Source organism: Clavibacter sp., from assembly GCF_014802555.1.
GTDB classification, from domain to species: Bacteria; Actinomycetota; Actinomycetes; order Actinomycetales; family Microbacteriaceae; genus Clavibacter; species Clavibacter sepedonicus.
The window spans coordinates 1-44,938 of record NZ_JAAVCB010000117.1 but is presented as its reverse complement, the minus strand read 5'-3'; the positions used below and the strand labels follow the sequence as shown (position 1 = coordinate 44,938).

The window sequence follows — 44,938 nt, the reverse complement described above, 5'->3', positions numbered from 1 at the left end:
ACCGGGCCGACGCGCTTGACCCCTTCATCGAGCACTACAACACTGAACGAATCCACTCAAGCCACGGGCTCACGCCCGCGGCCCGAGTGTCACCAACGTCATGACCCAGTACAGCTAGATCCGATCCGGTGTCAGCCCGAGCGGCGCGAGGGCGTCCCGCTTCGCGGTGGCGTCCTGCGCGTCGGTCGAGACGCGGGCGTACCCGATGAGCTGTCCTGCCATGCATGCAGCGTCTGAGGTAGCCCCCCCGTCCCCGGATCCACCGCCTGACCAGTCAGATGAGACGCGCGATTCCGCGGTCGAGCACGACGTCGTGAGGTGGTCCGGGGAGGGATCCTTTTCCGGACTACAGGTGCAACAGTCAGTTGCACCATGGGTGCGATTGAGCAGCACGTCCGTGAGAGCGTTGCTGCATGCCCTCACCGCGCCGCAGGCTCAACTTCAAGCTCACACGCTTTGCCGTGTTCGGACTCCTCGCCAGCACCCTGGGCATCGTTTGCATGGTCCGGTTCCTGACATCAGAGAACAAGACGTTCCTGGCCGCCGATTTGGTGTTAGTCGTGTCGGGGCAAATCGGCTTATGGGTGCAAAATCTCAAGCGGATGCGTCAGGAAGACGCGAAGTGGTCGAAGCGCGAGTGAGGGCCGAGTCCGGTAGCCAACAGCTCCCGGTAGACCTACTCGACTAGCGAGGACCTGATTAGGCGCATGGCGAGTCGTCGACAGCGGCAGGCCCGAACTCGTCCCCGAACCGCTTCCACCCCTCGCCAGGCTGCTCGCCCGGCGGAACGACCGGCGGCAGCTCGCCAAGTGGCACCGGTGCAGGCCGAAACGGCCCGTGAGGACGCTCCGCACCGATAGATATACCGCGAAAAACGTGGCGGCCTCTACCCGCACCAATCGTTCCAGTAGTCCGGAATAGGAATAAAAATACCTTTTTGGCCGCATTTGGACGACGCGATGAGTGCGAAAACCGCGCCCAGGAGGCCCCCGACCACGGTGCACACTACCGGGGTCAAGTACAGCTGCGAGCAGGTCACTGTGCCCACCACGCCTAAGGCGCTTCCAACGATCGCTCTTACGGTCATCCCGCCCAAGTGGATGACTGGATGGAATTTGCGGTTTAGCCACCTTTTGAATGACTTCCAGCTCTTGTCATCTCGGAGATGTTGGCCGGGGTTCGGTGTAGTTGAAGGGGGCGGCACGGGCACGAAGGTCACTTGTGCTGATCCTGTTGCGGGGTCGCTTTCTGCGTTCGCGGTCATGGGACCAATTGATTGCCCGCTATGAGACGGGTGGGTAAACGTGGTTGAGTCGGATCTCGCTTCCGCACGGGCGCTGCTTGGTGCGTCGATCACGAGAATGGCCGACACGAAAACGAGAAATACCACGGCGAAGGCCATCGGGTGGCTAATGATGCGGAATCGGGTCGGTGTGGATTGAGAAATGATTGTGATCATGGAGGGCCTCACTGTTCAGCGAAAAACCTAGGAATAGCTCCCCAACTTGTGCGGAGCAAGTGCCGGGTGAGTTGCAACCCGGAGAAGGCGTTGGTACGAGAGGTAGGCGATTCTAGGAAGAGGTCGACGATCGCGAGTAAACGATCCACAGGGGGCATCGCTGCCGCCGCCTCATGAACCCGGGGCACAGAGTGGTGGTGCTGTACGTCCTGCGTGCGAGTCAGCAGGTCTGTACGGGTCACGCGCACAGTCGGATGCGCTGCTGTGTCGTTCTGGGCGGCGTAGCCGGCGCTTGGGTGAATCCGCACAATCTACGGCGCGGTTCGCAGACCGCCGACTACCGAGAGAAGGGGCGTGTCTGATCCTAGGAGCTACTGTCGCCGCGGGTGCGGGCAGCAGACCCAAAGTCGTCGTGCCACTTGTCGAAGGTATCCCCCAAGGCACTCCCTCTACTTTGCGATGCCTGCGTCCTCGTCATCACGACCTGAGCTCGGCTCGCTTCGTGAGACGGAGGCTTGCTCGCTTTGGGGATCGGGGGGGCTGCGCCCCTACGGGTGCTTGATTTTGACTACTGGTGTCGAACTCCCAATAGCGATGGGATCGGTACTACTACGCGCGTCTTCATGAATGGTCTCGTGATGGGACCAGGGTTCCCTCGTTCGCGCGTCCGATGAAACGCCTCGTCATGCAGCGCGTTGGGGGTTTGCCATGTCTCGTGCGTTTGTCATCATCGTCGTTCGGAAGCGGGCACTGTGCGACAGCCGAAGTTGCGTCTTAGCGGTGGAACGAATCGACTAGACGGAACACAAGCAGTTCTACATCCCCGAAGGGGGTGAAGGCGGTGGCTGGTCCGTTCACCGTTTCCAGGGCTCGGCTGATGACTCCCACTTGCGTGCCCTTCGGAGCGGTCGAGGACACGTGATAGACGGCGCCGCCGGACATGCCGGGGCTCGCGATGCACCCGACCATCGCCAGGGAACGTTCGGCCCTCATGCTGTAAGCCGGGCCGACGCATGTCGCTAGGGGTCGAGGAGAGTACCCACTTGCGATATTGGCGTAGGCGAGGCTGAAGTAGTGCAGGCTGGACTTCGCCAGGGTGAAGTCTGCACGCGGGGCGTTGGTCACGGCTTCCAGTGATCGTCCTGCGTGCCGGATGACCTTCACGAACCCGACGTCGTGAGAGTCATCTTCGCGGACCGACCACTCGGGCGGAACCTGGTACGTGTCAGCACGGCCTGCCTTTTCCATCCCATCCTGGGGTGAACGCGACAGATGTTGCAAATTTGCCGTCGGAGACCAGACAGTGGCCTGCGGTAGCGACCATGAGACCGGAATCGGATTGTACGGCGGCTGCAGAGCATTTTTTGTCTCGCCCATCTCGGATGAACGCCAGCGTGCCTACCCACGGTACGCTGGCGATGCTCCCCGATACCGCGTGCACAATGGCGCTGTCGGCGGTAGCGGTATTGAGGCTCGATGGAATGTCGTCGTCCGGTTCAGCAGCTCTCAATCTATCGTCACTCCAGTAGGTCTCCGTAGCAGAGGCCTCGTCGTCCGAGGGCGCGCGAACCTGGTCCGCGGTCACCGCGGCCGTGCGGGAAGGGCCCGTATTCATCGGAAGGGACGCCGCGTGCGCAGCGACCGAGCAGAGAGGCCCCCCGATCACACCGGACGCAAAGATGCACACCGCAGTAGTCACTGCAGCTACCGCCCGGAATCCTCGGCGGCGCCACAGCGCAATGTCGAGAAAACGGGCGCGATCGTCGTTTAGCGCAATTCGCGGCTTGGGGGACATATGACCTCATGTGAGTAGGCGGGAGCGACGTCCTCTGTGGCGGCAGACGCCGGCGGGTGGTGCAACCGATCTTGGCCACGCTGTGCCGGGGCCGCGTGCACTGTCCACAGGCCAGTGATACGTCCGGGCACGTGATTGACGCAGGTGGCCATACCGTCGACTTCTATGTCTTCTACGGCACACCCACCACAGGCGCCGACCCGAACGCGATGAAGATCCTCTGCGCCCTCGCACCGGTCATGCCCAATAGATACGGCGTGGGCCAGCTCCGATGGACTTGGCCAGCGCATCCCCTCGTCCAGGCCGGAGCCGCGCGACGCCGGACTCGGGCTCAAAGCTCCTCGGGAACATCGTACTGGGCACGCGTGCCGATTCTCACGTCCGGTGAGGGATTGCGTCCCGGAATGAGCTAGCGGCCATTGGGTAACTTGATAGGTCGGAGACTCCAATCGGGGGAGTCCCGCTGTCGTTGCCGTTCGGTCTCGAGGTCGGCGACACCCGACTCGTGCAGCGCGATGGCCTTCGTGGCATACGTCGCGGCGTGGGGGGAGTAGTCGAACTTATGGGCGACCGAGGCCTCCTGCCGGCCGCTCGAACAGCGGCGGTTGCCGCGTCGGCGCCGACCTGAGCCACGCGCGGCCGCATGCGCCGCGGAGCGGCATTCCGTCATGAAGGAGCTCGCCTCGTTCCCAATACTAACGGTAGGAAGAACTTCGAACGTGGCCGTCACGGAGCGGGTGTGCTGCCCGCCCGCAACGGCTCAGTGTGCTACGCGACCTCAGCGGGAGTCGGTCGAGTGTCAGCTATATCCTGCTTGACGGCGCCCCTCAGGTGCTTAGTGCACGTGCGATCACCATGAGCTGTAACAACAGGCGATCGATGCTTCGGGGGAGCGCTTGAGTTAGTTGCCGCAGTGGCTGTTTCCGAGATCGGGGAACTTGATGTACAGGAACTTCAGGTGACGGGGCTCGCAGCTTAATGCGACCGCCCCGAGGGCGATGAACGCGGCGGCACCAATGGATGTGAAGATCGCGGAGGCGATGAATCCGAATGCGCCAGCGACAAGGGCCGCAATGCCTGCCGCCGTGCCGCCTCCGAGGAGGGCATCTCCTACAGGGGCGGTGATCCTCACGGTTCCCCAATGATGGAAGAAGTGCTTGAACTTGCGCCAGAACGATAGCTGTGTGCCGACCTCCGGGTCGGGTGCGGGGGTGGCTGCCGACTGCAGGATCTCGGGTTGACCTTGGTCTGTGTCGCTACCCAGCTGTCCCCAGGCGGGAGTACTGCCGGTACTCCGGAGCTGCTCGACTTCGGCCGTCATCCCTTGAGTCAAGGTGCCGCGGTCAAGAGCGGGGCTTCCCTGCGCGCGTCCGGCGATGCTCGCGTCGACGAGCTGGTCAACGGTGATACGCCCGTCAACGACGTCCTGCAAAAATGAGCCGTCCTGCACAGATACGGCGATCGACTTCTCGGCGGCGTTCGCTGCCGGGGTAGCCGTCGTGAGCGACCCGACGATACTGAGCGTCGCGACCGTTGCGACTACGGCCCAACCGCGACGGCGGTCGTCACGGGAGGTCAGGGTCAAGTGCGATGCGATAGAGGGCTGCATGGCGCGTGTCACGTCCAATCGGATGGCTGAGCCCACAAGATACGGGGCGACCTCGAACCCATGGCAGGTTTCACACAGGCCGGTTGCCCGCTCATACTCGAAGGTGCCGGCGTAGAGGTCGCCGGCCGCGTGGATGTCCGCCGTCCGTGCGGTTGTGCTCTCGACCGAGGGCCACGCCGCCCGCGCAGGCTGACTGACGTTGTCGTCCGCGACTATATGACTGTGGTTGTCGTGAAGCGCAGGGCGGTGGACTTCAGGGCCGCCCGAATCGTGACCACCAGTATCCCGTCCGTCGCTCGGCACGCTACCCGGTTCATTCGCGAGCAGGTGGCACAGCGCGTTGCAGAACGTGCTTCATCGCAGCTCATCGCGCCGGCGTTTCCCGGGACAATTGTCGCGGGTCGTGAACTGACGGTCGAGCAGACGCGGGCGACGTTCTTCGGGCACGGCGGGTCGGGTGCCGCACGGCCGCGTAGCGGACGGCCTTGCACCATGGCTGGACATAGAGCAAAGTATTGGTGCCCGATGCAGATTCAGCGATTACGCGAACTGGTCGCGCACTGGTAATACGAAACGCGACGCCCAGCGACCATGCCAGCTGACACTGCAAGGGCTACGGGCCCGGACTATTCGGCGAGGGAGCAGGCGCAAATCGGAGACGGTGGCATCCTCCCCGCTAGCGGCTCCCGACGCTATCGATCAGTTGTCACCCATTTGTACCTTAACTCGTGCGTGAGCTCGAGTCGCACCTGTGGAGAGCGCGCCTACCTATCCATTCTCTTGAACTAGTGTCGGATTCTGTGAGAATCCCTAGTAAGAGCATATTAACCCTCGTCCTCGCGTTTGCCACGATTCTGGGGTGTTGCTCCATCGCCGCGCCCGCCCGCGCGCCCGCCCGCCCGCCCGCCCGCCCGGGCGGTCGATCGCCTCGCCCGTAACTCGTTACCTGTGGTAGCCGGTACCCACCTCATCTTCAGCGAGAGCCATGGTTCTACTTACACCAGGGACTATGACTGCACTGCTGGAGCCGTGCTGACAGGAACTGGCATCCTGTCGCGGATCACGCCTTATCAGCGTGCCGTCCGCTACGTGGCGACCACGAAGCACTGCGGTGGTCGGGGCGCCCACGTCCGCGTCTACGACGTTGAGGTCGGGACAGTCATCTGGGAATCGCCAGACACCGACCTCTCGATTATCCGGATCGAACCCTTGCAGACGACGAGGAGAAGCTGCTATCCGACGTCGGCGGGTATCCGCTGCACGCTCACTAGTGACTACGAGCCTCGGGCGCGGAGTGAGGTGCTCGCCGTGAGGAATCGCTCCGGGCAGGAGTCATCCGTGCCGGTAGCCGGAACCAAAGTCCCGGATGCTCGGGAGATCTTTTGCACCAGCGGGTACATAACTGGGATTATGTGCAACTATGTATCTGTCGCCTCGCCGCCCGGGCTGGAGGTGGAGAATCAGGAAGTTGTTGCGGAGACTTTTTCAACAGCAACACGGACAGGCGACTCCGGGGGGCCTGTACTCGGCAGGGACATGAAGCTCATTGGCATCATCGGTGCCGCTGGCTTGCCAGGTTCAGGGCGCGAGACCTATATGAGTTACGTACCCATGGCTGTGCTCTTCCGAGAGCAACCGTATTACGCCCTGGCGATGTAGCTGAGCGCTTCATCGAGGCCTGCATGTGAGCTTGCCATTTCAGTGAGGAAACAGAGGCTCTTGGCGGATGGCATGGTCATGTCCGACGAGCTACTGGGTGCGTATTTCACTGCCCGCCACCAACCGGAGGCGACTCTTCAGCACGCCCTGAGCGCGGCATCGCTGTGACAGGAGCGCAGGAAAGCGAGACACTGGCGCCGCACATGACATAAGATACATTATCGGCTTAAGGCTTCGGTGCCGAAGTGGCCAGATCCGCGGCCCAGACGAGCGGGACCAGGCCGGTGAGCGAGATGCCAAGGACGCGAGATTCCTGAGTCACCGGGTAGAACGTGAGGCCGATGCGAGGACGAGCGTCGCGCCCAGAAAGATCAGGACCAGCACGGTTCATCCTCCGTCGTGCTCGTAAGTGGCCGTGGAGTGGTCATGGCTTGGTTCCTTCTCGGGTGGTCTTGGCGCTTACGATGCGCGGATGTAGGCGGCGGTGGCTTCGCGGATGATCCGGGACTTGTTGTTGTGCCCCTGGCGCTTGGCGAGCGCTTCTACCTGCGCGTCGAGGGCCTTCGTGGCGCGCACCTTCCACATGGGTCCGGTGGGCTCCTCGGCGTCGAGTCGTGGGCGGCCGAGGGCAACGGTCATCGCGTCCTCGAGGGTGTCGGTGCCGGTGGCGTCCATGAGCATGGCGCGGCCGGCGTCTGCGGCGGCGGAGCCGTGCAGGTCCGTGCCGGGGATGGGCGCGAACTCGCCGCGCTCGGCGCGAGCGGCGAGATCGTTGTAGTCGGTCATGTCAGTTCCCTTCGTTGAGCAGGTGCCGGTACAGATCGCTGAGCGGCATGACGTGGAAGATCGTGACCGTCCTCGGCGGCCGCATGGCGGCGATCACTTCGATGTAGCGATCGGTCTGCCCGTGCGGGTGTCCGACGTAGACGGTGGTGACCTCGCCGGGGCGTCCGTCTATCTGCTTCGCACCCTCCGCGTGACCGATCGCGTACAGCGCATCATCGCGCGGGATCCCGTGCTTGCCTGCGTTGCTCGTCCACTCAACTCCCACGCATAAAGAGTACCACAAAAGTAGGGCCACACAGAATGTCGAGTTGTTCTCATCGGGGCTGAGCTGATGGTCGAGGTTGCCGCGGCTTCGTTCCGCTGCGCTCCACGAACCCGCGCCATCGTCCATGTCTTCCGCGGCCGCCGTCGGTGTTGTCCGAGATGCGCGCGGAGGTAGTGTGCTCTCTTCGGGCAATGCCGGGAGTCTGGTGAGGGAGAGCGATGTCGCTCCTGCTGCACGTGTACGTCTACCGCGAAGGGTCCTACTGGATCGTCGCCATTCCCGCTATGGGTGCTGTCACCCAGGCGCGGTCGACCTCGGAGATCCGTCTGATGGCGCGAGAGTGCACGGCGCTTCTACTCGACGTCCCTCTCGCGCGGGTCCGGATCGGCGCGGTGCGCCGCCGTTCCCAGTCGCAGGTGGAGGATCATCCGCCGCAGGTACCCCTGTCACAGGTCGGTGCTGGAATCAGGTGAGGATGGGGCAAGAGGTGGTGATCGGTCGTGGTGTTCAACGGTGAGGTCGTGTCGGTGACGGAGATGATCCGACTCGCCGAGGAGGCGCCTGATGCGCCGGTGAGCTCGGCGGGTGTCCTGCACACGGCCGCAGGTAACGCCCTGGACGCGGCCGAGCTCGTCGCCGATGGCCAGCCGCCGACGGCCGGATGGCGGTTCGGTGTTCTGCAGACCCTCGATGACTACACGTCGACGTGCCGTCGCGGCGGTATCGCGCTCGGCGCCAGCGTCTTCACGGATCCGCCGGCGTCGACGGGATCCGTCGAGCTCGACGCCGCGTTCGCTGCGCTGGCCGAGTACCTCGCCGAGCGGGACGGTTGGGCTCCCCCGGCCTGGACCTTCGACGCGTGGCGCTCTGTCGTGCCAGCGGAGTGGTGGGCGTCGACGCCGAGCATCTACCGCGACCTCGCCCTCGAGGAGAGCCCGCGGCCGTTCCGTGACCGTGGCATATGGATCACGCTCAGCGGCCTCGCGCGGGCGTGAGCTGCCTCCAACAACGCCCCTTGTCGGGCTCCTCGGTTACGATTTCGAGATGGTCCTAAATAGGCGTGAGGGTTCCGACTCCCGGTGCTGTCAGCCGAGCCCTGCTGGGTACGTTTGGCGCGACTACCGCGACAACGCGCATGCGTCCGTGGCGGAGCTCGAGGCCTGGCTCGGTACGCTCGCTCCCTTCGCCCGAGCGCACGAAGAGGGCGTGCTGGATGACCTCATGGAAGCGGCGGCGCGGGGCGAATTGGAGGACTCAGGAGACGAGAAGACTCCAATCAAGCCCGTTGTCCTCGATCCGGAGATTTTCGAGCTCCGGCACACTGCTCTGTCCAAGGCGCTGAGATTCTACCACGGGGAGCCTGCGAGCTTGAGCACGATCCTGGTTCGCCTGCACGAGCACATCAAGACCACCACTGAGGCGCAGCAGACCGAGATTGAGTTCGCCGCGGATCGCTTCGATGCCGGGCGCCCCTCGTCTTGGGTGTAACCCGATTACACTGCTTGCAGGTTGTGGTCGTAGGCTCCATCTCATGTCCCTGCTCCAGACGATGACGTCGCCTCTCGCTCTCCAGAGGGCGAAGGCTCGTGCCAAGCGTGCTCGCACGTGAAGACCGTCTCCTCAAGGCTGACCTCGTGCGCATGCGCCAGGAGGCCGGCCTCACGCAAGCGATGGTCGGCGAGCTGATGGGAACGAGCCAGCAGGCGGTCAACAAGATCGAACGCTACGACTCCGACCCCAAGCTCTCGACCCTCCGCCGCTACGCCAACGCGGTCGGTGTGCTGGTCGAACACCGAGCCACCAAGGATGTGGGGCAGTCCATCAACGCTGCATCTGCCACGCGTTGGGGGTCCCCTTCTCGAGTCACTTCAAAGACCTTCGTCACGGAGCTGGTGGTTCGGTCGATGACGACGGCGGGCTGGACGGGCTCAAAGTCTGCTGACCTTCCCGTCCCGGCACGGGCAGCCTGACACCGCCGTGGTCGATCTGTCGCAGCAGGAGGTTGAGCTTGTCATGGCCCTCCGTGCAAGCTCCAAGCTGGAATCGGTCGAGTGCCACGAGATGTCAGCGAAGAGGAACGATCATCCCCCGGAGCCAGATGCTCCCGAGGAAGGCAACGTCAACATCGCTGCCCAGTACAGGCACGACGACGGCAGCTTCGGGGTTCGCCTCATCGCCCATGTGACCATCCCAATCGGTGAGGTGACGGTCAGCATCGCCGGCGAGTACTCGCTCAACGAGGAGTGCGCCCCCTCAACGCGAACCGTCCAGCAGTTCTGCAACGAAGTGGCCATCATGTCCGTCTTCCCCTACCTCCGAGAAGCGGTCTCAACGGTCTCCGGGCGCGTGTTCGGCAACCCCCTGTACCTGCCCATGGTCGACCGCGGCGAGATCGCGCTCGACGTCGAGGAAGTCTCGGCTTAACCCGGGGCTCTCTGCCGGCTCAGCTCGTAGTTTCGGCACTTGGTTTGCGGCTTCGAGCAGGCACACTTTCCACGCGCAGAGCCTTGGAACGCCGTACAATTGAAGGTGAGCAGGGGGTCCCATGAGCACCAGGATCACGCAGCGTAGTGCGCAGGACGTCGACGTCGAGCAGGGCATGGCGCTGGTCGAGAAGGCACAGCAGCTCGCCGGACACTTCCCGAACGCCGAGGCGCTCGGCCGCGCCCGTCGTGTCCTCGAGGGGACGATGACCGAGGACGAGGCTCGCGCGGAGGTCGCAGCGAAGTACGGGTTTCCCCTCCGCCAGCGCTGAGCGCCGGCGGCGCCCTGACGACCGCATGAGCGTCGACGATAAGTACACGTACCCGGGCAGCGGCGGCGTCCTCATCAACGCAGCGGGCATCCGCGACCACGCGCAACTTGACGAGGCGATGAACGACGTCGCGTCGGTCGTGCTTGCGAAGATCTACACTGAGCCTGCCCCGGAGCGCCTCGACCTCGAGTACCTCCGTGGCATCCACGTGCGCATGTTCGGGGATCTCCTCCCTGGGATCGCGGGACGGATCCGCGACGTCGACGTGCAGGCGACGGGGACCGGGATCCCGTACTGCAGGCCCGACTTCATCGAGGTCAACCTCGACACGCTGTTCCGCAAGCTCGAGCGGGAGGACTACCTCACCGGACTCGACCCGGACACGTTCACTGAGCGGCTCGCCGACCGCTGGGGCGAGCTCTCCGCGATCCATCCATGGCGCGACGGCAACACCCGCAGCCAGTCCATGTTCGTGGCCGCTCTCGCGCAGCGGGCCGGCCACCCGATCGACTGGGCGAGCGTCGACGTCGACGAGCTCCGCCACCACCGCCTGCAGGCGGTGGTGGCACCGACCGCCCCCTCGCCGTGTACCTCCGAGCGCACCTGATCGACACCGCGCTGACCAGAGAGCCCGAGGGTGCGGCGCCGCTCAGCGCGGCGCGCACCGCGGGCCGCGAGCCGGGGCCGTCCCGCGACGACGGCGAGGCGCTAGCGTACAGCCGACGCGAGCTCGCCGAGCGCGAGATGCTCCGCACGGCGGGGATCGGCCCGGACGAACGCAGTACTCCTCACCGCGGCTCGTCGTCGACGAGCGCGGGATCGCACGAGCCTCACCGTGCTCGCGGGGACGACCCCCTCGAGCGATAGCCGTCGCTCAACGACAGCGAGTCCGCACGCCGGCCGCGCGAGCGGGTGCGACCGGACCAACGTGCAGAAGGGCGACCACATGAAGACCCGCGGCGCGTGACGCCGCGTCGGCCGCGTCAACCGCGGGACGGTGAGCGTCGAGACCGGCTACTCCTGGACCGACACCACGCCCTACGCCGAGATCCAGAAGCTCCGCCGGCCCGAGTAGCACCGGCGACCCGGGATCCCCGTCGACGCCGACGAGCATCCCGGGCACCACTCCCCCGGACGGGCCCTCCGGGACTCTGCCACCCGGCGCCGGACGGCGCCGATGTGCCGGCACGCCGGCGAACGACCTGAGCTGTGCCGCTGCGCGGTGCCGTCCACCTCAGCGGTGCCGCTGCGCGGAGGTGTTGGCCTGAGCTGTGCCGCTCCGCGGCGCCCTCTGTCTGATCGGAGCCGCTGCGCGGCGCTGTCTGGGCCCTGGCGGGCCCGTCGTTTTGCCGTGAAGCCTTCGGCGGCTCGGTCGCTGCGCTCCCTCGTAGCCACCTGCGGGCTCCGCGCAAGCGGCTCCGCCGCCGGCTCCTCCGAGATTTTCGGGACGCGGTCGCAAGCTCCCTTATTTCGCCCCGAAATTCTCTCCCCCACCGCCCTTCGGGTTGCACTACGCCCTCCGGTCGCTAAGGCGTAAAAACGCCTTCACGGCAAAAAACGAGTGGAAGAGAGAACACACGTGACGATTACCGAGAACACCACCAGCACCAACGGGGTCACCGAGTACCTGGACCCGAACACGCTCATCATCGAGGAGAACGTGCGCCCCAGCGCAGACCTCAACCGGGAGTTCGTGCAGAGCATCAAGGCGAACGGCGTCCTGGTGCCCGTCATCGCACGCCGCGACTCCGAGGGCCGCGTGCTCGTCCGGGCCGGACAGCGCCGCACCCTCGGCGCGCGTCAGGCGGGCGTGGCCACGATCCCGGTCCACGTCATCGACGCGGACGAGGCCACCACCGACCGGATCGTGCAGCAGCTCGTGGAGAACGACCAGCGCACCGGGCTCACGGACGTGGACCGCACGGTCGCGTTCAAGCAGCTGCAGTTCGAGGGCCTCAGCGCCGCCGCGATCTCCAAGCGCACCGGGACCGGACCCCGCGTGGTCAAGAAGACCCTGGCCGTCGCGAACACGCCCTCCGCGGCCGCGGCGCTCACGGATCACCAGCTCACCTTGGACCAGGCCGCCGCGCTCGTAGAGTTCGACGAGTACCCAGACCTTCAGGCCCGCCTCATCGAGACCGCTCGCGCCCACCCGGCGCAGTTCGACCACCAGCTGCGCTACGCACAGCAGGATCTTGCGCGGAAGCACGCCGTCCAGGCAGTGGCCGCCGACCACGAGAGCCGCGGCTACGTCATCGTGGATCCCCAGAACCCCGAGCACGCGGACTTCGTGCCCGTGCGGGACCTCGTGACGGTCGAAGGCGGCGACGCGCTTCTGACCCCGGAGAAGATGGACACGCTCGACGGGCGCGGGGTGCGCGTGGTCGCGTACCTCCGCGAGCCGGAGGCGGTGTACTACCTCCGCGACCCCCAGGCCGTCGGCTACCGCCGAGACGAGACCACCGGGACGCGCACGAGCCCGGCGACGGGCGCGGGCTCCCAGACCGAGGAGCAGAAGGCCGAACGTCGCCGGGTCATCGCCAACAACAAGGCGTGGGACGCTGCCGAGAGCGTGCGGCGCGAGTTCGTCGCCGCGCTCGTCACCCGGAGGTCGCTCCCGAAGGACGCCGGACAGGTCATCGCAGCCGGGCTCACGACCCACCGTCACGAGGTCGGCCGTGCGGTGCAGGAGGGCAGCCCGCTCGCTCACGAGTTCCTGGGCGTGGAGCGCGACTACGGGTACTACGGCGACGGCCTCGGCAAGTACGCCGCGGCCACGCCCACGAAGGCGCAGCACGTCGCCCTCGCCGTCGTCCTCGGCGGCATGGAGGCCGCGCTGAACCGCGACTCGTGGCGAAGCGTCTCGGCGCCGGCGGCCGCGTACCTCCGCCAGCTCGCCGCGTGGGGGTACACGCTCAGCGAGGTCGAGCAGATCGTCCCCGACGCCGACGACTCACGCCGCGCCCAGCGCGACGCCGACGATGCCGACGAGTCCGCCGACGCCGCGGAGGGCACGAGCGAGGCCGGATCGGACACGACCGAGCCCGGATCGGACACGACCGAGCCCGAAACGGACACGAACGGCCGCGAATTGGACACGGAGGCCGCCCCGGACCTCGCCGTGTAGCCGCAGCGGGGCGCTCCTGACCAGGAGCGCCCCGCCCCGGCCGGGCACCACGGCCGCCGCGGGCGCCCGGCGAGGGGCGATCCCCTCGCGCTCCCCCGTCGACGGCGCACCGCGCCTCAGCGGCCGCGGGCGGTCACATCGGGATCCGGAGCCCGCCCGCCTCCTGGAGCGCCACGTACGCGGTCGCGAGCGCCCCGACGACGATGGCGAACAGGAGCAGCAGCACACCGCCGACGATGCCCACCGCCGTCCGCGAGCGGATCCAGTGGATGGCGACCGCCGCGGAGGCGAGCGGTGCGAGCAGCACGGCCGCGTAGATCACTCGTGCTCCCCCAGGACCGCGGCGATGCCGTCCATGAGCGTGCGCGCCCCGAAGCCGAGCAGGCCGATGTCGAACATGCGGGCCGTGAAGAACAGCCGTTGCTCCTCGGAGTCCCGCGCGATGTACGCCACGACGTCGCCACCATGCACCACGTCGAGCTCCGCGTGGCGGTCGTACCGCTCGAACTGCTCGAGCCGCGACACCTTCGCCGATGCCTGCACCACGAGCGCGAGCCCCCGGTACCCGACGTGCACCGGCTCCTCGCGGATCCGCTGCACCTGCTCGTCCGTCATGACGTAGTCCACGCGGACGACGATACGGCCGCTTGCCCCGCCGACCGCTGCCGCCGTCGGCGCCGGTGCACTCCCCCGTCGACGTCGCGTTGTGGAGGAGCCCGTGGTGCGCCGCGTGGCGGCGCGCGCGGCCAGGCCGCGCCGGTCGCTTCGCTCCATCGGAGCCGCTGCGCGGCACAGCACCGGACCCTGCGGGCCCGTTCATATGCCGTGAAGCCTTCGGCAGTGTGCGGTCGGCCGGCTTCCGCGCAAGCGGCTGCGCCGCCGGCTCCTCCGAGACTTTCGGGACGCGGTCGCTTCGCTCCCTTATTTCGCCCCGAAACTCTCTCCCCCACCGCCCTACCGGGTTGCACTCCACCCGACCTCCCTGAAGGCGACAAGCGCCTTCACGGCAAAAGAACGAGGAGGAGAGGGAGAGAAATATGACTACCAGCACCGTGTCACGTCTAAAGACCACGGCCCCGCGCAAGAGCGCCGAGGAGCGCAAGGCCCAGGCTGAGGCGCTCCACGCGAGCATCGCAGATCAGATCGACGCACTACGCGACAGCGACGAGTGGCGGCGCTACCTCGACCGAGTGCGCGATTTCCACCAGTACAGCATCGGTAATCTGCTGCTCATCATGCAGCAATGCCCCCACGCCCGCGCCGTCGCGGGATTTCGGCAATGGCAGGCCCGCGGCCGCCAAGTGCGGAAGGGCGAGAAAGCCATCCGCATATTCGGATACAGCCAGAAGAAGATCACTGAGGAGGACGCGCAGGGTGAGGGGACCGAGTGGCGCATTCCTCGGTTCCCTGTCCTCTCGGTCTTCGACGTGAGCCAGACGGACACCATCGACGGCGTCGAGGACGCCGAGCTGGTGCACGACCTCACCGGGGCCACCGATCACGGCGTGATCGAGGCCCTCACGGCGTTTCTCGCAGTCGAGGGGTGGACGGTAGCCCGCGAGCACCTGGATGGCGAGAGGAAGGGCTGCGCCCGCCCCAGCGACCGATCCGTCGTCGTCGAGTTCGACGTCGCCCCCGAGCAGGCCGCGAAGACCCTGATCCACGAGACGGCCCATGTCGTCCTCGGCCACACCGACAACCTGGCCGGGTACTGGGAGCACCGGGGGATCCAGGAGACCGAGGCCGAGTCCGTCGCCTACGTCGTCGCCGGAATGCTCGGATTCGACACCAGCGCCTACAGCATCGGCTACATCGCCGGATGGGCAGACGGCGACGCCGAACTCGTCAAGAGCACCGCCACCCGCGTCCTCGCTGCCGCACACCGCATCGCCGCCGTCCTCGAGCCGGACGACCCCGACGATGTCCCCGCGGCCGCGTGACCTGGGCTCCCGGCCGGACTGACGAGGTCCGGCCGGGAGGCCCCCGGTGTGGCCACCCCCTACGCAACCGGACCCAGAACCCCGACTCGCGCCGTCGAGAGCGCGGGTAGCCGCTTCGCGGCAGGCAGCGACGACCTGGTGAGAAGTGCGCAGCCGCCTCCCCGACATCGGGTGTCCGTCGGCAAAAGCACCGGACCAGAGCGCTGATGGATTTCCAGCCCTCCCGCAGTCATTCACCCCCCAATGTCACCGCCCACAGACCCGCCTTGGCCCCAGGTTCCCGCATGTGATTCGCTCACAACAGCCCCCTGTACCGCACAGCGCACCATCCAGTGCACTCCGTGAATTACCCCCAGGAGCTCGGTCACGAGATGACTACATACCCATTTCGCAACCCTCGTAAATAGGGCAAGTTCCCAAGAAAAAAGGTTCAAAGATATTGCCTAGAGGGCCCCGATGCCGTATTGTTCTATATATGAAAAGCAACCGCAGCGGCACCGACGAGAACGGAGCTCCGATGAACACCACCAGCGCCACGAACCAGGCCCTTGCACAGGTCGTCGGTACTTCGACTGTCGGCGAATACGTCGTTCCGGTCGACCCGATGGACCTCCTCCAGTGCGATAGCTGCCAGTAAGACTTTCTTCTCTAGGAGACATTGTGATGGACACGCAGAAGTTGTCATCCGAGCAGGAACTCGCATTCGACCTCGGCCGCGAGATCGGAATCATCGAGGGCCGAGCCGCCATGGAAGACCTCGCCGACCGGTACTACCGCGCCGCCTACGGAGACGAGCGCCGCCCCCAGAACCGGGCCATCGTCACCCGCGAAGAGCTGGAAGAGCGCCGCCGCGCCGCCTGGGAGGCTGCGCAGCCCATCACCGTCGACGACGCCCTCCGATCCTGGGGGATCGACCCCGAATCGCGGCACGCGACCCCCAGCGCTCCCGCGCCGACCTCCGCTCCACCGACCGCCACGGCGGCCACGCCGTCCACCGCACCGTCCGGCACCACGTACACGAACAGGAGCCGCACCATGAGCCACATCAGCCGAACCGGCAACCTCGCCGGCACGCCCGTCCTCCGCCAGGGACACAAGGGCCCGTACACCTACGCCGCCGTCATCGTGAACGACCGGTTCCAGGACGACAACGGGGACTGGGTCCAGGGCCCGCCGGTTCGGTACGAGCTCGCCGTCAACGGTGCCCAGGCTGTCGCCCTCGTCGCGACCGCGGAGGCGTGCGGCAACATCCGCGTCACGTTCAGCGGGGCCTACACCGTGCGCGAGTTCCACGGAGACAAGGGCACGATCCTGCAGCACAAGGTGTTCGTCGACGAGGTCGGTGCCAGCTTCTTCGGTCAGGACATCACCGTCGCGCGCCGCACCTCGTCCACGACCACGGGTGAGGCGTAGCCATGTTCCTCCGACCCGTCAGCGGCCCAGAGCCCAGCGTGCCCGAACTGGACGAGGACACCCAGCTCGTCATCGACGTCTACGGCGCGTACGAGACCGCCAGGAGCGCCGCCCGCCACGCCATCGAGCACGGGCAGCCGGCGGATGCCGCCGCCAGCGAGATGGCACCCGCCAAGGAGTGGGCCGTGATGAACGCGTCCTGGATCGGCCTGTTCCCCGTGCAGGGCGCCCTCTGCGGCGCCGTCGAGACCCTCCAAGCACGGGGCGTCACGGCAGGCGACGTCGGCCCGGTACCGGACGCACGCGCCGGCGGATGGAATGCCGCCTACGACCACGCCACCGCCGTCCGCTGGCTCACCGAGGCGCTCGAGCGCAACAGCGACGCCCGCGACATCGACCTCATGGTCGCGGAGACCCTCGAGAGCCCGGGCCTGAACGGCGACCTGCGGATCCGTGAGCTGGTAGTCGAGATCATGGATGTCGCCACCCGGGTATTCTCAGCAGCGAGGAGCGCAGAAGCATGAACCGATTCCCTCCGTTCGAGCACATCTGGGAGAAGTCCGGCACCGTCTGGATCTGCACCTGGTGCGGCAATGTGTCCGAGACCGATCCGCACTCCACCAGCGCGGCCTCCGCGACGCCGGGAGACGCCGCATGAGGGTCCGCACCCGCCGCGTCTACTTCGCCATCGCGTTGCTCATCGGCAGCCTGGCCGGTGGCTACTACGCCGTCGACCTCGTGTTCCCGCAGGCCAGGGCCGGCGAGACGACGGCGCCCGCCAGCGGGGCACCCGCGCTCGCCTCGACCGGCCCCGTCATCGACGCTCTCACCTCTGCCGGCCTCGTTCGCGCAGGCACGGTCGACGCGGACGCGGTGCGGTCGCTCGTCGACGCGCTCCCCGCCGACACGCACGCACGGACCTCGTCCTACGACAGGGCCGCGTACGGGCCGTCCTGGGCCGACACCGACCACAACGGGTGCGACCAGCGCAACGACGTCCTGGCCCGCGACCTCACCGCCGTCACGTTCACGAAGGCGGATCCCGGCTGCACCGTGGCCTCGGGGCACCTGGCCGACGCGTACACGGGGAAGAGCATCGACTTCACCCGCGGGAAGACCACGAGCGCGGCCGTGCAGATCGACCACCTCGTGCCCCTCGGCTGGGCGTGGCAGCACGGCGCCGCCGCCTGGACGGGGGAGCGCCGTGAGCAGCTCGCGACCGACTTCAACAACCTCCAGGCCGTCGACGGGCCGACCAACGAGGCGAAGTCGGACCGGGGGCCGGCGACCTGGCTCCCGCCGGCCGCCGGCTATGACTGCCTGTACGTCACCCGGTTCGCGTACGTGCTGAGCACGTACGAGCTCACGGTCGACGACGCCGACCGGACCGCGATTGACCACACGCTCGGGTCCTGCTCGTGACCCACCAGAGGATCCGGCGACGTCCTCGACCGTTCCCCCGGCGATCGAGGGGCTGCCGCGCGCGGGCGTCATGGACGCTCTGCGGATCGCATGGTGGATCCGCCGGGGCTTCTGGCACGGCTTCCAGCACTCCCGCGGCACCGCGCGGGTCGTGGCGCTCTACCTTGCTGTCGCGTGGTGGGTGCTCAGCCCGCTCGTCGTCGTGCTCCAAGTCGTCCTCGTCACGTGCCCGTGGACGCGGTACTACCTCAGCCCCGAGCGCGACGTCGTGCTCGCGCTGTTCGGCACGCGCACCGGCTGGCACACCGGCGACCACATCGCGGCAGCACCGGGAACGGGCCGCGGCCGTGCGCTGCGCGCCCTTCTGCTGCCCGAGCTGCTGCCCGTCGCCGACGCCCGGCGCGTGACGATCCACGCGACGGCCGCGTCACCCGAGTTGGCCGCGCTCTACATGGCCGAGCTCCCGGGCCTGGTCGACGTCGGCGGAGGCATGTTCCGCGGCCGCCGTCTCCGCCGGCCCCCGGCTGGCTGAGCGCGAGCGCGCCGCGAAGGCGATGAGCTCGGCGCTGTGCTGCACCATCCACGCCACGGCCGTATTCAGCGACGGCTCGCGACGGATCCAGATGCGTTGGCCCTGGCCGTTGCGGGCATCGGCGTAGAGCTCGAAGGTGAACGGATCCCCGAGCTCCGCCCGGTGCCGGATCACGTACCCGAGCACGGGGCGGTCCTCGACCTGGATCCGCCAGTAGCCGACCTCGAGGTGCGCCCACGGGTGCGCGCCGACGTTACGCACGAGGCTGTCGATGCCGTCGAGCTTGCTCTTGACCTTGCTCACCGGGTGCTGTCCTTCGTCGATTCGATCGAGTGGGAGCGTCCGGCCGCGCTCGTCGGCGAGCGTAAGGATGTCCACTGACGTCCAGGCCACAACATCCGCGCCGAAGCCCTGGGTGGGTCATACATTTCAGGCATCCACGCGGTTAGGTAGTTTCGATGCGTGCGGATTCATGCCGGTCGGAGAAGACTGTCTTGATCGCATCGCATCGCATCTCACGCTCCGGGGCCGCATTCCGTCTCTCAGTCATTGTAAGATGATCGGCTTCTGAGGGGGTTACGCTGGCGGCGCACCGTACCCCTCAAGGAATGACCTGCTGGGTAATGTTTCGGGCTTCAGGAGTGCGTGTGAAAAGCGTCTGTGGAAGTGGTTTTGAGAGCGGTCGAATGGTTTTCGTATGATCCTTACATGACTGTTCGACAAGTTAGTGTACCCTTAGTGTCCAAGCTCTTCCTTTTCTTTGCATTGGCGGTCGGCGCCACGTTTGGCGCATTCGCGGCGCCTGCCTTAGCCGCCACCGCAGCGGGGACCGGTGCGGTGGCCTCGCCGCCTGGATGGCTGCACACGGCGGGTGGGAAGATCGTCACCGCCTCCGGCGCTCCGTACACAATCCGTGGCATCGCGTGGTTTGGCATGGAGACGTCATCCTGCGCGCCGCACGGCCTGGACACCATCACCCTCGCGGGTGGCATGCAGCACATCAAGCAGCTGGGATTCACGACCGTGCGGCTGCCGTTCTCGAACCAGTGCCTCGCGGCATCTGGCGTCACGGGTGTCGATGCGGACCCATCGCTTGCCGGTCTCACACCGCTGCAGGTCATGGATCACGTCGTGGCTTCGGCGAAGGCCGCCGGACTTGACGTGATCCTCGACCAGCACCGGCCGGACTCGGGCGGCCAGTCCGAGCTCTGGTACACCTCGGAGTACCCCGAGTCACGGTGGATCTCCGACTGGCGGATGCTCGCGAAGCGGTACGCCTCCGACCCCACGGTCATCGGTGTCGATCTCCACAACGAGCCGCACGGGGCGGCGACGTGGGGTACCGGGGCAGCCACGACCGACTGGCGGGCGGCGGCCGAGCGGGGCGGGAACGCGGTATTGGCCGAGAACCCGAAGCTCCTCGTGCTCGTCGAGGGAATCGACCACCAGGCCGACGGAACCGGCACCTGGTGGGGCGGTGCGCTGGACTCCGCGGCCACTGCATCCGTGCGCTTGACCGTCGCGAATCGCGTCGTCTATTCCCCGCACGACTACCCCTCGACCATCTACGGCCAGCCCTGGTTCTCCGCATCGAATTATCCGACGAATCTTCCGGGAATCTGGGACGCCCACTGGGGATACCTGGCAAAGAAGGACATCGCCCCCGTCCTCGTGGGCGAGTTCGGTACGAAGCTCGAGACGGCGAGCGACAAGCAGTGGCTCAACACCCTCGTCGGATACCTGTCGAGCACGGGGATCAGCTCATCGTTCTGGGCCTTCAACCCAGACAGTGGCGACACCGGCGGCATTGTGAAGTCCGATTGGGTGACCCCGGAGCAGGCGAAGCTCGACGCGCTGGCGCCGATCCTGCATCCGGCACCCGGAGCGGGTCCGGGATCTAGCGGATCCGGGTCGCAGCCAGGTCCGGCGAAGCCGGGCGCGGTATCAGTGAAGTGGCAGCCTGGCGGGTCCTGGGCATCCGGCTACGTGGCGAACCTTGACGTCACCGCGACAGGCGCTGTCACGGGATGGACCGTCTCATGGGCCAGCCCGAAAACCACCAGCGTCGTCAACAGTTGGGGCATGCGCTGTAGCGTCGCCTCCAACACCGTGACCTGCACCAGCACGGACTGGGCAAGCAAGCTCGCCGCCGGCCAGACCGTTCGCGTCGGCGTGCAGTTGGCGGGTGGACCCGCTCCCGCTTCGCCTCGAATCAGTGTCACGGCGGCCGGAACGCCTCCGTCCCAAGCCACGCCTCCGTCCCAGGCCACGCCTCCGTCCCAGGCCACGACGCACGGCCGTGCCACGCACTACTCGCTCGGTACCGGTAACACGATCGCGAACGGCAACTGCTCCATGCCGGCTGTCCCCGCCGACCGAATGTACGTTGCGGTCAGCAGCCCCGAGTACGGCGGAGCCGCCGCGTGCGGGTCGCACCTCCTCGTCACGGGCCCCAAGGGCACCGTCCGCGTCCAAATCGTCGACCAATGCCACGAATGCGAGATCGGACATCTCGATCTGAGCGAAGAAGCGTTCCGTGCCATTGGCGACTTCGATGCCGGTATCATCCCAATCAGCTACACCACCGTCCGGGATCCGTCCGTGCCCGCCGTCGCCGTCCGGGTCAAGGAGGGCTCATCCCGATGGTGGGCAGGTCTGCAGATTCTGAACGCCGGCAACCGCATCGACCGTGTTGAAGTCCGAGCCGGTGGGCAGTGGCTGCCCCTGAGTCGCACTGACTACGGGTACTGGGTGACACCTTCACCAATTCCGGACGGCCCGATGACCGTTCGCGTGACTGACCAATACGGTCGCTCGGTCGTTCTCCCCGGAATCCGAATGGCACCAGGGGAGACCCAGAGTACGGCGCGCCGGATCTATCAGATGCACTGAGCCCTGATCGCACGACCTCCACATGTACGCGGCGATGGCTCCAGGGATGCGTCCCCGGAGCCATCGCGCGTTAGTCGCCGCACTCGCCTGCTGTGAAGGCTGAGCTCGCCACCGGAGAAGCTGGCCGCGTCCACCTCTTCTTGTCCCGTAAGCCTTGGGTTGCGAGACGTCTTGAGCGCCCATGCGGATGTTCTCACCGTCGGACCGGGTTGCAGCGTCCGCGTAATGGGTCGGACCTGCTGTGCCGAAGACCCCCTTCGCATTTGCGTGACCACGGCTATCGACGATGGCAGACGGCTGCGCCTCACTGGGAGGCATGCGCCCGCGTTCCATCCGCGGCGAGGTCGTAGACGTCCTCCGCGGTGACGGACGGGTCGAACATCGATGTCGATGATGCCCGCCGGCGAGCAGCGTCGTCCAGGGCTTCGGCATGGCCTGAGGTGATGCGATGGGCGAAGGCGATGGTGGCGAGGTAGGAGAGCGCGGTGTCGTCCAAGCCCGGGTCGTCTGTCGGCGTCGCGTCGGGGAGGGAGTGGACCAGCTCTTGCCGTGTTGGCAGCGTCCCGGACGCGATCCGCACGGACGCGTCGATGTGCGGCGCCGCGGCCTCGGCCACGCGACGGAGCGAATCCGGTGGCACGGGATCCTGCACGCGGTGCGCGAGGCGCATCCGTGGCACCGTTCCTGACACCGAGGCCGTCCACGATTCCGCGACCAGCTCGATCCCCTCGGCGCGGAGAGTCTCGAGGAGGATGCGATCCAGATTCGGGAGATCGACTGTCAGGGCTGTGAAGGTCTCCTCGAGGTCCTCCGGGTCCGATGAGACGCCGAAGGGGACTTCGCACGCGATCCAGTGCGCGGGACCCGCATCACGGACGTTGGCGACGAGGCTGCTGGGGTCCGCTGTCGCGACCCGTTCTGCGAGGTCGAGGTAGAAGTCCTCCATGGCCCGGCGCATCGCCAACCTCCCGCGGTGGTCGTCGAACTGGAAGCGGCAGTCGGGAGTGAGGTCCTCGAGCGGGATCCTCGCGCGGCGGAGCAGGTCCAGTGTGACGCCGTCGACGATCTGGTCGGCGTCGTAGGACCGGTAGCCGTTCACTGGATCGACGGCGGACGGGATGAGGACCGCGCGCTCGGCGTACAACCGGAGCGCCTTGTCGGAGAGGCCGGTGAGGGATCGGAATCGACCCGCGGAGAAGTTCAGGGGGAGTGGAGCGGACATGTCCTCACTGTGGACCTCGCCCCTGGGGCGGAGTCAAACGCCGCCGAGGTCCCTAGGTGCAGGACAGCCCAGGTCTTTGGAGGCGTCTTGCTTCTTTTGGGTTGTGGGACGTCCCGCGAGCGGCTGGGGCTCGCCGCGGAGAACCGCGGCCGCGAGTGTCCCGCAACCACGGCCCGCAAGGGGGCGGTGAGCTGGGCATGCTCATCGTCGGTTGCGGGATGGGTTGGGCGTCGCGCCGACGCTCGTCGGGTACGCGCGGGTCTCGACCCGACAGCAGCGCACGGACTGCCAGGTCATCAACCCGCCCGGATAGTGCTGCGGATCCTGTGCATCGGTGGTGGGATCCCGTCACCCGTGAGACACTGAACGCGTCGCCTCATTGCGGTGGGGTTGAAAGTGAGTCTCGGGAGTTCCTGCTGGAAGTAGGGCCCGAGACTTTGCGCTTTAATCGATCAGCCGTCGACGGTGATGATCTGGATCTCGCCGAGGGTGGCGAGCGGTTCGGGGTTCCCCACGCGGTCCTGCACGATGGCGCCGCAGATGATGTCCGCCACCCACAGCACGGGCTCCACGGGACCGCGCCGGTGATCGAGCCGGACCGGCCCGCTCAGGGCACGTGCGGCGCGGAGCGTGTCGAGGTGGTCACGGTCCCGCCGGTCATCAGCTGGTCCGCGTGACTCCGCGACGAGGAGCGCGACGTCTCGCATCGTGAGCTCGTGCAGAAGCCGCTCCATCGTCTTCCGGCGACGCCGCTCGAACGGCTCTGCGCTGTCGACCGACCGGACGACCACCAGTCGCTCGAGAGCAAGCTCCGCGACCGCGGCGGCGAGTAGCAGGCGCCGGGGTTCGCTCTCCTGGTTCCAGTGCAGCTTCCCGACCTTGGTCCGCCGCAGCCCGTGCATCACGGTGCGCACGGCGTCGAGGTGCTGCTCCTCACAGATCGCGGCGGCGAGGATGTAGGTGCCGGGATCGCGGTTCTCCTGGGATCCGGATTCGTCGACGAACGCGGTCCGGGTCACGACGTCGGTTCATCGTCGTCGACGCGGGGCAGGGTGACCTCGGTGCTCGTGGTGACCGGGTGCCTGTCCAGGGCCCGGTACACGGTGGCCCGGCCGATCCCGAACAGCTCCACGAGCTCGGAGACGGAGTGATCACCGGCGCGGTGCAGCGCGACCAGGTGCCGTTCCTGGGCAGGGGAGAGCTTCGGCTTTCGCCCCTTCAGCTTCCCCCGCACCTTCGCAACAGCCATCCCCTCACGGGTCCGGGCGCGGATGAGGTCGGACTCGAACTCGGCCACCATGCCGAGCACGTTGAACAGCAGCCGGCCGACCGGGTCGATGGGGTCGTAGACCGCACCGCCGAGGTTCAACCGGACTTCGCGTTGGGTGAGCTCTTCGGCGATGTCGGTCGCGTCGCGGAGGGATCGGGCAAGGCGGTCGAGCTTCGTGACTACAAGCGTGTCACCTTCTCGGCACGCCGCTAACGCCTCGCGGAGACCTGGGCGGTCGCGGTTCGTGCCGGTCATGCCCTTGTCGCTGTAGATGAGCCGTGTCGGAACCCCGAGGGTTTGCAGGGCGTCCCGTTGCGCGGTGAGGTCCTGCGCGTCGGTCGAGACGCGGGCGTATCCGATGAGGACGGATGAGGTCATGACGCAAGTCTCACATGAGGCACCGTCACCGGACCCTATTTCGGACTACCTATGTGAGACGGTCACTCCCGGGGAGGTCGTGGGAGTGGCGTGCACGCTTCGAGTGTCCGGTTGAGGATCCCCTGCTGAGACGCTTGAAGACAGAGCTCTCCTTAAGCGCAGAGGGGGTGCTTTTTCGAGTTCCGCGCCCGCTAGGGCTTGCGGGGCCAGGACTTGAGGATCTTCGAGAGGCGCTTGGCGGGTGTGCCGTTCTTGCCGAGCAGCACGATGTACGCGAGCAGCGTCACAGCACCGAGCGTGAGCAGGACCAGGCCGGAGCCAAGGAAAGCCATCTGGAGGATCACCTCCCCTGGTATCTCGGGAAGCAGGATCGTCATCGCGAACCTCTCCGCAGGCGACACGCAAGCGCGTCGGGGTGACACCGCGCTGGACGGCGTGGTGAGTTTGGGACGCACCCACGGCGAGCTCGCGGTGGATGCGTAAGAGGAGAGCGCCACGGGCGCTCGATCTGCTCAGCCGTCATGTCGGCACTACGCCGCTGAGGATCGACTTGGCCGAAAAGGTGTCGGCGGGATGCTCGGGGGCGCGCTCGGGCATGAAAAAAGCCAGCCTGTGGGCTGGCTAGTTCGAGGTAAGGGTCCGTGTCCGTACGGCCGTAGTCGGCCACACGACGTGCCCAAATCGTATGCAATCACTGTGTCACGGTGCACAAGAGCGTCTGTGCCCTGTGTCTCGATAGCAGAACCCCGTGGGCAGTGCCGGAGACGACGAAGGCCAGCGCGAGGCTGGCCTTGATGTGAGCACGATGCGGACATGCGCATCCGCATGTGCCCTAAGCGTACCGCGATCCGGTTGAGACCGCGCGGGCTCGCAAAAGACATGCACTCATAACCGTAGAGGAGGAAGCCACGTCGCAGAGACACATGACAGCAAGCTCACACCTTGAACCTACGGGGTGACGCCACCAGACCGGCTCATCGCCGCCTTGCTCATCTTCAAGTAGGGGGGAGACATCGTGGCGCTGTCAACTGCGACGTGCGCCGGGGCCCTGCCTGCCGCAGGATCCACCCTGTGGCTTAGACGACCTTGCTGATCCACTCCCAGGTCTTCTTGTCTAACCACCCCTGCCGCGCCTTGCCGTCGATCTCGACACAGAAGATCTCGTCGTTGGCGTCGAGGATCGGCTGTAGCGCGTCAGAGACGCCCTGCGCCGTCAGATAGGGGCCTGAGACGATCCACGTGGACTTGAGGATGTTGGCCCAGGTGTCGTAGGACTTGATCTTCTCGATGAGCTTGTCGTATGTCTGGCCCGGCGAGTTGAGGTCGTACGAGATGAGGACGGCGGTCATGGGTCAGAGGCTATTCGCGCTAGCTCTCCACGGCCGCCCCCAGGCCGGGGGTAGCAGACGCCGACACGCTGTGCGTGTCGCCCTCTTAAGGCGGCTAGCCGCGCTACCTTGACGGCATGACAGAGAAGGGCACGCCCCGACGCCCCCGTGGCTCGGTTGAGAAGGGGGTGACTCCTCGGTGGACCATCGAGGAGTCGTCTCGTGACGCCGTGAACGCGATGGCGAAGGCGGCGGGCATCTCTTCGTCGTACTTCGTCGACCTCTCGATCACGCACCTGCGTGCCGAGTTCGAGGCCGACGGTGTCCCGTCTTGGCTGCGCACCGCGCTGAGCCGCGAGGAGCTGCCGATCGAGCCCACTTAACGAGCATGGCCCCCCGCTTTCGCGAGGGGCCGAAGCACTGCGCCTTAGACCCTGACTGTTTGGCGACGGAACAGGTCTACGGCGGATCGAGTAAAGAACCGGCTTCTCAGGGCCGGGCCTTCGTCGTGCCTCCAATGAGCACATCAAGGGAAGCGAGCCCATCATAACCACGTCCGTAGACCACGCAACACCTCCGACACGCAAGACACGTGCGTATTTCCGCAGGTTGGCAAACGCCTCGAGCGAGCCGACGCTGCCCGGGTTGGAGGCGTCGAGCGCGCCCGACGCGGGGGAGGACGTACGGACGTCGTGGTCGCTGCCGGTGCCGGCTGGTGCGTACGCCCGGGTGCCGGTGTGGACGTCGCCGGCGGCGTGGATGGCTGCCGTCCGTGCGGACGTGCTCTCGGCCGAGGGACACGCCGCCCGCCGGCGGATCGACGTCAGCATCCGCAAGTACCTAGCGGTGGCGGTCGTGGAGCGCCGGGCGGCGGACTTCAAGACCGGCCGCAGCGTCACCACGAGCAACGAGACCGTGGCGCGTCGCGCGTCCCGGCTCATCCGTCAGAACGTGAGCGAGCGTGTCGCGGAGCGCGCCCGGGCGCTGCTCATCGCGCGGGGGTTCTCGGTGACGGTCGTCGAGGGTCGTGAGCTCACGGTCGCGGAGACCGAGGCGGCGTTCCTCTGGCACGGCGGCTACCAGACCAAGGCAGCCTCCGTCCGGGCTCTGACGATGCCTCGCAGCCTCGTGTCTGACCCTTCAACTGGCGACCTATCTGTCTTTAAACAAGACACACACTCCAGTCCAGTTCTTAAGTTGGTTACCAAAGGCCGTCGTCCGTCGAAAAATCGCCCTCCGCAGGCTCCACCGCAGCGCGCTGCCGCGCGCCGGATGGCCGCTCCGCGGCCGGCATCGACGAATCCGAAGGCCGAAGTCCCCCAGGATCGGGCACCTCGGGCGTTGGCGACGATTCGTCTCGCGGCGCAGCTCCAGCAGCGCATGCCGTGGCTTGGGCGGGGCATTCACCAGGGGCATGTCTGCGACATGCTCGACCGGAACCTCGATACGTCGCGCTACGCACGCACGGTCGTCCGCGACGGCCGCCGCGTGCTCCTGGTCGATGACCGGGATATCACGTCCCGGATCGAAGCGAAGTTCCGGGATCTGGGGGTTCCGTTCCTCGATGCGCCTGTGCAGCGCGACCCGATCGGATATCTCGCGTGGGGTATTCAGATGGCGATTGATCCGAGCGAGGAGACACGCATGGAGCGGTACGACCGGGAGCAGGATGCCGCCGCCGAGCGCGCTCAGCAGCGCCAGGCGGACGCCGCTCGGGAGACCGCTCGTCACGGCGGAGAGGACTCCCCCGAGCACCGTGCGTTCCTCGAGCAGGAGCGCGCGATCCGCGCGGCGGCGGCTCGGCGCCGGCCGGCGCCGGCCGAGCCGATCGCACTCCCCCACGCTCCGACGCGGCGCTCGTCCGACGTCGCCGTGCCGGCTGGGATCGACGAGCCCGTGACGGCCGCGCTGCTCGGCGAGGGCCGCCACCCGGCGGAGTTCCCCACCGGCGTCCAGGAGCTCCACGGCCGAGTGCTCCGCCTCGCGCGGATGCTCACCGCTCGCGGCTGGGAGCTCGACGCGGACGCTGCTCACGCAGCGGGCGACGTCGTGCTCACGGACGCGGCCGGCGCCGGCCGCATCGCGTTCGCTCCCCCGGCCGAGCTGCCGGCCGATGCCATCTGGCGGACCGGCGCCGACGGCGCCGAGCTCGCCGACGACGTGACCGTGCACGAGTACATCGCTGGTGTGGAGCGCTGACGCAGCGGTCGCTGACCCCGGCGGTAAACTAGTCGCACAGTGCGACTAGTTTGACGACTGGTTGAGGCTCGCTTGCCCTCTCTGCCACTGGCCCCCTTTACTTCCGAACCTCCCCCAGACAGATGCTTTTGCTGTCTGGGGGAGGTTCGGAAGCGGCGCAGCCGGGGGGCCAGTGGCAGAGAGGGCAAGCGAGAGAGACAGAGATAGATAAGTGATTTCAACAACAAAAGAAAGACCAAGTTGGGAGGGTGGTTGCGTCATGCAGTGTCCCTTGCGTGGGTCAGGCGGACGAGGACGTGTGGTGACGATCCGGGGTGCCACGAACGTTGGGAGCACGAGGCGGTCGCCTCGATCACGGGCGGTACGTCTACGGCGCTTCGCAGGGTCGCCCCGCCTGTCCCTCGTCGCGTCTCACAGGCCCCCCGTGGCGCGTCCTCACGGACGCGCCACGGGGCTCGCGGCTGGCTGTGCCAGCCGCGAGCCCCGTCGCCGTCGGGCGCACCTGATGGTGCGCCTCACCCGTCGCGACGTCGCGCTGTTCGACTGGTTCGCGACGGTCCGCATCGCGAACATGGAGGCCCTCCGCTGGGCGCTGCCGGCGGCCGCCGGCAGCGCAGCGCCGGTGACGGTCCGGAAGGCGCAGCACTGGTGCGCGCGCATGGAAGCGCTCGAGCTCGTGAAGCGGGAACAGCTCTTCCAAATCGGCGGCGCGGTCGTCTGGCCGACCGCGACCTGGGCGAGCGCCCGGCAGCCGCATTTGCTTTCTCAGACGACCCGACACGAGGTGTCGGTCTCGATCGTGTCCGCTCGGTATCTGGCCGCCGGGTACGAGTGGTTCCGGGATCGGCCGGCGAAGAACGGTTACGAGCACCAGGCGGACGGAATTGCTCGGAAGGGTTCCACGCTTGACGCCGTGGAGGTCGAGCTGACCGCCAAGCGGCCGCAGCGGTACGGGGCCATTTTCCGCGCGTTCGACGTCCGGTTACAGCGGGGCGAGATCACGCACGTCACGTACTTCACGAACGTGGCTGGCGGACGCGCGATTCAGCAAGCGCTATCGGGATCCGCTGTTCCCGCGAGCGGGCGCAGCCGCTTGCGCGTTGTGCCGGTATTCGACGACCGAGGGCATTGGTACGGGGATGAGCAGCCCGTCGAGCTCGGAGGGGAATGGACGGCGCCCGCACTGCCGGCGCCTGTGGATCGGAGCAATTCGCGACAGCCGAACTTGTTCGAGTCCGACCCGCGGTGATCTCGTCTCGCTCCCCCGTCGACGGGTGCCTCGCTCCGCGTGAGGCATCCGTCCTCGGGAGCTCGGGGAGCCGCTTCGCGGCGGGCAGCGACGATGTGGTGAGAGGTGCGCAGCCAGCACACGGGATCGGCCGGCCGTCTCCGAGAGCACCGGTCCAGAGCGCCGATGGATCTCCAGCCCTTCCGCCGTCGTTCACCCCCCAATGTCACCGCCCACAATCCAAGCTGTGGGACCAAACCACCGAGCCGGCCACCTCGGCAACAGTCCCCTGTCCCGCAGACGCACACCTCCAGACCCCGTGATCGACGTGCCCCGCTCCCCCATCAGGGCAAGGCGCAGTGCAGCGCAGCGGAACGGAGCCGCGGCAGCCCGACACCCGAGCCGGGCCCCCTCGATCCCGCCGACGATCTACAGAAAGTCGCTAAAAAGGCAAGGCGGGTCTTGCCTTGCGGGGCAAGCCCGGGCTATACTAGACTCATGAAGCCGCAGAAGTCGCGAGATGTGAAGAAGCACCTACGGGCTGCCGGATGGGTCTACATCCGGGACGCGAAGGGCAGTCACGAGGTCTGGGGCACGTCCGACGGGAGCGTGACGCTCCCGGTGCCGTTCGGGCACAAGGAGATCACACCGGGCGTCCTCGCCCAGTTGGAAGCCAAGGGCGTCGCGATGCCGGAGGGATGGAAGTGATGAACGTACGCACATACGAGGTCACCGTCGAGCGCGAGGGGCGGTGGTGGCTGTTCCGCATCCCCGAGCTCGATCTCGTGGGCCAGGCCCGCAAGCTCGCCGAGGTCGACTACGAGGCCCGCGGCATCATCGAGGCCATGACGGATGCGGACTTCGACTCGATCGCGACGAACGTCACCGTCACTCCCCCGAGTGAGCTCTGGGCCGCATGGAAGGCCGCCGAGCAAGAGGAAGCCGCCGCCCGACAGGCGCAGGCAGACGCGGCCGCGCACCGCCGCGACGTCGTGAAGAAGCTCCGCAGCACCGGCGTGACAGCCGAAGAGGCCGGCATCGTCCTCGGCATCACCAAACAGCGCGTCTTCCAGCTCGAGAAGACCCCCGCCTGAGCGCACGGCATGGCCTCAGAGGAGCGGTCTACTCCCCTAGTTACATTTGTAGCTACCGACCCATACGGCCATGTAAGCACCATGGGTAACAGGTACCATGTGACTCACATGCACAGGAAGTTACATACCGTGTTGACCGGGTATGTGTGTATGCTGGTACGTACAGACACGGGATACCTGGTTCCCATGAACCATGGTTCCTACACGGGAGGCAAACCATGCGCATCGTCGCTGTCGTGCAGCAGAAGGGCGGGGTGGGGAAGACCACCATCGCGGTCAACCTCGCGGCCGTCACGGCCGAGCACTCTCGGGTCCTCGTCGTCGACGCCGATCACGTGCAGCACTCGGCCACGGACTGGGCCGAGGCATCCGAAGCCGAGGGCGCGACGGCCTGGCCGTTCGACTTCACCGACGACGCGAGACCCGAGGTCCTGTCTCAGCTCCGAGGGGCATCGGACTACGACACGATCATCGTCGACACCCCCGGCAGCCTCGCCCCGAGCGAGATCCAGCGCACCGGCCTCGTGCTTGACTCCGCGGACTTCGTCATCGTCCCCATGGAGCCGCAGCCGTTGAGCGTCACACCCCTCATGCGGACGATCAAGTCCGTCATCGAGCCCCGCGGGCTGCCGTACCGCGTCCTGCTGTCCCGGGTCGGACGCGACGAGGCATCGCAAAAGCGCCGCGACGAGACGATCGCCCGCCTCGATGACATGGGAATCCCGAGGCTGCGCACCGTCATCCGCCAGTACGTCGTGCACTCCGACGCACCCGCCGCGGGCGACGTCGTGACGACGTACCCCGAGAGCCGCCAGACCGTCCACGCGATCAGCGACTTCTCCTCCCTCGCGCTCGAACTCACGAGCATCTGGGCCAACGGAAGGAACAAGTGATGGGCCGAGCAGACATGGATCGCGTCTTCAACAAGGACGTGGACGCGGTGCCGGACCCCGGCATTGCACCGCCGGCCGAGGCCTCCGCCCCGACCGAGCCGCCTGCTCCCGCGTCCGACGAGGGAGCGAAGAGCACGCCGTCCCGCGTGACCTTCGACGTGACACCCGAGCTCCACCGCGCCTACAGGGTGTGGACGCTGACGAACGGAACCACGATGAAGGATCATCTGACCGCCTACATCAAGCAGTCCATCGGATCCTGACTCGGCGCACGCCGGCCATGTAGCAACACAGGCACCCGCGCAACAGGGCTCCATCAAATGTAACTATGTGAGTTTGGGGATTTGTATGTTCGTGTCGTCGTACTCGGGGTTCATCACCGTGGTCATGTTGGCGGTGGTGCTCGTGGTGAGTTCGTTCGTCGTGCCGATCCTGGTTGCATGGTTCGCGGGGAGTCGGATCATCACGAAGACGCGCTACTGGCTCACCGTCACGTGGTGGCCGTGGGTCATCGGCGGGGGTGCGATCTTCACGGCCGTGATGTGGTGGCTCGCCGCCCGCGACGTCCTGCCGGTGCTGGCTGCTGGGGGAGCAGACGAGGCCCCCGCGCAGATGGTGCAGGTCTTCGGCGGCCACGCCCTTGTTGCTGGCGGCCTCGGGCTCCTCGCCGGGGTGGGTCTGGGCCCGCTCGTGTTCGCCGCTCGGCGCCGACGAGTCGCGCTCCGCACGCTGGAGCGCCGCCTGCCGGACGTGAAGATGCAGGAGGACGTCGAGAAGGCCCGCAAGCGCGCGGCCGACTGGTCGGCCGCCGGGCAGTTGCGGCTCCAGATGAATCCGCGGAACGGCAAGATCGTCGGCACGAAGCAGATCGGACGTGTCGCCCGGTGGGTGCTCGGGCTGCCGGTGTCGCAGCGCATCGCGAGCTCGCGCCCCGGCCGGGCGCCGTACGCGCGGCACGGGGAGTGGGTCTTCGGGCTCATCCAGCGCCCGACGGTGCGGACCTGGCGCGAGCGGCTTGCCGACAAGTCGTTGGTGCGGGACTGGACGGCCAAGGGTGGCCGCTTCGTGAAGTGGCCCGAGGACTCGAGCGCGTGGCGCGTGCTGCTGCTCGGCGAGGCCGGCGCGGGGAAGACCGTGCTGTTGTGGGTGTGGGTGCTGTGCGCCGTGATGATGAAGGCGCCGGTGGTGTTGATCGACGGGAAGGGCATCGCCGCCGACGCCGAGCGGTTGGCGGGCATGCTCCGCAAGATGGGGCGCACCGTGCAGATCGGCGGTCGCTGGAACCTGTTCACGGGATCCGCGGCGCAGATCACCGAGAAGATCATGCGCGTCGTGGGGGAGAGCGCGGGGGAGGGGCAGTTCTACAGCGACGAGGCTCGCGATCTGCTCGACCTCCTCCAGGTCAAGGCCCCGCTTCGGTCCATGCAGGATCTCGAGACGCGCCTGATCGAGCTCCCTCGGTGGCTGAGCTCGCAGTCGCTCAACGACTTCAGCGCCCCGGTCGACAAGAGCGGGACCACGAAGGCCATGCGTGCGGGGGCGAAGATCCGCGGTCGGATGCGCAACCTCGCCCCCTTCCTGGGCGAGGACGGGTGGACGTTCGACGACCTCGGCGCCGACGTTCGCCTCGTGCCGATCCGGCCGGCACTCGCGGCCGAGCGGATCCTCGGCGACGTGATGCTCGCGGACCTCCGGCAGTGGCTCGGTGCGCTCACCGAGCCGCGACGCATGCTGTGCGTGGTCGACGAGTTCGCACAGCTCGTCTCGACCACCACCGACCCGGGAGACCTCGCCGCGTCGCTGGCTGAGACGGGACGCTCGCAGGGTGTGGGCCTGGTCCTCGCCGCCCAGTCCCTCCCCGGTATCTCGGGTGATCTCACGTTCCGCGATCGACTCAGCAGCTCGGGGATCGCGGTCGTCATCGGCCGTTCCAAGTCGCCCGAGGCGGCCGTGTCGCTCGCCGGTACCGTCAAGCGCATGGAGGCGTCCGGGGACGCGACCGAGGGCGCCGAGCTCAACACCGGCCGCGCCCAGGACACCTACGCGATTGCCCCGCAGGACGTCCGCGAGGCCTGGGATGGAGCGTTCTACCTCATCCAGGGCGGCCTCCACACGCCCTTCCGCGCGATCCCGCCCGAAGTGCTCACCAGCCGCCCCGACGCCTACGTGCCGGCCGTCGACGTCGACGAGGAGGCCGACGAGGGCGAGCAGCCCCCCGCAGCGGCAGCGGACGCATGGATCGGGCTGGAAGTGCAGCTCCAGGAGCACAGCGCGGGCCGCTGGCCGGCGACGGCATGGCCCTCCACGGCCGAGTTCATCGCCGACGACGAGCCGGATCCGGTGTGCGTGGAGTTCACGACGACGGCCACAGCGCCGGCCGTGCCGGTGGGGGAGTGGTGGTCCTCCTGGCGACCTGAGCAGGAGACCCAGTGGGGTGCCGCTCGGCACTCGCTCCCGAGCGAGTGGATCGCGGCGTGCGAGCGCGTCGTCGGGCAGGCCCGCCAGCGGTACGGCCTGTAACGGTCGCGATCAGCTCAGCAGGTACTTCACGAAGTCGAGGGCGTCGCCGGCTACCCGCTCGCGCAGAGCCCAGTACTTCGTCTCCGAGGGCTTGCGGCGGTAGGAGGGATCGGCGTCGTCGGTGACGTAGCCGGCCTCGGTGAGGACGTAGATCGCCTGCCGGCACCCCGCCACGGACATGTCGAGCTCCCTCAGTAGCTCGTCGAACGTCGCCGGCCCTCGGAGCAGGTGCCGCAGCACGAGCACGCGCGATTGCGCCTGGAGAACGACCTGCATCCCGCTCACGTTGTCGGGGGCGTCCCTCTGGCGCATCAGATCCTCCGGCATGCCACGGATTGTTCCGTGTTCTGGATCACGCTACCGCCGTGATCGCTTACGGCAATCTACGCAAGCGGTCCGTTCAGCCGCCTCGCATGCCTCATAGCATTCCCCGCATGGGTAAATATGCCGTTGCGCCGCACAATTGCCTATGTCGGTGGAGTGCTGTACACCTGATCCCGTGGCGCTCGCATGGGGGGCGTCTAAATGTGCAGCACGATCAAGGGGAGGGTGCAACATGTCCGGATTCGGAAGCGGGACGCCGAAGGTCTTCGGGACCGCAGATCAGGTGAACGAGTTCATCGACGAGGACTTGGCGCCATCGGAGGGGGTGCCGGCTCTGCGTCGGCGGTCCGCCGAGGCGTCGTCATCCCCTCAGCCCGCGGAGCAGCACACTGCGCCGGCTGAGGTGGCGGGCTCCGCTGCGCAGGAAGCGGGCCCATCCCCGCTCGTGCAGCTCTCGGAGCCGTCCACGCCGGCCCCGACCATCCCTCCCCGGTCGGGGCCGGTCGTGGAGCCGCAGGGGGTCGCCGTCGCGCGAAGCGCCCTCCGTGGCGAGGGCGTCGCTGTCGCCGCGCCGGCTGCCCGCGCTTCGACCGGCGTCCGCGGGGTGCTCGCGAAGCTCGGACTGCCGATCGGCCCGAACGAGGCAGAGCGGGAAGCCCTCGCGCTGGACCGCAACCGATTCGCCGCAGAGACCTTGATCCGTCAGTCCACCTGGACGCGGCCCGTGTCGGTGCTGGTCGCGAACCCCGGCGGTGGCATGGGGAAGACCACCGTCTCTCTGCTGCTCGGAGGCACGCTCGCGGCCGTCCGCGGCGGGTTCGTCGTGATCCCCGAGCTCGCCGACGCTCCCGGCATGCTCGCCTACCGCGCCGAGGGCGACCCAGCGCTCGGCATCGGTGAGCTCGTGCAGAAGGTGGACACCATCACCAGCGCCGGTGCCCTCGATGGGTACACGAAGCCGCAGACCTCGTTCGCGTCCGTGATCGGATCGACGGGCCGCCGGGCGACCCTCACTCGAGACGACGTGCGCGCCGTCATCGCCAAGACGGGGGAGTTCTACAAGATCCGCGTGTTGGACACCGGCAACGACGCGACTTCCGCCGCGTTCCTGGCAGCCGTCGAGGCCGCCGACGTCCTGGTGATCCCGGTCATGGGCGCTGCCGACAGCGCCGAGCACGCTCTACGGCTCGTCGAGGGCCTGCGCGAGGGCGATTCGCACGCCCGCGAGCTCGCGGCCAGTGCGATCGCCGTTCGGCTCACAGATGGACGCACCGAGCACCCGGAGATCGTCGAGCGGGTCGACGCATCGCTCGCGCAGGCCGGCGTGCGCCGCCTATTCACGATCCCCTACGACCAGCACATCGCCGACCGGGGGGAGCTCACGCTGAGCCGACTCCAGCCGGCCACCCGCGACGCCTTCACCTTCGCGGCCGCCGCGGTCATCGAGACGCTGAACAGCGTCGTCACCCGCCGCGCCTGACCGGCGCGCGTCCCACTACACAGACCGTCACGACCAGGGGAGAACCCATGTCCACGCTGCACCTCATCGCCGACCACTTCACCGCCGTCGCCGCCGGCACCATGCCCAACCCGATGGGCCACATCACCGTCCTCGCCGAGGGCGGGATCCCGAACCCGCTCGACAACATCGTCCCGGACTTCTCCATCTTCGGAACCAAGTTTAACCAGCTCTGGCAGAAGATCCTCGCCGGCATCTGGGGCCTCATGCTCATCGCCTCTGTCCTCGCGTCGATGCTCGGTCTCGGTCGCATGGCCATGAGCGGCGGAGCGAGCGGCAACCCGCAGAAGTACCAGGACGCCAAGAGCGGGACGATCGTCTCCGGCTCAGCGTTCGGCGTGCTCGCGGCGCTGGGCGTGATCGTCGGCGCCGTCCTCTTCTTCGTGAGCCTCTAGGACCCGTCATGCGCATGCGTAGCGAAACGACCGGGCTCTCGCGCTGGCCGTGGGTCATCGGAGGCACGGCGGTGCTCGTCATCGGCGGGATGGTGCTCTACAGCCAGGTCAAGCCGAGCAACGTGCCGGCCCCGGCCTCCACGTCGGCCGTCACGCCTGCACCCGAGGCGAGCGCGCCCGCGTCCGGTGCCGGTGACGACGACCCCGGAGTGGCCCCCACGGGCTGCCTCGGCGGTCTAGACCGAAATGCCGCAATGGTCCTCACCGCTCAGAAGGAGGCTCCGCACACGACCTACGGGGCCGTCGAAGTTGCGGCGGCATTTCACCGCTGGCTGTGGCAATACCCCGATCCCGAAGTTGACGATATCAATGCCATCTCCGCTAACGTGATATCCGCCGACGCCTCGCCTGCGTGGAAAGATATCGCCTCTGAGTACGCTGCCGCAGGAAACGACCCGAGCCACGGCGTCGTCTCAGCAGGGACCCCGTTTCATATTTCTACGACGAACGGATTGTGGGCCGTGGGTGCGGACTCGTCGGCGGATCAAGTGACGGTAAATCTCGCTGCTGGGTATGTCGTCGATGGCGCCCTCAGTCCCTCCAAGGTCGCAGGAATTGCACTCGTTATGAAGTGGTCAAATGGTGCCTGGCATGTTTTGAGTGGCAAATTGCTCGACCAGAACCTGCTCGCGCAGGGTGGAATCCGTTATACGGGAGGGTGCTGATGGCAAGCGAATGCGACGCGGGACCTCTTGGGTGTGCAGGTCAGGCTATTGGCGATGCGGTCAAGGACACCATAAACGGTGACGCAGCGATCATTAAGGGCGTCGCTGGCGCGGCGAAGGGCGCCGCTGACACCGCGCACACCGTGATCTCCGTGGGCTCGGATCCGCTGGGGTACCTCTACCAGAAGGCCCAGGACTCGGCATCGAGCCTGGCTGACACGGTGCTCTCCGCTGCGGCCAAGACGACCCTGCCGGACCTGAACGCCGACTGGTTCACCAGTGTCTATAAGGCGTCGTTCGCGATCTCAATTACATTCGCGATGATCCTGCTCATGGTTCAAATATATCGGACTACCGTCGGCCGGCAGGGTGTGAGTGATATGTTTGACGCGGTAGGAAAGAACTTCCTTATATTTCTCGGTGGGGCGGCCTTTGGGCCGTCGATCGGTGTCCTACTCGTCCAGATCACCGCTGCACTTGAGAGCAGCATCATCGAGTGGGGCACGGCGAAGCTCGCCGGGCAGACGATGGCCGAGGTAATTAAGGGGGTTACGACCTCCGCCGTTCCGTCGTCAATTGCCGGGAATGTCGTCGTGGCGCTGTGCCTCATGCTGGCGCAGGTGCTGAGCCTGTTCATGGTGCTGATAATGCAGATCATTCAATATCTCATGCTGTATTTCATGGGCGCACTGCTACCGCTTGGGCTCATGTGGCTCATTGACAAGAACCGGCGCACGTTCGCGTTGAAGATTGTCGGCGTGTGGTTCGCTACGCTCATCGGCCACCCGTTGCTGATATTCCTGTTCATGCTCGTTTCCATGTTCGTGGTGTCCACGATCAGCTCGAATTGGTTCGGCGTCGAGGCGATCCAAGCCACGGTGAATCTCGCGGCGGCCACGCTCGCAACGCTGATGGTCGCGTTCGTCCCGTTCATGCTCTACAAGTTCGCGCCGATCCTGCCGCAGGGCGGCCTGCCGGCGTCGAGCGAGCGTACGCCGGCACCGGGCAACAACCGGACCATGGACGACGTGCGCCGACGCATGCAGGAGCGGCAGCGCGACCCCGCCTCAGGCCCCGGGAACACGGCCTCGCCGGCGCAGAGCGCAGGATCACCGGCCGCGGGAGCGCCCAAGAAGGGCGTGCACGCAGCCTCCCCGGCCGCGAAGGCCTCGCAGGCGGGTGACGCGGCGAAGAAGGCGGCCGCGATGTCGGCCGCGAAGAAGGGCGCCGCCGCTGTGGCGACGGCTGGAACCGGTGGCGCGGCGTGCGCCGTCGTCGCGGGTGCGAAGGCGGCCAAGAGCGTCCAGGACGCCGCGAAGCGCACGGCCACCACGGCCGCCGATCACGTGAGCAAGCACATCGACGACCACGACGAGGAGCGGTGATGACGACCGACGAGCTACTGACCCGGCACATCGGGGGTGAGAACACGCGCCGCCGTGGGCGGCTGACGGGCACGGTCTCGAAGACGCGCCTGGCGCTGCTGATCCTCATCGGTCTGGGGACGGCGGTCGCGGTCGCGGTGACGCACAGCATCTGGGTCATCATCGGCGGGGTCCTCGCCGCGATGACGGCCCTTCTGGTGACGATCGGTGGTCAGCACGGCTCGCTGTTGGATCGGCGCCGCCGCTCGGCGCGGATGCGCGCTCGGCGGGCGACGGGGACGGATGCGTTCGTGCCCTACGACATCGCGACGTGGGACCAGCTGACCGCCGCGGTGCGGTCCGGCGAGAAGAAGGAGCAGCAGGCGGCCCGTCGGGCGCTCCGCCGCATGCGGTGGGCGCCGGACGGCGCCGACGGGATGGGGTGGCTCGTGTCTGCGCGAGGAGCGCCGGCCGTTGCGTGGCACTCTCCGCGCGGCGAGGAGGAGTACCTGTCCGTCGTGTTCAGCGTGACAGGGCAGATGCGCGGTATCGAGTCCACGGCGCGGGCGAATGACGCCGCGGAGGCGTGGGGTCGATTCCAGGCGAATCGGGCGTCGGAGGGCTCGCTGTTGCGGGGCGTGCAGACGCTCACGCGGGTGCTGCCGCCCGCGGCGGCGCGACAGTCGCGGTGGGCGCAGTTGGAGCTCGATCAGAACGATGGGACCTGGACGTCGAAGTTCGTGGAGGCGTTCGAGCGGATGAAGGCGTCCTACGAGGAAGTGCTGCTCCTGTGCACCGAGGACGCGATGACGCAGCGCCACTTCATCATCTGCAAGTGGCCGGTGTCGGGCGCGTTCCGCGAGCGGGCAGCCGCGTACGGCGAGGGCCGCGACGGGTGGCGCAGGCTCATGGACGAGGAGATCCCGCGAGCCGCCGCAGGGCTGTCCGACGCGCGCCTCGGGAAGGTGCGAGTCCTCGAGGCTCGTGAGGTGGTGGCGCTCATGCGGCACCAGCAGAACCCGAGCTTGGGGATCGAGGCCGCGAAGCGTATCGACCCGCTCGCCTCGCCCGGCCTGCCGTCGCACGACGAGTTCTCCGCGCACATCGTCGAGGACGTCGAGCCAGACACCGGCCGGCGGACGCAATGGTTCCACCGCACGGCGGCGATCCTCGCCGAGAACATGCAGGACCAGGCGCGCGATCCGTTCTGGATGCTCAAAGTCCTGCATAGCGCTGACCTCCAGATGGTCCGGTCCGTGGCGTTTCACCTGCGGTTCGTGCCGGCGGTCCAGGCGCGTGCCGACGCGCAGCAGACCCGGGTGCTCGCGGCGGCGGAGCGGATCGCGCGCGAGAACAAGACCGGCCTGGAGGACGGGACGCTGAGGTTGGAGATGACGGGCGCGGAGCACCGCGCGGCCGACGTCGCGCCGGGCACCGGTCACCACGGGGTCGAGTGGGTCGGGTTCGTGACCATCTCGGCCCGGTCGCTCGCTGAGCTCAAGCGGGCGTCGAGCCGACTGGAGGACGTGTGCGCGACCGATGTCGGGATCGCACGGCTGGACTGGCAGGACTCGTTCGCGGCGGCCGCGTCCGGCTGCACTTACCCGATTGCCCGCGGGCAGAAGCCCCCGCAGGTGCCGATCGGGTCTCGTATCGAGGCCGGTATCTCCGGCCGCCGGCAGAAGGAAGCACTGACATGAGCGGACGACAGGCCAAGGCGCAGCGGGCGGCGACGATCGGCGACACGGAGCACGAGGTGATCGCGCTGCAGCGCCGCGCGTCGCGGCTCACCCGCGTTCCGGTCGTGAATCGGTTCCTGCCGCCGGAGGTGTTCGTGAGCGACGTTGAGGAGGTGTCCGCGCATGCGGCCGCGGCCGGCGAGCTCGCGCCGTGGGAGGTGCCCGGGAGCCAGCTCCGACCGGATGGGTGGCAGTCCGCATCCCGAGCTCGGCGGGGCTGGTACGCACCCGCGCACCAGGGGGCAGCGTCCACGACTCGGCAGGCGGAGATCGTGGCCACCGCGCACTTCGGCGCACCGACCGGGTTCGATGGCATCGTGAACGGCCGCGACACGCTGACGCGCACCGCCTTCGCCCACGACCCGATCACGGCCTACCGCCGCACTCCGCGCGGTCTCACGTCACCGAACGTCGTCGTCCTCGGGCAGACGGGAGCGGGGAAGTCCTCGTGGGTGACGTGCAACCTCATCACGAAGCCGTTGATGCTTCGCAAGCGGCGCGCGGTCGTGTTCTCCAAGAAGGACAGGGGCGGCGAGTGCGAGCATGCCGAGCTCACGCGAGAGCTGGGGAACGAGCCGTTCCGGTTCCTCGCCAACGGCGCGACGGGCGAGGGCCGGGTCATCAACGTGCTGGACCCGGCGATCACGCGCGTCGATGGGATGCAGGGGCAGAAGCTCATGCTGGACACGGTGATCCAGCTCCACCGGCACCGCAGCAGCGGGACGGTCGCCTCGGTGGAGGAGGCCGGCTGGGAGGACCAGGCGCTCCGACTCGCGCTCCGCTCGCTGCTCGCTGACCACGAGGACACACGGGTACCGACCCTCGCTGACCTCTCGGCCCGGCTCGGCGCCGTCGACCCTCACCGCGGGGACTACTCCCTGCGGTCGCGCGAGCGGCTGCACCAGGCCGGCCTCTCGATCAGCCACGTGCTGAACGACCTTCTCGAGACGTACGGCGGTGTCTTCGACGGCGAGACGAGCTCGCAGGTCGACCTCACGCACAAGCTCACGACGTTCGACATCTCCCAGCTCCCCGCGGACGGCGCCGTCATCCCGATCGTCATGGCCGCGGCGAACATGTGGATGCTGGGCCGGATCAAGGACGAGGCCGGCTGGGCGACGAACGTGATCTACGAGGAGGGCTGGCACATGATCGGCGGCCCGTCCGTGGGCCTCATCCAGTCGAACGAGAAGCTGTCCCGATCGCTCGGCATGTCGAACATCTTCATCATGCACAAGGGCTCGGACATCCCGCCGGACTCCGCCGGGGTGACCGTGATCCAGGAGGCGCAGACGGCCTACATCTTCCGCCAGGAGCACGAGCAGGATGCCTCGTGGGCGCAGCGGACGTTCAACCTCGACCAGGACACCACCAAGCTCCTGATGGGGCTTCGGACGGGGCACTGCATCGCGAAGATCGCGGACATGCCCGAGACCGAGGTCGAGCACCTCCGCTCCGAGTGGGAGAAGGTGCTGACCGACAGCGACCAGGCGATGATGGGCGACTCCGCGGACGCCCTCGGGCGCTGACCGGCGGACATGCGATGAAGAAGTTCCTGGCCGTGACTGCCACGGGGGTCTGTGTCGTGTTCGCCGCGATCGTCGCCATGGTCTCTGTCGTGTTCGCCGCGCCAGGAGGCGGATCCGGCTGCACGGTCGGGTCGGCCAGCATCGACGCGGCGAAGGCGCACGATCCCGTCGCCGGTTACTCCGGCGACCAGCTCGTCAACGCCGCCAGCATCATCAACGCGGGCGCCGCGCTCGGCGTGAGCTCACAGGGGCAGATCGTCGGGGTGATGACCGCGATGGGCGAGTCCGGGCTCCGAAACATCGAGTACGGGGACGCGGCCGGCCCGGACTCCCGCGGTCTGTTCCAGCAGCGCGACACGTGGGGCACGCTGGAGCAGCGCATGAACCCCGCGCAGGCCGCCACGTTCTTCTTCGAGCGCCTGGTGAAGGTCCCCAACTGGCCGTCGATGACGCCCACGGCCGCCGCGCACGCCGTGCAGCGGAACCAGGACCCGGACCACTACACGCGCTGGTTCGAGCCGGCACAGGCCGTCGTGAGCGCCCTCACGGGCTCGGACACGGCGTGCACGGAGGCCGCGGCCGCCACCGTCTCGGGCAACGCGCAGCAGCTCGCGCAGCACCTCGTCGACCTCACGAACCAGGGCACGATCACGTGGCTGTCGCCCTCGCACTTCCCCGAGGTGCAGGCCATCGCCGCCGGGCAGCCGAAGCCGAACTGCGGCATCGACGTCCGGGTCCTCCAGGTCATCACCGTCGCCACGCAGACGTTCCGGTCTATCGGGATCTCCGACGTCAACCGCCTGTGCAGCGGGCAGCGGCCGGGGGCCGGCGATGCGTCCGCGCACGTGGTCAACGGCGGCGGCCACGCCGTCGACTTCTACGCCTTCGACGGCACCCCCACCACCGGCGCCGACCCGAACGCGATCAAGCTCCTCCGCGCCCTCGCGCCCGTCATGCCCGACGGATCCGGCGTCGGCCAGTCCGATTGCCGCGCGAACGCCGGCACGAGTCTCGACCTGCCGATGAAGCAGTTCCCCGACACCTGCAACCACCAGCACGTCCAGGTCGACCCGTGGGGCGACGAACCGATGAAGCTCACCAGCAAGGAGAACCCATGAGCGAATGGCGCTCCACCGAAGACCTCGCCGCGGCCCTGACGTTCGGCGTCTCCGGCTGCGATGCAGCCGCGAACGAGGCGCGGGCGGCGCGGGCCGCCGAAGTCCTGGCCGAGCACTCGGCGGCCGTAGACCGGGCGTACCGCGAGACCGCCGGCTCGACCGTCGATCCGTGGTGGCCCGAGCCGTTCGGCGCACGGATCGTCCTCGAAGCGCGGGGCGACCTCGACGCGGCCACCAGCTCCCCCGAGTTCGAAGCAGAGGTGCAGAAGGGCATGAACCTGCACCCGCGCCATGTCCTCGTCAACGACGAGGACGGGTGTCGCTACGAGGCCTTCACCGCCGCGGCCGAAGAGCTCGAGCAAGTCGTGCCGGCGTGCACTCGGATCCGTGATGCTCTCCGCACGGCCCGCCACGTGAGCGCCTACATCACACCGAAGGGAGCCCCATGCTGACCTCCAACCTGCACCCCCTCGCGATCCTCGGAGCTCTACCGCACGCGGCCGCCGCCAGCGACGTCCCGGCGCGGTACTACTCCGACTGGACCACGTGGTACCCGTGGACGATCGCCCTGGTGTGGTGCGTTGCCTGGGCGGTCGTCTACGTCGGCGTGCTCCGCTTCGCCATCCGTATGAGCGGGGACGGGGCGATCATGGGGATCGCGTCCCTCGTGCCCGCCCTCATCTGGACAGTGACGCTCAGCACGATCGCGGCGTACATCCCCTCCGAGCCGGCCGTCCTCGGGATCTACCTCGGCGGCATCGTCATCCTCGGGGTCACGTTCCTGCTCAGCGAGGTCGGCGGGAAGTGGGGCGCGGGCGGCGCGGCTGTGCTCCTGGTGGTGAACGGCGTGAGCGAGATGATCCGCCGCCTCTCGGCCGAAGCCCACATGTCCGAGGGGACCTTCCTCGCCGTGTCGGTCGTCGTCGGCGGCGTCATCGTCGTCCTCGCGATCGGGAGCAGGGCTCGATGACGCCCCGCACACGACGCGTCTACTTCGCCGCCGCCGCGCTCCTCGGCCTCGGCAGCCTCGCCGGCGGCTACTACGCCGTCGACCTCGTGCACCCGCAGGCGCAAGATGACGCCCAGGCGTCGGCCGTCGACGCGGCGCAGGTGCCGGCCGCGAGCGGTCCCGTGGTCGACGCCTTGACGGCCGCGGGCCTCGTGCGCGGGGGAGTGGTCGACGCGGCCGCGGTGCGGTCGCTCGTCGACAAGCTGCCGGCGGACACGCACGTGAGGACGCCGGCCTACGACCGGGCGGCCTACGGGCCGTCCTGGGCGGACACCGATCACAACGGGTGCGACCAGCGGAACGACGTCCTGGCGCGTGATCTCACGGCGGTCACGTTCACGAAGGCGGATCCCGGCTGCACCGTGGCCATGGGGCACCTGGCCGACGTCTACACGGGGAAGGGCATCGACTTCACCCGGGGGAAGGCGACGAGCGCGGCGGTGCAGATCGACCACCTCGTTCCCCCCAGGTGGGCGTGGCAGCACGGCGCCGCCGCCTGGAGCGGGGAGCGCTGCGAGCAGCTTGCGACGGACGTCAACAACCTGCAGGCCGTCGATGGTCCGACGAACGAGGCGAAGTCGGACCAGGGGCCGGCGACGTGGCTCCCGCCGGCCGCCGGCTATGACTGCCTCTATGTCACCCGATTCGCGTACGTTCTGAGCACGTACGAGCTCACGATCGACGACGCCGACCGCGCCGCTATCGACCACACCCTCGACACCTGCCCGTGACCCGATGGAAGGAACTGCCTCGTGATGAACGTCGCCAGTGAGAGGGACCCGCAGAAGCTCCGCCAGTACCTCCGCGACCCGCACGAGAACGTGCGCGCCGCCGCCATCCTCAACCCCCGGACGCCGCACGACGCTGTGCGCGCGCTGCTGTCGCGCAAGCCTGGCCGGGCGGTGCGAGCGGCACTCGTCCTGCACCCGGTGCTGACCGACGCCGAGCGTGCCTCGCTGCTCCGCAGCGAGGACAGCGAGACGCGCAGCGTGCGGATCGCGATTCTCGCCGCGATGGCCCGGTTCTCTCAGTCGCCCGCCGAGCTCGCGGAGCTCGCCAAGCACCCCGCCACACCCGTCCTCCTCCGCGTGGCGTCGAACCGCCACACCAGCCGCGAAACCCGCGCCGACCTCCGCCACTGGTCCTCTCCTGCTCGTATCCGCGCGTCCCTGCCGAGGCTGTCCCCATCGACGGCACGCCACGCGGATCCCGACCGCCTAGGGATCCTCAGGCAGGTCGTCGAGTACGACCGGGCCGAGAACCGCGCCCGTGCTCATCCTGCACGGCTGGTCGCTCACCTAGACCGCGCGCTCTAGCTGTACTGGGTCATGACGTTGGTGACACTCGGGCCGCGGGCGTGAGCCCGTGGCTTGAGTGGATTCGTTCAGTGTTGTAGTGCTCGATGAAGGGGTCAAGCGCGTCGGCCCGGT

General features: G+C 67.5%; 51 protein-coding genes and 2 pseudogenes. 37 read left to right on the top strand and 16 right to left on the bottom strand.

Translation table 11 applies throughout. The features are described 5' to 3' along the window. A pseudogene (locus HDR73_RS12980) lies at positions 1-104 on the top strand (IS481 family transposase); the annotation flags it as partial. A 309-nt stretch (positions 105-413) separates the two neighbouring features. Then, positions 414-641 (top strand): hypothetical protein, encoded by a 228-nt coding sequence (locus HDR73_RS12970; protein ID WP_012296867.1) that lies wholly within the window; start codon positions 414-416, stop codon positions 639-641. A gap of 245 nt (positions 642-886) precedes the next feature. Here the strand turns inward: HDR73_RS12970 and HDR73_RS12965 are convergent, their stop codons facing one another. From HDR73_RS12965 to HDR73_RS12955, 4 genes are all read right to left on the bottom strand, one after another. After that, positions 887-1,459 (bottom strand): hypothetical protein, encoded by a 573-nt coding sequence (locus HDR73_RS12965; RefSeq protein ID WP_287136460.1) that lies wholly within the window; start codon positions 1,457-1,459, stop codon positions 887-889. 774 nt (positions 1,460-2,233) lie between these two features. Next, complete coding sequence (locus HDR73_RS12960) at positions 2,234-2,707, bottom strand: trypsin-like serine peptidase (protein WP_012296871.1); 474 nt, start codon at positions 2,705-2,707, stop codon at positions 2,234-2,236. A gap of 956 nt (positions 2,708-3,663) precedes the next feature. After that, positions 3,664-3,924 (bottom strand): putative immunity protein, encoded by a 261-nt coding sequence (locus HDR73_RS16590; RefSeq protein ID WP_012296874.1) that lies wholly within the window; start codon positions 3,922-3,924, stop codon positions 3,664-3,666. A gap of 231 nt (positions 3,925-4,155) precedes the next feature. Next, positions 4,156-5,166 carry a hypothetical protein gene (locus HDR73_RS12955; protein WP_012296875.1) on the bottom strand — a complete coding sequence of 337 codons (1,011 nt, stop codon included), beginning with the start codon at positions 5,164-5,166 and terminating at the stop codon, positions 4,156-4,158. Between the two features lie 786 nt (positions 5,167-5,952). Between HDR73_RS12955 and HDR73_RS12950 the strand changes: the two genes are divergently transcribed. Continuing rightward, positions 5,953-6,522 (top strand): chymotrypsin family serine protease, encoded by a 570-nt coding sequence (locus tag HDR73_RS12950; RefSeq protein WP_223842801.1) that lies wholly within the window; start codon positions 5,953-5,955, stop codon positions 6,520-6,522. A 459-nt stretch (positions 6,523-6,981) separates the two neighbouring features. Here the strand turns inward: HDR73_RS12950 and HDR73_RS12945 are convergent, their stop codons facing one another. Together HDR73_RS12945 and HDR73_RS12940 are read right to left on the bottom strand one after the other, a co-directional pair. Continuing rightward, a complete protein-coding gene (locus HDR73_RS12945; protein ID WP_012296878.1) occupies positions 6,982-7,308 on the bottom strand; it encodes a ribbon-helix-helix protein, CopG family in 327 nt (108 codons plus the stop codon). A gap of 1 nt (position 7,309) precedes the next feature. After that, positions 7,310-7,699, bottom strand: coding sequence for a hypothetical protein (locus HDR73_RS12940; RefSeq protein WP_012296879.1), 390 nt, complete (start codon positions 7,697-7,699; stop codon positions 7,310-7,312). A 92-nt stretch (positions 7,700-7,791) separates the two neighbouring features. On the opposite strand from HDR73_RS12940, the gene HDR73_RS12935 reads away from it, so the two are divergent. The 8 genes from HDR73_RS12935 to HDR73_RS12900 all read left to right on the top strand — a co-directional run bounded on the left by HDR73_RS12935 (position 7,792) and on the right by HDR73_RS12900 (position 13,455). Then, positions 7,792-8,046, top strand: coding sequence for a hypothetical protein (locus HDR73_RS12935; RefSeq protein WP_012296880.1), 255 nt, complete (start codon positions 7,792-7,794; stop codon positions 8,044-8,046). A gap of 27 nt (positions 8,047-8,073) precedes the next feature. After that, a complete protein-coding gene (locus HDR73_RS12930; protein ID WP_012296881.1) occupies positions 8,074-8,568 on the top strand; it encodes a hypothetical protein in 495 nt (164 codons plus the stop codon). A gap of 148 nt (positions 8,569-8,716) precedes the next feature. Beyond that, positions 8,717-9,061 carry a hypothetical protein gene (locus HDR73_RS12925; RefSeq protein ID WP_106408732.1) on the top strand — a complete coding sequence of 115 codons (345 nt, stop codon included), beginning with the start codon at positions 8,717-8,719 and terminating at the stop codon, positions 9,059-9,061. Positions 9,062-9,168: 107 nt separating this feature from the next. After that, positions 9,169-9,543: a helix-turn-helix transcriptional regulator gene (locus tag HDR73_RS12920; protein ID WP_133064128.1), complete on the top strand. Its 375-nt coding sequence runs from the start codon at positions 9,169-9,171 to the stop codon at positions 9,541-9,543. A gap of 7 nt (positions 9,544-9,550) precedes the next feature. After that, positions 9,551-9,997, top strand: a complete 447-nt coding sequence (locus tag HDR73_RS12915; RefSeq protein ID WP_012296884.1) for a hypothetical protein — start codon at positions 9,551-9,553, stop codon at positions 9,995-9,997. 121 nt (positions 9,998-10,118) lie between these two features. After that, complete coding sequence (locus HDR73_RS12910) at positions 10,119-10,328, top strand: hypothetical protein (protein WP_012296885.1); 210 nt, start codon at positions 10,119-10,121, stop codon at positions 10,326-10,328. 25 nt (positions 10,329-10,353) lie between these two features. Then, complete coding sequence (locus tag HDR73_RS12905; protein ID WP_012296886.1) at positions 10,354-10,935, top strand: Fic/DOC family protein; 582 nt, start codon at positions 10,354-10,356, stop codon at positions 10,933-10,935. A 972-nt stretch (positions 10,936-11,907) separates the two neighbouring features. Continuing rightward, positions 11,908-13,455 carry a ParB/RepB/Spo0J family partition protein gene (locus HDR73_RS12900; RefSeq protein WP_106408731.1) on the top strand — a complete coding sequence of 516 codons (1,548 nt, stop codon included), beginning with the start codon at positions 11,908-11,910 and terminating at the stop codon, positions 13,453-13,455. 133 nt (positions 13,456-13,588) lie between these two features. Here HDR73_RS12900 and HDR73_RS12895 read toward each other — a convergent pair whose 3' ends face one another. Both HDR73_RS12895 and HDR73_RS12890 read right to left on the bottom strand, forming a co-directional pair. Next, the gene (locus HDR73_RS12895) at positions 13,589-13,777 is read right to left on the bottom strand and encodes a hypothetical protein (RefSeq protein WP_012296889.1); all 189 of its coding nucleotides are present in this window, start codon (positions 13,775-13,777) and stop codon (positions 13,589-13,591) included. Beyond that, positions 13,774-14,082 (bottom strand): hypothetical protein, encoded by a 309-nt coding sequence (locus HDR73_RS12890; RefSeq protein ID WP_012296890.1) that lies wholly within the window; start codon positions 14,080-14,082, stop codon positions 13,774-13,776. The genes HDR73_RS12895 and HDR73_RS12890 overlap by 4 nt, the downstream gene beginning before the upstream one ends. Positions 14,083-14,492: 410 nt before the next feature. Here HDR73_RS12890 and HDR73_RS12885 point away from each other — a divergent pair, with 410 nt between their 5' ends. The 6 genes from HDR73_RS12885 (at position 14,493) to HDR73_RS12860 (ending at position 18,762) form a co-directional block, all read left to right on the top strand. Then, positions 14,493-15,395: an ArdC-like ssDNA-binding domain-containing protein gene (locus HDR73_RS12885; RefSeq protein WP_012296891.1), complete on the top strand. Its 903-nt coding sequence runs from the start codon at positions 14,493-14,495 to the stop codon at positions 15,393-15,395. A 663-nt stretch (positions 15,396-16,058) separates the two neighbouring features. Continuing rightward, positions 16,059-16,808 carry a single stranded DNA-binding domain-containing protein gene (locus HDR73_RS12880; protein ID WP_223842803.1) on the top strand — a complete coding sequence of 250 codons (750 nt, stop codon included), beginning with the start codon at positions 16,059-16,061 and terminating at the stop codon, positions 16,806-16,808. A 2-nt stretch (positions 16,809-16,810) separates the two neighbouring features. Then, entirely contained in the window at positions 16,811-17,332 is a 522-nt protein-coding gene (locus tag HDR73_RS12875; RefSeq protein ID WP_012296894.1) for a hypothetical protein, read from the top strand. Further along, complete coding sequence (locus HDR73_RS12870; RefSeq protein WP_012296895.1) at positions 17,329-17,466, top strand: hypothetical protein; 138 nt, start codon at positions 17,329-17,331, stop codon at positions 17,464-17,466. Before HDR73_RS12875 ends, HDR73_RS12870 begins: the two co-directional genes overlap by 4 nt. Further along, entirely contained in the window at positions 17,463-18,230 is a 768-nt protein-coding gene (locus tag HDR73_RS12865; RefSeq protein WP_012296896.1) for an HNH endonuclease family protein, read from the top strand. The genes HDR73_RS12870 and HDR73_RS12865 overlap by 4 nt, the downstream gene beginning before the upstream one ends. Positions 18,231-18,300: 70 nt before the next feature. Beyond that, positions 18,301-18,762 (top strand): hypothetical protein, encoded by a 462-nt coding sequence (locus HDR73_RS12860; protein ID WP_012296897.1) that lies wholly within the window; start codon positions 18,301-18,303, stop codon positions 18,760-18,762. On the opposite strand, the gene HDR73_RS12855 is transcribed toward HDR73_RS12860, so the two are convergent. Next, positions 18,658-19,065, bottom strand: a complete 408-nt coding sequence (locus tag HDR73_RS12855) for a hypothetical protein (RefSeq protein WP_086935972.1) — start codon at positions 19,063-19,065, stop codon at positions 18,658-18,660. The genes HDR73_RS12860 and HDR73_RS12855 overlap by 105 nt on opposite strands. Positions 19,066-19,470: 405 nt before the next feature. On the opposite strand from HDR73_RS12855, the gene HDR73_RS12850 reads away from it, so the two are divergent. Further along, a complete protein-coding gene (locus HDR73_RS12850) occupies positions 19,471-21,654 on the top strand; it encodes an expansin EXLX1 family cellulose-binding protein (protein WP_106408729.1) in 2,184 nt (727 codons plus the stop codon). A gap of 304 nt (positions 21,655-21,958) precedes the next feature. Here the strand turns inward: HDR73_RS12850 and HDR73_RS12845 are convergent, their stop codons facing one another. The 5 genes from HDR73_RS12845 to HDR73_RS12825 all read right to left on the bottom strand — a co-directional run bounded on the left by HDR73_RS12845 (position 21,959) and on the right by HDR73_RS12825 (position 25,873). Continuing rightward, positions 21,959-22,876 (bottom strand): MerR family transcriptional regulator, encoded by a 918-nt coding sequence (locus HDR73_RS12845; RefSeq protein WP_012296899.1) that lies wholly within the window; start codon positions 22,874-22,876, stop codon positions 21,959-21,961. A 452-nt stretch (positions 22,877-23,328) separates the two neighbouring features. Continuing rightward, positions 23,329-23,895: a hypothetical protein gene (locus HDR73_RS12840; protein ID WP_012296900.1), complete on the bottom strand. Its 567-nt coding sequence runs from the start codon at positions 23,893-23,895 to the stop codon at positions 23,329-23,331. Then, positions 23,892-24,524, bottom strand: a complete 633-nt coding sequence (locus HDR73_RS12835; protein ID WP_012296901.1) for a recombinase family protein — start codon at positions 24,522-24,524, stop codon at positions 23,892-23,894. Before HDR73_RS12835 ends, HDR73_RS12840 begins: the two co-directional genes overlap by 4 nt. 191 nt (positions 24,525-24,715) lie before the next feature. Beyond that, on the bottom strand, positions 24,716-24,856 hold the full coding sequence (locus HDR73_RS12830) for a hypothetical protein (RefSeq protein ID WP_158309457.1): 141 nt from the start codon (positions 24,854-24,856) through the stop codon (positions 24,716-24,718). 744 nt (positions 24,857-25,600) lie between these two features. Further along, a complete protein-coding gene (locus HDR73_RS12825) occupies positions 25,601-25,873 on the bottom strand; it encodes a hypothetical protein (RefSeq protein ID WP_012296903.1) in 273 nt (90 codons plus the stop codon). 116 nt (positions 25,874-25,989) lie between these two features. Here HDR73_RS12825 and HDR73_RS12820 point away from each other — a divergent pair, with 116 nt between their 5' ends. The 8 genes from HDR73_RS12820 (at position 25,990) to HDR73_RS12785 (ending at position 33,786) form a co-directional block, all read left to right on the top strand. Further along, entirely contained in the window at positions 25,990-26,235 is a 246-nt protein-coding gene (locus HDR73_RS12820; RefSeq protein ID WP_012296904.1) for a hypothetical protein, read from the top strand. A gap of 262 nt (positions 26,236-26,497) precedes the next feature. Continuing rightward, positions 26,498-28,051, top strand: a complete 1,554-nt coding sequence (locus HDR73_RS12815) for a hypothetical protein (protein WP_049792020.1) — start codon at positions 26,498-26,500, stop codon at positions 28,049-28,051. A gap of 505 nt (positions 28,052-28,556) precedes the next feature. Further along, entirely contained in the window at positions 28,557-29,300 is a 744-nt protein-coding gene (locus HDR73_RS12810) for a hypothetical protein (RefSeq protein WP_012296842.1), read from the top strand. Positions 29,301-29,777: 477 nt separating this feature from the next. After that, a complete protein-coding gene (locus HDR73_RS12805) occupies positions 29,778-29,987 on the top strand; it encodes a type II toxin-antitoxin system HicA family toxin (RefSeq protein ID WP_012296843.1) in 210 nt (69 codons plus the stop codon). Beyond that, positions 29,987-30,373 carry a hypothetical protein gene (locus HDR73_RS12800; protein ID WP_041465126.1) on the top strand — a complete coding sequence of 129 codons (387 nt, stop codon included), beginning with the start codon at positions 29,987-29,989 and terminating at the stop codon, positions 30,371-30,373. The genes HDR73_RS12805 and HDR73_RS12800 overlap by 1 nt, the downstream gene beginning before the upstream one ends. Positions 30,374-30,591: 218 nt before the next feature. Continuing rightward, a complete protein-coding gene (locus HDR73_RS12795) occupies positions 30,592-31,266 on the top strand; it encodes a ParA family protein (protein WP_012296845.1) in 675 nt (224 codons plus the stop codon). Then, positions 31,266-31,529, top strand: a complete 264-nt coding sequence (locus HDR73_RS12790) for a hypothetical protein (RefSeq protein ID WP_012296846.1) — start codon at positions 31,266-31,268, stop codon at positions 31,527-31,529. Before HDR73_RS12795 ends, HDR73_RS12790 begins: the two co-directional genes overlap by 1 nt. 85 nt (positions 31,530-31,614) lie before the next feature. Then, entirely contained in the window at positions 31,615-33,786 is a 2,172-nt protein-coding gene (locus HDR73_RS12785) for a type IV secretory system conjugative DNA transfer family protein (RefSeq protein ID WP_041465127.1), read from the top strand. Positions 33,787-33,795: 9 nt separating this feature from the next. Here the strand turns inward: HDR73_RS12785 and HDR73_RS12780 are convergent, their stop codons facing one another. Beyond that, a complete protein-coding gene (locus tag HDR73_RS12780) occupies positions 33,796-34,098 on the bottom strand; it encodes a winged helix-turn-helix transcriptional regulator (protein ID WP_012296848.1) in 303 nt (100 codons plus the stop codon). Between the two features lie 517 nt (positions 34,099-34,615). On the opposite strand from HDR73_RS12780, the gene HDR73_RS12775 reads away from it, so the two are divergent. Genes HDR73_RS12775 through HDR73_RS12725 form a run of 11 tightly spaced genes read left to right on the top strand, consistent with a single transcriptional unit; the run spans position 34,616 to position 44,824 of the window. Next, positions 34,616-35,590 carry a MinD/ParA family ATP-binding protein gene (locus tag HDR73_RS12775; protein WP_287136459.1) on the top strand — a complete coding sequence of 325 codons (975 nt, stop codon included), beginning with the start codon at positions 34,616-34,618 and terminating at the stop codon, positions 35,588-35,590. A gap of 47 nt (positions 35,591-35,637) precedes the next feature. Continuing rightward, complete coding sequence (locus HDR73_RS12770) at positions 35,638-36,024, top strand: hypothetical protein (RefSeq protein WP_012296850.1); 387 nt, start codon at positions 35,638-35,640, stop codon at positions 36,022-36,024. Between the two features lie 8 nt (positions 36,025-36,032). Beyond that, entirely contained in the window at positions 36,033-36,749 is a 717-nt protein-coding gene (locus HDR73_RS12765; protein WP_012296851.1) for a hypothetical protein, read from the top strand. Beyond that, positions 36,749-38,134, top strand: coding sequence for a hypothetical protein (locus HDR73_RS12760; protein ID WP_012296852.1), 1,386 nt, complete (start codon positions 36,749-36,751; stop codon positions 38,132-38,134). The genes HDR73_RS12765 and HDR73_RS12760 overlap by 1 nt, the downstream gene beginning before the upstream one ends. Further along, positions 38,134-39,813 carry a hypothetical protein gene (locus HDR73_RS12755; protein ID WP_041465128.1) on the top strand — a complete coding sequence of 560 codons (1,680 nt, stop codon included), beginning with the start codon at positions 38,134-38,136 and terminating at the stop codon, positions 39,811-39,813. The genes HDR73_RS12760 and HDR73_RS12755 overlap by 1 nt, the downstream gene beginning before the upstream one ends. Continuing rightward, the gene (locus tag HDR73_RS12750) at positions 39,810-41,381 is read left to right on the top strand and encodes a putative type IV secretion/conjugal transfer ATPase (RefSeq protein WP_012296854.1); all 1,572 of its coding nucleotides are present in this window, start codon (positions 39,810-39,812) and stop codon (positions 41,379-41,381) included. The genes HDR73_RS12755 and HDR73_RS12750 overlap by 4 nt, the downstream gene beginning before the upstream one ends. Positions 41,382-41,395: 14 nt before the next feature. After that, positions 41,396-42,499, top strand: a complete 1,104-nt coding sequence (locus HDR73_RS12745) for a hypothetical protein (protein ID WP_012296855.1) — start codon at positions 41,396-41,398, stop codon at positions 42,497-42,499. After that, a complete protein-coding gene (locus HDR73_RS12740) occupies positions 42,496-42,951 on the top strand; it encodes a hypothetical protein (RefSeq protein WP_012296856.1) in 456 nt (151 codons plus the stop codon). The genes HDR73_RS12745 and HDR73_RS12740 overlap by 4 nt, the downstream gene beginning before the upstream one ends. Then, complete coding sequence (locus tag HDR73_RS12735) at positions 42,945-43,469, top strand: hypothetical protein (RefSeq protein WP_012296857.1); 525 nt, start codon at positions 42,945-42,947, stop codon at positions 43,467-43,469. Before HDR73_RS12740 ends, HDR73_RS12735 begins: the two co-directional genes overlap by 7 nt. Further along, entirely contained in the window at positions 43,466-44,239 is a 774-nt protein-coding gene (locus tag HDR73_RS12730; RefSeq protein ID WP_012296858.1) for an HNH endonuclease family protein, read from the top strand. The genes HDR73_RS12735 and HDR73_RS12730 overlap by 4 nt, the downstream gene beginning before the upstream one ends. Positions 44,240-44,263: 24 nt before the next feature. Continuing rightward, entirely contained in the window at positions 44,264-44,824 is a 561-nt protein-coding gene (locus tag HDR73_RS12725) for a hypothetical protein (RefSeq protein WP_133064130.1), read from the top strand. A 10-nt stretch (positions 44,825-44,834) separates the two neighbouring features. Here the strand turns inward: HDR73_RS12725 and HDR73_RS12720 are convergent. Next, a pseudogene (locus HDR73_RS12720) lies at positions 44,835-44,938 on the bottom strand (IS481 family transposase); the annotation flags it as partial.

Excerpts from the sequence above, each read along its gene's own strand:
- HDR73_RS12970 (WP_012296867.1), top strand. The coding sequence starts at position 414 with ATGCCCTCACCGCGCCGCAGGCTCAACTTCAAGCTCACACGCTTTGCC.
- HDR73_RS12965 (WP_287136460.1), bottom strand. The coding sequence starts at position 1,459 with ATGATCACAATCATTTCTCAATCCACACCGACCCGATTCCGCATCATT.
- HDR73_RS12960 (WP_012296871.1), bottom strand. The coding sequence starts at position 2,707 with ATGGAAAAGGCAGGCCGTGCTGACACGTACCAGGTTCCGCCCGAGTGG.
- HDR73_RS16590 (WP_012296874.1), bottom strand. The coding sequence starts at position 3,924 with ATGACGGAATGCCGCTCCGCGGCGCATGCGGCCGCGCGTGGCTCAGGT.
- HDR73_RS12945 (WP_012296878.1), bottom strand. The coding sequence starts at position 7,308 with ATGACCGACTACAACGATCTCGCCGCTCGCGCCGAGCGCGGCGAGTTC.
- HDR73_RS12940 (WP_012296879.1), bottom strand. The coding sequence starts at position 7,699 with ATGGACGATGGCGCGGGTTCGTGGAGCGCAGCGGAACGAAGCCGCGGC.
- HDR73_RS12935 (WP_012296880.1), top strand. The coding sequence starts at position 7,792 with ATGTCGCTCCTGCTGCACGTGTACGTCTACCGCGAAGGGTCCTACTGG.
- HDR73_RS12910 (WP_012296885.1), top strand. The coding sequence starts at position 10,119 with ATGAGCACCAGGATCACGCAGCGTAGTGCGCAGGACGTCGACGTCGAG.
- HDR73_RS12905 (WP_012296886.1), top strand. The coding sequence starts at position 10,354 with ATGAGCGTCGACGATAAGTACACGTACCCGGGCAGCGGCGGCGTCCTC.
- HDR73_RS12885 (WP_012296891.1), top strand. The coding sequence starts at position 14,493 with ATGACTACCAGCACCGTGTCACGTCTAAAGACCACGGCCCCGCGCAAG.
- HDR73_RS12880 (WP_223842803.1), top strand. The coding sequence starts at position 16,059 with ATGGACACGCAGAAGTTGTCATCCGAGCAGGAACTCGCATTCGACCTC.
- HDR73_RS12875 (WP_012296894.1), top strand. The coding sequence starts at position 16,811 with ATGTTCCTCCGACCCGTCAGCGGCCCAGAGCCCAGCGTGCCCGAACTG.
- HDR73_RS12870 (WP_012296895.1), top strand. The coding sequence starts at position 17,329 with ATGAACCGATTCCCTCCGTTCGAGCACATCTGGGAGAAGTCCGGCACC.
- HDR73_RS12865 (WP_012296896.1), top strand. The coding sequence starts at position 17,463 with ATGAGGGTCCGCACCCGCCGCGTCTACTTCGCCATCGCGTTGCTCATC.
- HDR73_RS12860 (WP_012296897.1), top strand. The coding sequence starts at position 18,301 with ATGGACGCTCTGCGGATCGCATGGTGGATCCGCCGGGGCTTCTGGCAC.
- HDR73_RS12850 (WP_106408729.1), top strand. The coding sequence starts at position 19,471 with ATGACTGTTCGACAAGTTAGTGTACCCTTAGTGTCCAAGCTCTTCCTT.
- HDR73_RS12845 (WP_012296899.1), bottom strand. The coding sequence starts at position 22,876 with ATGTCCGCTCCACTCCCCCTGAACTTCTCCGCGGGTCGATTCCGATCC.
- HDR73_RS12835 (WP_012296901.1), bottom strand. The coding sequence starts at position 24,524 with ATGACCTCATCCGTCCTCATCGGATACGCCCGCGTCTCGACCGACGCG.
- HDR73_RS12830 (WP_158309457.1), bottom strand. The coding sequence starts at position 24,856 with ATGGCTTTCCTTGGCTCCGGCCTGGTCCTGCTCACGCTCGGTGCTGTG.
- HDR73_RS12825 (WP_012296903.1), bottom strand. The coding sequence starts at position 25,873 with ATGACCGCCGTCCTCATCTCGTACGACCTCAACTCGCCGGGCCAGACA.
- HDR73_RS12820 (WP_012296904.1), top strand. The coding sequence starts at position 25,990 with ATGACAGAGAAGGGCACGCCCCGACGCCCCCGTGGCTCGGTTGAGAAG.
- HDR73_RS12810 (WP_012296842.1), top strand. The coding sequence starts at position 28,557 with ATGGTGCGCCTCACCCGTCGCGACGTCGCGCTGTTCGACTGGTTCGCG.
- HDR73_RS12805 (WP_012296843.1), top strand. The coding sequence starts at position 29,778 with ATGAAGCCGCAGAAGTCGCGAGATGTGAAGAAGCACCTACGGGCTGCC.
- HDR73_RS12800 (WP_041465126.1), top strand. The coding sequence starts at position 29,987 with ATGAACGTACGCACATACGAGGTCACCGTCGAGCGCGAGGGGCGGTGG.
- HDR73_RS12795 (WP_012296845.1), top strand. The coding sequence starts at position 30,592 with ATGCGCATCGTCGCTGTCGTGCAGCAGAAGGGCGGGGTGGGGAAGACC.
- HDR73_RS12790 (WP_012296846.1), top strand. The coding sequence starts at position 31,266 with ATGGGCCGAGCAGACATGGATCGCGTCTTCAACAAGGACGTGGACGCG.
- HDR73_RS12785 (WP_041465127.1), top strand. The coding sequence starts at position 31,615 with ATGTTCGTGTCGTCGTACTCGGGGTTCATCACCGTGGTCATGTTGGCG.
- HDR73_RS12780 (WP_012296848.1), bottom strand. The coding sequence starts at position 34,098 with ATGCGCCAGAGGGACGCCCCCGACAACGTGAGCGGGATGCAGGTCGTT.
- HDR73_RS12770 (WP_012296850.1), top strand. The coding sequence starts at position 35,638 with ATGTCCACGCTGCACCTCATCGCCGACCACTTCACCGCCGTCGCCGCC.
- HDR73_RS12765 (WP_012296851.1), top strand. The coding sequence starts at position 36,033 with ATGCGCATGCGTAGCGAAACGACCGGGCTCTCGCGCTGGCCGTGGGTC.
- HDR73_RS12760 (WP_012296852.1), top strand. The coding sequence starts at position 36,749 with ATGGCAAGCGAATGCGACGCGGGACCTCTTGGGTGTGCAGGTCAGGCT.
- HDR73_RS12755 (WP_041465128.1), top strand. The coding sequence starts at position 38,134 with ATGACGACCGACGAGCTACTGACCCGGCACATCGGGGGTGAGAACACG.
- HDR73_RS12750 (WP_012296854.1), top strand. The coding sequence starts at position 39,810 with ATGAGCGGACGACAGGCCAAGGCGCAGCGGGCGGCGACGATCGGCGAC.
- HDR73_RS12745 (WP_012296855.1), top strand. The coding sequence starts at position 41,396 with ATGAAGAAGTTCCTGGCCGTGACTGCCACGGGGGTCTGTGTCGTGTTC.
- HDR73_RS12740 (WP_012296856.1), top strand. The coding sequence starts at position 42,496 with ATGAGCGAATGGCGCTCCACCGAAGACCTCGCCGCGGCCCTGACGTTC.
- HDR73_RS12735 (WP_012296857.1), top strand. The coding sequence starts at position 42,945 with ATGCTGACCTCCAACCTGCACCCCCTCGCGATCCTCGGAGCTCTACCG.
- HDR73_RS12730 (WP_012296858.1), top strand. The coding sequence starts at position 43,466 with ATGACGCCCCGCACACGACGCGTCTACTTCGCCGCCGCCGCGCTCCTC.
- HDR73_RS12725 (WP_133064130.1), top strand. The coding sequence starts at position 44,264 with ATGAACGTCGCCAGTGAGAGGGACCCGCAGAAGCTCCGCCAGTACCTC.